This is a genomic window from Clostridium subterminale, from assembly GCF_039521425.1.
In the GTDB taxonomy this organism is placed as follows: Bacteria; Bacillota; Clostridia; order Clostridiales; family Clostridiaceae; genus Clostridium_J; species Clostridium_J subterminale.
This window is the reverse complement of record NZ_BAAACI010000001.1, coordinates 576,715-634,385: the sequence shown is the minus strand read 5'-3', so window position 1 is coordinate 634,385 and position 57,671 is coordinate 576,715. Positions and strand designations below refer to the sequence as shown.

The following is a 57,671-nucleotide window of genomic DNA, read 5'->3' as shown; positions in this document are numbered from 1 at the left end:
AGCTCTTTAATGATATGGTAAAGAGTGATATAGATTATTGTGTTATGGAAGTCTCATCCCACTCTTTAGATTTGGACAGAGTTTATGGAATAGAGTTTTCACAGGGTATATTTACTAATTTAACTCAAGATCATTTAGATTTTCATAAAACTTTTGAGAATTATTTTAATGCAAAAAGCAAGTTGTTTAAAATGAGCAGACATTCTGTGGTAAACGTAGATGATGGGTATGGAATTAAGCTTCTTGAAAAAATAAATTCAAAAATAACTACTTATTCTATTGAAAAAGAAAGTGATTTAAAGGGAACTGATATAAATCTAGAATCTACAGGAATTATATTTAATTTAAAAGTAAATGAAAAAGTATATAAAGTTCAGTTGCCTATACCAGGTAGATATAATGTTTATAATGCACTAGGCTGCATTGGAGCGGCATTAGATGAAGGCATGGATATGAATACAATTATAGAAGGACTTTCTAAGGTAACTGTGCCTGGAAGATGTGAAAACTTAACTTTAGGGATGAACTTGGGTTTCCAGGTAATTAGGGATTATTCTCATACTCCAGATAGTTTAAAAAACATCTTAGAAAATCTTAGGGAATTGACTAGAGGTAAATTAATTTGCATCTTTGGATGTGGAGGAGATAGAGATAGAACCAAAAGACCTATTATGGGTGAAATAGGTACAGCATTAAGTGATATGGCCATAATAACCTCTGATAATCCAAGAAGTGAAGATCCGTATATGATATTAGAAGATATTAAGGCTGGGGTTAAGAAATCTAACTATAAACTTATTGAAAACAGAAGAGAAGCCATAAAAACAGCCTTACTCCTAGGTGAAAAAGATGATATTATAGTAATTGCAGGAAAAGGACATGAAACTTATCAAATCCTTAAAAATGAAACTATTCATTTTGATGAAAAGGAAGTTGTATTAGAATTGATAGAGGAGTTGGAGCTTTAGATGGAAACTATAAGGTTAAAGGAAATAGCTGAGGCTATATCAGGGGAAATATTAGTTAGTGGAACTATTGAGGAGTTTTCTAGTGTAACCATAGATAGTAGAAATATTTCTACGGGAGATATTTTTATAGCAATAAAGGGAGAAAATTTTGATGGACATAAATTTGTAAAGGGAGCTATAGATTGTGGGGCTAAGCTTTGTATAGTACATGAAAGAGAAAAATATGAAGACTTAATTGAAAAAGATGTATCTATAATTTTAGTTAAGGATACTAAGAGAGCGCTTCTTGATTTAGCATCCTACTATATTAGTACCTTAGATATAAAGGTAGTAGGAATTACTGGTTCTACAGGGAAGACTTCAACTAAAGATTTAATGGCAGCAGCCCTTAGTAAAAAATATAATGTGTTTAAAACCCAAGGGAATTTTAATAATGATATTGGACTTCCTTTAATGATATTTAAATTAGATAAAACTTACCAAGTTGCAATTTTGGAAATGGGTATGAGTGACTTAGGAGAAATTGATACCTTAGCAAAAGTAGCAAAACCATCTATAGGTGTCATAACTAATATAGGCACATCTCACTTAGAAAACTTAAAGACTAGAGAAAATATTTTAAAAGCTAAATTAGAAATAGCAAATAGTTTTACTGAAGAAAACGTGTTAATTATAAATGGAGATAATGATATGCTTCATGATTATAGTACAAATGAATATAAAATTGTAAAAATTGGTATAGATAGTGATTATAATTTTAAAGGTTGTAGAATAATTATAAATAAGGACAGTATAGAGTTTGGTGTAAAGGAAAATGGTAAGGATGTAAATGCTACTATAAAAGTACCGGTACCAGGAAAACATAATGTACTTAATTCATTATTGGCAATAGCTGTGGCAAGAGAGTTAAAGGTTACCTATGAAGAAATACAAGAAGGAATACAAAATTTAGAGTCTACATCCATGAGATTAGATGTTTTGAATTTAGATGACTACACCGTAATAAATGATGCTTATAATGCAAGTCCAGATTCTATGGAGGCTGCCCTAGAGGTTTTAAAACAATATAGTGGAAGAAAAATCGCTGTTCTTGGAACCATGAAGGAACTAGGTGAGGACTCAGCTAGAGCTCATGAACAGGTAGGAGCTTGTGCAAAAGCAAGTGGTGTAGACTTCTTATTTACCCTAGGAGAGTTCGATGAGAATTATAAAAAGGGATATGGAAGTGAAAATTTTATGACTTTTAATTCTATGGAGGAACTAATAGTAGAACTAAAGAAAAATATAAAAATGAATGATACTTTATTAATAAAGGCATCTAGATCTATGAAATTTGAAAATATAATTAAAGAATTACAAAAGAAAAACATATAGGGAGGGATGGAATATGAATAAGTTAATATATTCTATTTTAGTAGCATTTATAATATCTTTTGCAATAGCACCACTTATAATACCGGGATTACACAAGTTAAAATTTGGTCAGAACATTAGAGAAGATGGACCACAAAGCCATTTGAAAAAGCAGGGAACTCCAACCATGGGTGGAATAATATTTATTATTTCTACCTGCATTACTATGATATTAATGGTTAGAAATCCTCATGATGAAGCAATGCTTGCCCTTTATGCCCTTATTGCCTTTGGAGCTATTGGGTTTTTAGATGATGCTCTAAAGATAATTAAAAAGAAAAATGAAGGATTAAAAAGCTATCAAAAAATGTTACTTTTAGTAATAGTATCTATAGCCTTTGGATATTATGCAAAGGATAAAATAGGAACGGATATTATGATACCTTTCCTAGGTACAGTAACTTGGGATTTAAAAGTGCTATTTATACCTTTTATAGTAGTATACTTTGCAGCAGTAACTAATGCGGTTAACCTTACAGATGGATTAGATGGTCTTTGTAGTTCTATCACACTTTTAATTATGACTTTCTTTGCGCTTGTAAGTTTTGGTATGGCATATTATACCTTAGCGATTTTCTGTGGAATTCTAGCTGGAGCTATTCTTGGATTCTTGAAGTATAACTCTTATCCTGCACAAGTTTTCATGGGAGATGGTGGTTCACTAGCTCTTGGGGGAGCTGTTGCAGCTATTGCCATGATATTAAAACTAGAGCTTATAGTAATAATAGTAGGTGGGGTTTATCTAGTAGAAACTCTTTCAGTAATTATACAGGTTACTTCCTTTAAACTTACAGGGAAAAGAGTATTTAAGATGGCACCTCTACATCATCACTTTGAATTGAAGGGATGGCATGAAAGTAAGATAGTAACCGTGTTTTCAATCATAACAGTTATACTATGTTTAATAGGATTCCGTGCACTAACTTACTAAGATGGCATAGGAGGAATTTGATATGAAAAAACCCAAAATGAAATTGGGAGAAGTAGACTTTTTACTTTTTGCTGTAATTATTACGTTAGTTACAGTAGGAGTTGTCATGGTATATAGTGCTAGTTCATATTTTGCGGCCTTTAAGTATGATGATGCTGAATTCTTTCTATGGAAGCAGCTTCAATGGGCTGGACTTGGGCTTGTTGGAATGATTATTACACTAAATATCGATTATCATAAGTATAAAAAGTATACAGAGATTTTAATAATATTTACATTTATAGCCCTTTGCTTAGTTTTTTTATTTGCACCAGTAAAGGGAGCACAGCGTTGGATTAGGCTTGGACCATTATCATTCCAACCATCAGAAATTGCAAAGTACGTGGTGGTACTTTTTGTAGCAAAAAATATATCAAATAACACGCAAAATATAAAAAAGTTTTGGAAGGGAGTAGTTCCTAACCTTTTATTTGCAGGTTTCATAGCAGGGATGATTCTTCTTGAAAAGAATCTTAGTATTGCTACAGTTACCATGGTAGTTTGCTTGATAATGCTATTTGTGGCTGGTACTAGAGTTATTCATATGGGTGGACTAATAGGTACTGTAGGAGCTTTAGGAGCTACCTTTATTTTAACAGAGGATTATAGACTAAGGAGACTTTTAAGCTTTACTAATCCTTGGAGTGACTCTCAAGGAGATGGATATCAATTAGTACAATCTCTCTTAGCATTAGGTTCTGGCGGACTCACTGGAGTTGGAATAGGTCAATCAAGACAAAAATGTTTTTATATTCCAGAGCCTCATAATGATTTCATATTAGCAGTTATAGGTGAAGAATTAGGCTTTATTGGCTGTGCCTTTATAATTATATTGTTTATACTATTTTTATGGAGAGGTGTTATTGCAGCTTCTAAGGCAAAGGATATGTACGGTTCATTACTGGCTACTGGAATAACCTCTGTAGTAATTATTCAAAGTTTAATCAATATTGCTGTTGTTACAGGTTCTATGCCGGTAACAGGAGTTCCTTTACCTTTCATAAGTTATGGTGGTTCCTCATTAGTAATTAATATGGTGTTTATGGGAATACTTCTTAATATAACTCGGCAAAACAGTAAGAAAACTTCATAGAAATAATACGACTGAAGATACTTTCTATTCTTCAGTCGTATTATTTTTGTATGGTATTTTATTAAAGTAATGAATATTTAATATTTTTGTAATGAATTTATAATGCAATGATGATATGATATAAGGTGTATTAATTTACTTTCATGTTCATATATTGTAATTTGGTGGTGAAGATGTGGCAAAAAAAACTAAACAGAGTTATGGTAATTATATTATAGATAATAAAGCAGACATACTAAAACGTAAGAAAAAAATAATTCAGTTAAAAAAGACTATGTTATTACTTGTAGTAATGATTTCTATATTAATAACATTGGCGTTAACTTTACCTACTTTTAATTTATCAGAGATTTTAGTTAGTGGGTTGGTAAATTTATCAGAAGATAATGTTAAAACAACTACAAAGTTGGAGAAGGGTACTAATATATTCAAGATAAAAACAAAAAAGTTAGAAAAAGAGTTAGAAAAAAATCCTTACATATTAGATGCAACTATAAATAGAAAATATCCTAATAAACTCTCTATTGCTATCAATGAGAGAAAGATTGCTTTCTACACAGAAATATCAGGAGGTTTCTATATCATTGATGATAAGGGAGTAGTTTTAGAAAAAAAAGACTCTATTGAAGGCGTAGAGGCTTTGAGGATTGAAGGAATTGATGAAACAAATTTGAAAATAGGTGAACAAATTAAAAATATAGATGAAGATAAGATAAATGGAATTTGCAATATTTATAAATTTTTAAAAGAAAATAGTTTGTTTGAAAAATATACCATATTAAAATTAGAAGTTAATGATTTTATAGACTTAAAATTATACGTAAATAATTTATACATAAAACTTGGAACTATTGATGAAGTTAATAGTAAAGTTTCTAAGGGATTTAGCATAATAGAAAGTGCAACTCTTGGAGATATGAAAGGATATGTTGATGTAAGTTTTGAAGGAAATCCAGTTATTTATAAGGAAAAATAAAGATATATTAAAAGTTTAAATAATAAAAGCACATAGGTTAAGAAAAATTTTATTGGGAGGTAGGGTAAGTGAAAAGTATTATTTCCAAGCTAAGTACCGGACTTATATTTTTAATGTTTGGATTCGTTATAATAACTCAGCTTAATACTATAGGGGATCAAAGTACAAATAAAGTTGAGAATTCTCCAAGTCCAGAAATATATTTAGAAAATGAACAATTAAAAAAACAAAAAGATGAATTACAAAAAACTGTGCAGGAACTTGAGGCGAAGGCTGCTGAATACGAAAAGGAAGCAGCAGAAGATACAAAGAATAAGAAAATGTTTGAAGACCTTAATAATACTAGACTTATGGCCGGATTAACTAACGTGGAGGGGCCAGGCATTACAATATATATTGATCCTAAAGCTAGTTTATTTACATCTCAAGTAGAAGATATTCCTATACAAGATTATGAGCTACTAACTATAGTCAATGAATTATATGCTGCAGGTGCTGAAGCTGTATCTATTAATGATATAAGACTTATAGGAAACAGTAGTATAAGGGTAGCTGGAAATAGTATTAGAATTAATAATGAAAGAATTTCACCACAGGAGCGTATAGTTATAAAAGCTATAGGAGATAAAAAAATATTGGAAGGAGCTATAGCATTTTCAGGGGCCATTCCTAATAGGGTAAAAAAGATCTGTGAGGTTACCTCTGAAACTAAGGATAACATTAAAATTAAAAAGGGAATTACAGCAGTAAAATTTGAATATGTGAAAGAAGTAAAAGAAGACTAAGAGTAGGAGTGATGAAATGATTGCATTAGTAGGACTTATAATAGGAATTATATTAGGAATAGCTTTCAACATAAACTTTCCACTTAAATTATCACCGTATATATCTGTTGCAATATTTGCTTGTATAGACTCAACTTTTGGTGCTATTAGAGCTACTTTAAATAAGGACTTTAGACCAGATATATTTATATCAGGATTCTTTGGAAATGCATTTCTAGCGGCAGGTATGGTTTATCTAGGAGATAAACTAGGTATACCAGTATATATTGCAGCAATTATAATATTTGGACAGAGGATATTTACAAACTTTGCTGTTATAAGAAGGCTATTGATGGATAGAATAAAAACACATCATTAAGGAGATATTTAAATGCGAGTTAATGAAGCTAATATATTTTTATTTATAGCTACCATTATCATTGGTATTTTAATAGCTATGAATGTAAATTTAGGAGGACAAACTAAATTTTTGGATGTAGAGCAATACCAAGAGGCATATGATAGTAGGACAAAGTTACAAAATGAAATAAGTAATTTAAAAGAGCAATATACTGAAATTAATAAAAAAATTAGTAGATATGAAAGAAGTAGCGAAACTGAGGATGAAGTTAGAAAAGAAATGAAAGAGGAGATAAATGAAAATAACCTTGCTTTAGGGCTTGTTCCTGTGGTAGGAGATGGTGTAAAGATTACTTTAAATGATGCACCAGCGGCTACCACTCTAGGAGAAAATGTGCAAGAGTTTATGCTTGTTCATGATTTAGATTTATTAATGGTTGTTAATGATTTAAAAGCTGCAGGTGCTGAGGCAATATCTATAAATGGATATAGAATAATAGGATCAACAGATGGACTTTGTGCTGGACCAACTATAGAGATAGATGGAATAAAAATAATAGCTCCTTTTTACATCACAGCCATTGGAAACCAAGATGTAATAAAAAGCTTTCTAGATAATGAACAAAATCAAATTAAGAATTTAAAACTTAGAGGATGTTATGTAGAGATTGAATCTGTTTACGACGAAAAATTGCCAGCCTATAATGGAGAGCTAAAAAGTGATCATCTAAAATTAAAATAAAAAATTAGAAAAATTTAATAATATTAAAGGTTTTTTAATTTATATCGAGAATAAAATATAGAGGATTATATTTTCCATTATAAGCTAGATTTTGTACATAAGACGGGAGGAATAAAATTGTCTATTGATGAAAATTTTATAAAACTGAAGAATGAGTTGCCAAAAGAAGTGACATTGATTTCAGTATCAAAAACTAGATCTATAGCTGAAATACAAACTGTATATAACCTAGGGGAAAGAAATTTTGGAGAAAATAAAGTTCAAGAATTAATGGAAAAGCAGGAAGCTTTACCTAAGGATATTAGGTGGCACTTAATAGGTCATCTTCAAAGAAATAAGGTTAAATATCTAGTTGGACGAGTTTATTTAATACATTCCTTAGATAGCGTTAGACTTTTACAGGAGATTGAAAAGCAATTTTCAAGTAAGGGGCTTATGGCAAATGTATTAATTCAAATTAATATAGGTAGAGAAGAGTCTAAAACTGGAATTATGGTGGAAGATATAGATGAACTTATAAATGCCTGTGAACAGTGCAACAATGTTAAGGTAAAAGGTATTATGGCTACTATTCCTAAAGGAGATGCTGAAAGTTGTAATTACTATTTTACTAAGACTAAAGAAGTATTTGATGCCCTGAAAACTAGAAGTTATAAAAATATTACCATGGAGATTTTATCTATGGGAATGAGTAGCGATTATAAAGAAGCTTTAAAAGTAGGATCAAATATGATTCGAATTGGTGAAGGGGTTTTTGGAAAAAGAGATTATAATAAATTAAAGTAGGAGGAAGGTTTTTTATGGAATTTTTCAAAGGAATAGGTAGAATGATGGGATTTGACGATGAAGAAGATGATGAAGAATTATTAGAACATAAGGAAGATAACTATGATGAAGGTGAGGGCGAGATTGAAATTGAACCCTTTGTAAGCAAGAAACAAAATAAAATAGTTAATATTCATACTGCATCATCCTCAAAGGTTGTAATTAGTAAACCTTCAAATTATGATGAGGGGAAAATTATTATAGACAATTTAAAGTCCAGAAGAATTGTTATTGTTAACTTAAATGGGGTTGAGCCTAAGGAAGGTCAAAGAATACTTGATTTCCTAATAGGCGCTATTTATGCATTAGAAGGTGGACTTCAACCTGTAGAAAAGGGAGTATTTATATTAACTCCATCTAATATTGAAGTTAGCAATGAATTAAAAAATGAACTTACAAACAAAGGAATTTTTAGCTCTTTTAAATAAATCTAATACTCAAACTTAGTAAAATATTATGTGGTTAATTTTTTGTATATTTGAGTGGTAGAATATAGCTTATAAAACATGGATAGTATAAATAGGAATTATAATTAATTTAATAATATATGATGAATTAGAGGAAAGCTATGGATAAGAAGACCTTTTTAGATATATTTAAAGACCACGATAAAAATTATATTTCAAGTATATATGAGGACATAGAGCTATGTAAGAACATAGAGATGCCTATATATACAAAGGAGTTTGTGACTCCGGATATCTATATGAATATAAAAAACAACCAAGGCAAACTGGGAGTTTTCGTTCATGGTACTGGTGTGTTTGAGGATAGCGAGAGAAAGATGATATGTTTTTCTATTAATGCATATGAAACACTGGACTATGATATTCATGTTATTAAGATAAAAAATAAATCAAAATTCAAAGAGCTTAAGCATAAGGATTATTTAGGATCTATAATGGCTTTAGGAGTTAAGAGAAGTTTATTTGGAGACTTAGTAGTTAAAGGAGATGCTTGCTTTGTTCCAATGGCAAGCTCAGTTTCTCAATATGTTCAAGATAATTTAACTGCTATTGGAAGTTGTCCATGTAGTATTGATAGAGTAAATATAAATAGTGAAGATATCCCAAAGATTGAATTTGAAGAAAAGATTATAATTGTTACATCACTTAGACTAGATAATGTGATACCTAGTATTTGTAATATGTCTAGAGCTAAGGGCACAGATCTTATAAGTAATGGTTCAGTATTATTAAATTATCTTATATGTAATAGAAAGGATAAATTAATAGAAATGAAGGATACTATTACCATAAGGGGATTTGGAAAGTATAAAGTAAATTCAATTGAAGGAGAAACAAGTAAGGGTCGAATAAAATTATTAATAGGTAAATATGTTTAATGCGGGGTGAAGAATATGAAGATGACAGCTATGGACATCATGAACAAGGATTTTAAAAAAGCCATGAGGGGATATAACATGGATGAGGTGGATGAATTTTTAGAGCAAATCTCTGAAGATTATGAAACTGTGTATAAGGAAAATGCTATTTTAAAAGAAAAATTAGACGTTTTTCAAGATAAATTAGAACATTATGCAAAGATGGAAACTACTATTCAAAGTACTTTGTTATTAGCACAAAATGCTGCAGAGCAGGCAAAGCAAAGTTCTCAATCTGAAGCTGAACTTATAATTAAAAATGCTAATGAAAGTGCTAAAAGAATTTTAGATAAAGCTCACACTGATGTTTTAAATATCAATGATGAGTTTGATAGAACAAAACAGGAATTTGCTAAGTTTAGGAGCAAATTTAGAAACTTTATAGTTACACAAATGGAAATGTTTGAAGCTTTAGAAAAGGACTTTGATAAAAATTATAATATTTCAACTGTAATTGAAGAAAAGGTACAGGAGCCAGTACTTGAAGTTACTTCTGAAAAAGAGGTAGAAGGATTTGAATATAATACAGCTGAATTAGAGGATATAAAAAGTTTTTTTGTAGATAAGTAATATCTAAACCTTATTTAAAAATATTGTGTAATTTTCGGTGAATGTGATTAGCGTATAAACAGAGTTCTTATCTTCTTTGAAGGTTAGAAATCGTTATCCAGGGACGTAGCAGCTCTTTACTCCCACTTTGAAGAAGAGAGGAGTATTAGAGCTGGTAGTCATCGGACAAAAAATCTCACTTTAGGGTGAGATTTTTTTATCGACTGAAAGCTATTGACATATCCCGGAACATGTATATTATAATAGGTGTAGTTATACCCAATTATTGTGAAAGTTTGGTGCGTGTTAATAGATAGAAGCATTAACATAATTGGTAATTTAAATTAGTATTATACAAAATTCCCTAGAATTATTGTACCTAGGAAGAAAAGAGGAGATTTGAATATGAGAATAGGAATTATAGGAGCTATGGAAGAGGAAGTAAGTTCTTTAATAGCTGATATGGAGATAAAGAAAAAAGTTACAAGAGCAATGATGACCTTTAATCATGGAACTATTTTTGATAAGGATGTTGTAATAGTTAGAAGTGGTATAGGTAAGGTGAATGCAGCAGTTTGCACACAAATTTTAGTAGATGACTTCAATGTGGATGCAGTTATAAACGTTGGTATAGCTGGTGGTATTGGAGAAGATATATATCCAGGAGATGTGGTTATTGCTACAGATTTAGTGGAGCATGATATGGATACAACTAAATTTGGAGATAGACCAGGTCAAGTTCCTAATATGGAGGTTTTTGACTTTAAATGTGATAAGGGATTAGTTGAAAAAGCTAAAAAAGCCTGTGATGGTATAGAAGACATAAATATTTTCACAGGTAGAATAGTATCTGGAGATCAATTTATAGCTGATATAGATAAGATAAGATGGCTAAAGAGTGAGTTTAATGCACTATCTTGTGAAATGGAAGGAGCGAGTATAGCCCATGCTGCTTATCTAAATAACAAACCTTTTGTTATTATAAGGTCAATTTCTGACAATGCTAATAATGGAGCTCATATGGATTATGAAAAATTTAAAGAAATATCAGTTAAAAATTCAAATACCATATTACGTTCTATGTTAAAAACTTTATAAGGTGATATTATATGAAAAAAATACTTGCAGAAAAAAATAGTGGAGAAAAAATTATAGTACAGGTTAAGGATGTAGTCATTGGTGGAGATGAATTAGTGTTTATATCTGGACCTTGTGCAGTAGAAGACTATGATAAAATGACAAATATAGGAAGAGCTTTGAAGGCCCAGGGAGCAAATATGATGAGAGCAGGTGCCTTTAAGCCTAGAACATCTCCCTATGATTTTCAGGGTCTCGGTATAGAGGGACTAAAAATACTTAAAGAAGTGGGAAATGAATTTGGCTTACCTGTAGTATCTGAGATAATGGATGCTAGAGATATAGAAATTTCTCTTCCTTATGTGGATATGATACAGGTAGGTTCTAGAAATATGTATAACTATACACTTTTGAAGGAATTAGGAAAGCTTAAAGTACCTATACTTCTAAAGAGAGGAATAAGTGCTACTGTAGCTGAATGGATTTATGCAGCTGAATATATTTTAAAGGAAGGTAATAATCAAGTAGTTCTTTGCGAAAGAGGTGTCAGAACCTTTGAGACTACCACTAGAAATACCTTGGATTTAAACTCTGTGGCAGTGATTAAAGAAAATTATAGACTTCCTGTTATTGTGGATCCTAGTCATGGAACTGGAAGACGGGAGCTAGTTGAAGCTATGAGCTTATCAGCTATAGCAGCTGGTGCAGACGGGTTAATTATAGAAAGTCACGTAAATCCCGATAATTCTGTGTCAGATGCGAGACAAACTATTAATGTAGAAAACTTAAAAAGTATTATAAACAAGTCTAATACCATAAAGAATATTTTATCCGATGACTACCCGCTCTAATACTCTCATGTTTTCAAAACGAGAGTAAAGAGCGGTTACGTCCCTGGATAACTATTTCTAAGCTTCAGAGGGATAAATCTCTCTAAAGCAAAGAACTCTGTTTATTAAATTAAGATAAGGGGGAGTGGTTTTGACTTTAGGAATAATAATAGTAGTATTAGGTCTATTAATAGATAGAGGAACAAAATGGTGGGCTATAGGTACCTTAAAGGGTTCAGAAGGAATAACAGTAATTAAAAATTTCTTTACCCTTGATTATTTGGAAAACCGTGGAGCTGCCTTTGGAATGCTTCAAAATAAGCAATGGTTATTTATTGTTATTACTATAATTGTAATTATAGGAATGATATTCTACCTATTGAAGTATAAGCCTAAATACAAATTAGTATATGTATCTGTAGCTATGATAATTGCAGGAGCAATAGGAAATCTTATAGATAGAATAAGTTATAATTATGTAGTGGATTTTATTATGCTTCATTACAGGGATGTATATTATTTTCCAACCTTTAATGTGGCTGATATGTTAGTTTGTATAGGAACATTTTTTCTATTAATATGTATACTGAAGGATGAGATTTAATGGATGTTAAAAATTACACTATAGATGAAGAAAATGAAGGAAAGAGACTTGACTTATTTGTAAGTGAAAAGGAATTGGAGATGTCTAGATCCTTTGTCCAGGGAATTATTGAAAAACAGCAGGTGAAGGTAAATTGCCAGATTAAGAAAAGTAACTACAAATTAAAAATAGGGGATCAGGTTCATGTAGAGCTAGCTGAGCCAGTGGAGCTTCAAGTAGAGGCTGAAGATATTCCTTTAGATATAATTTATGAGGACAGTGATGTTATAGTAATAAATAAGCCACAGGATATGGTAGTTCATCCTGCACCAGGAAACTATACAGGAACCCTTGTTAATGGGCTACTTTATCACTGTAAGGACTTATCAGGAATAAATGGTGTCATAAGACCTGGTATAGTTCACAGAATTGATAAGGATACTTCAGGTGTGTTAATAGTTGCTAAAAATGATAAGTCACATAACTCCTTAGCTATGCAGCTAAAAGATCACTCTATGAAGAGAACTTACTATGCCATAGTAGAGGGTATAGTAAAGGAGGATGAAGGCACTGTTAGAACTAACATAGGAAGACATCCTGTAGAGAGAATAAAAATGGCTGTAGTTAAGGATGGAAAAGAGGCCATTACTAATTATAAAGTGCTAGAGCGATTTAAAAGTAATACTTTGGTTGAATGTAGGTTAGAAACAGGTAGGACTCATCAAATTAGAGTTCATATGGCTCATTTACATCATCCACTAATTGGTGACCAAGTATATGGATATAAAAAACAGAGGTTTAAGTTGCAAGGTCAAGCACTTCATGCAAAAAATTTAGGATTTATACATCCCACTACAGGAGAGTATATGGAATTTGATTCACAACTTCCAGAATATTTTCAGGATATATTAGATAAATTAAGAAAAGAAGTTTAAGGAGGTATTGTTATGGAACTAAAGTCAGTACTTATGGACGATAAAGCAATTAAGAGAACTCTAACGAGAATTTCTCATGAAATTATAGAAAAAAACAAGGGTACAGAAAACTTAGTTTTATTAGGAATTAAAAGTAGAGGAGTACCATTAGCTAATAGGATTGCTGAACTAATCAACATGTTTGAAGGTGAAGAGGTAGAAGTAGGTAGTGTAGATATAACTAAATATAGAGACGACCTTAAAAAACCTGAAAACTTAAAGGAACATAATAGTATAGAATTAGGGGTAGACATAACTGGTAAGAGAATAATTCTAGTAGATGATGTTTTATTTACAGGAAGAAGTGTAAGAGCAGCAATAGATGCAATTATAGATAGAGGAAGACCAGAAATGATTCAGCTAGCGGTACTTGTAGATAGAGGTCATAGAGAGCTACCAATAAGAGCTGATTATGTGGGAAAAAACATACCAACTTCAAGAAAAGAAGATATATCTGTTCAACTAGTAGAAAAAGATGGAGTGGACTGTGTAAGTCTATACGAAAATAATTAGGAGAAAAAATTTATGTATAAAATAATTGTAACTACTACCTTTGGTATAGAGGCTATTACAGGCAAGGAGCTAAAGAATTTAGGATATGAAGATTTACAAATAGAAAATGGAAAGATAACCTTTGAAGGAGATGAAATGGACGTTGCCATATGTAATATCCATTTAAGAACTGCAGAAAGGGTCTTTCTAGAGATGGCAGAATTTGAAGCTACCTCCTTTGAAGAATTATTTCAAGGTACTAAAAAAGTAGACTGGGCTAGCTTAATACCTATAGATGGTAAGATGCATATTATAGGAAAATCTGTTAAATCTACCTTACATAGTGTACCAGACTGCCAAGGTATAGTAAAAAAAGCCGTGGTAGAAAAAATGAAAGAGAAATATAATACGGATTGGTTTAGCGAAGATGGACCAGTATACAAGATAGAAGTTGGAATTCTAAAGGATAAGGTGACACTTGCAGTAGATACCTCTGGAGTAGGACTTCATAAAAGAGGATATAGAGAAAATGCAGGAATGGCTCCCTTAAAGGAAACCTTAGCAGCAGCTTTAGTTTTGATAGCAAAGTTCAATGGAGATGAGCTTTTAATAGACCCATTTTGCGGTTCAGGAACTATACCCATAGAAGCTGCTCTAATAGGTAAAAACATAGCACCTGGAGTTAATAGACACTTTGTTAGTGAAACTTGGCCTACATTTGACAAAGAAATTTGGGATCAAGTTCGTGAAGGGGCAAAAAGAAGTGTTAATAAAAAGGAATTCGTTATTCAAGGCTCGGATATAGATGGAAGAGTCCTTAGAACTGCCATGGATAATGCTAAGAAAGCAGGAGTAGAGCAGTATGTGAACTTCCAAAGACTTGATATGAAGGATGTAAGAAATAGAAAAAAAGGTGGCATGATAATTACTAATCCACCCTATGGAGAGAGACTTTTAGATGAAGATGAAGTTAAATCTCTTTACAAAACTTTTTCTAATGTATACGCAGGACTGGAGGATTGGTCTTGCTATGTACTAACATCCTATGATGACTTTCAAAAAGTATTTGGAAAAAAAGCTGATAAAAACAGAAAACTTTATAATGGAAGACTTCAATGCTATTACTATCAGTATAACCCAAAGAAATAAATTAAAGAACTACCTCAAAAAAGTTTTGAGGTAGTTCTTTGTTTTTAAACTTGTTTTAAATCAAGTTTTATAGGATCTACATAGATTGTTTTGTTTGTGGAGTAGGTTACCATACCAGGCTTTCCTTTAGCCATCTTTTTAACATTTCTAATTTCTGTATAGTCTATAGGCACCTTTGTGGAGTTTTTACCCTTACTATAGAAGGCAGCTAATGTAGCAGCTTCAAGCAGAGTAGAATCAGGAACTTCTCCCATGTTTTTAATAATTACATGGGAACCAGGAATATTCTTTATGTGAAGCCAAATATCATTATTATGAGCAAATTTTAATGTTAGATAATCATTTTCTAGATTATTTTTACCTACGTATATATCAATACCATCACTAGATATAAAGTGCAGTGGTTTTGAAGGCTTAGTCTTTTTGCTTTTCATGGATTTTTTGAATGCAATGTAGCCAGTTTCCACTAATTCATTTTTTATATCTTCTAAATCCTTATAGTTGTCAGCATTTTCAATATTACTAAGTACTGATTGAAGATATTCATCCTCTTCTTTAGCTAATTCTATTTGAATATAAGCATTTTCTTCTGCAGCCTTTAGCTTATTATATTTTTTAAAATACTTTTGAGCATTTTCAGCAGGGGTTTTATTAACATCTAAAGGAATCTTAATATATTCCTCTTCCTCACTATAGTAATTCAAAACTTCTACCTCTTTATCACCCTTTTTTATATTATAAATATTTGCAGTTATAAGCTCTCCATATAGGTTATACTTTGGCTTTTCTTCACATTCAACTAAGGTTTGCTTTAAAATATGAAGTTTTTTCTGAATTCTATCTATATTATTTGTAACTAGCTTTTGCATATCATGACTTTTACTTTGAAGTCTATTTACTTTATCCTTAGCATGATAGAAGCTTTCAAGAAGTCTACTAGGAGAAGAATATTCTTCACATTGCCCACCTACATCTAAAATATGTTCTAGCTTTACACAGTGAAAATCCTTTAATTCATCATTTATGGAATAGCTATAAAGATCATAATCATTATTCTTGCATTTATCAAAAAACTCTACTAAGAATTCATAGATTTCCTCTAGGTTATTTTTACTTAGAGGAATATTTCTTTTATTTAGGTTAAAAGAAATTTCTTTAGCTATAGGATTACTTAATCCATCTAATACTCTAGTAAAGAATTTTTCATTTAGTTCTTCATCCTCATAAACATTTAAAGTTTTTTCTTGGAAAGCTTCGAAGGTAGTGTTGAATATATCAAGTCTATTACTTTCTGGAGGATATACATATTCAATACCAGGATAAAGTACTCTATAGCTATTTATATCTGGAGTAATGTGTTTTATGGAATCCATGATGAGTCCATCTCTTTTTCTTATTAAAGTAATGTTACTGTGTCTGCCCATGATTTCAATTATTAGGGTATAAATACTGTTAAAACCTAGTTCATCACTACTTTCAAAATCTAATAGAAGGATTCTATCATTATTTAATTGGGTGACTTCTTTTAAGACTGCAGTATTTAGATATTTTCTTAGAACCATACAAAATACAGGAGCCTTAAGTGGACTTTCTTTAGAGTAATCTATAAAGTTTATTCTAGGATAAGAAGCGTTAGCATTTAGTAGTAGTCTAACAGGTTTCCTATTTATTTTAAAGCTCAGTATTATTTCATCCTTTTCAGGTTGGGTTATTTTATCTATTCTGCTGCTTATTAGAGTATTTTTTATTTCATTGGCTAGAGCGCGCAAATATAATCCATCTAATGCCATATAAATCATCCTTTCATTTAAGCATATATTTTACAGTATATCACTATTATTTTAGAAATAAAATACAAAATAAGTGAGTACAAGGATAATTTATCTAGCTTAAGATGATATAATAAAAATAAATTAACATGATAGTGTGAAAATATAGGTAGAAATTATAAAGGTGGGGTGGATATAATATGGAGTTAAGAGGAAATATCATTAACTTAAGAAGGGAATTTCATAGGTGTGCAGAAGCTGGATGGTTAGAATTTGAAACCACTATAAAAATAATGGAAAAATTAGAAAAAATTGGATATAATTTAGAATATGGTACGCAAATACATGGTAATCCCATGGGGATGCCTAAGATGGAAGAGCTTACAAAGCATAGGCTAGAGTGTAGTGAGATAATTAAAGATAATTCCTTTAATGTGGAGGAAATTTTAGAAGGATATACAGGTGTGGTAGCAACTATGGATACTGGGATTCAAGGTCCTACCATGGCTTTTAGATTTGATATAGATGGTCTTAAGGTTCCGGAAGGTAAGGAAAATCATAGGCCTTATGAAGAAGGATTCTCTTCTGAAAATCAAGGCATATGTCATTGTTGTGGTCATGATGCTCATATAGCTATAGGGCTTCAACTTGCAAATACTATTGTAGAGATGAAAGAAAATTTAATAGGAAAAATTAAGCTTATATTTCAACCAGCGGAGGAAGAGGTTAGAGGAGCTAAGTCCATGGTAGAAGCTGGAGTTTTAAAAGATGTAGATTATTTATTTTCTGGTCACATTGGATTCATAGATAAAAATAATGCCATAGCTGTTAAAGTTAAAAATTTACTTGCCACTAATAAGGTGGAAGTGGAATTTTTAGGTGAATCTGCCCATGCAGGTCTTTGCCCAGAAGAGGGAAGAAATGCTCTTTTGGCAGGGGCTAGTTGTATTTTAAATCTTCATAGTCAAGTGCAGTTTGGCAAAGGAGTAGGAAGACTCAATGTGGGAACTCTTCATGGAGGAACTGGGAAAAATGTTATAGCAGATAAAGCAGTATTACAGTTGGAAACTAGAGGAGATACTAACGAAATTAATGATAGAATCATGGATATGGTTCGTCGTGTAGTTGAGGGTACGGCAATTTCCTACAATGTAGAATATAATATAAGAGTAGTTGGTTCTGCAAGGGCATATAATAGCCAAGATAATGAATTCTCTAAGGCCGTAATAAAAAAGCTTAGAAGTTTACCTATAGAAATTATTGAAGAGTTTTCCTTTGGAGCTTCTGAAGATATAACTTATATGTTAGAAGAGGTAGAAAAACAAGGCGGAAAGGGAATGTATTTTATATTTCCATCCTCTCTTGCAGCACCACATCATAATCCCTATTTTGATTTTAATGAAGAATCACTTATAATAGGTCATGATGCTTATGTATGTATGATAAAAAACTTTTTACAAAAAGATATAATTTAAACTTGAGATAAATTAAACAAGCTAAGGGATGTGTAGTTTTGAAAGAAACAATGAAAGAAATTTTAGAAAAATATTATGGATATAAAAGATTTAGACCAGGTCAAGAGCAGGTTATAGAATCTATTTTAAAGGGAGAGGATGCATTAACTATAATGTCTACAGGGAGTGGTAAATCTATATGTTATCAAGTGCCTGCTTTAATCCTTCAGGGATTAACTATAGTAATTTCACCTTTAATTTCCCTTATGAAGGATCAAGTGGATGCACTTAAGGACATGGGCATACCTTGTAGTTATATAAATAGCTCTTTAAGTAGTGAAGAGTTTAGGATGGTTTTAGATGGAATAAAGGAAGAAAAATATAAAATACTTTATATAGCACCTGAGAGATTAGATAATATAGAATTTTATAATGTAATATCTAGGTTGCCTATTAGTCAGATTGCTATAGATGAGGCCCATTGCGTCTCTCAATGGGGCCATGATTTTAGAGCTAGTTATAAAAGAATTGCAGGGTTTATAGAAAGACTTATGGTGAGACCTATAATTACAGCCTTTACTGCTACAGCATCTAAAGAAGTAAGACAGGATATAGTAAAGCTTCTAAAGCTTCAAAGTCCTAAAATATTTATCACTGGTTTTGATAGAGAAAACTTGTCTATAAATATAGTTAAATCTGAGAATAAGAAGAAATATCTTCTTAAATTTATGGAAGATAATAAAGAAAATTCAGGTATTATATATGGAGCTACTAGAAAGGAAGTAGATAATATTTATAGAGAGCTTTCTAGTAAAGGCTATAATATAGCTAGATATCATGCAGGTTTAACTGACGAGGAAAGAAAAGAGAATCAAGAGGATTTTATTTATGATAGAGTTAAGATTATGGTGGCAACCAATGCCTTCGGTATGGGAATAGATAAGTCTAATATTAGATATGTAGTTCATTATAATATGCCTAAAAATATAGAAGGTTATTATCAAGAGATTGGAAGAGCTGGTAGAGATGGAGAGAAGAGTCAATGTATATTATTATTCTCTCCAGGTGATATTCATGTTCAAAAGTATTTAATAGAGATGAGTATAGAAAATCCAGAGAGAAAAAACAATCAGTATAAAGCTCTTCAACAGATGGTTGATTTTGTTTATAGTAATGATTGCTATAGAAAATATATTCTAAAGTACTTTGGAGAAAGTTATGAAGAGGACTGTAACAATTGCAGTAATTGTTTAAATCAAGGAGAGATAGTTGATAAAACTGTAGATGCTCAAAAGGTATTATCTTGTATATATAGGATGAAGCGAAACTATGGTACAACTATGCTTATAGATGTACTTAGAGGTTCAAAAAATAAAAAGGTTACACAGTTTAATTTTCAGGAGCTATCAACCTATGGAATAATGAAGGATTATTCAGGTGACAATCTAAAGACTTTTATAAACACTTTAATTTCTCATGGATATGTAAGTCAAGTGGAGGGAACTTACCCTGTTCTTGCATTAAACAATAAATCTATGGAAGTACTGAGAGGTCAGGAAGTGGTTCACTTTAAAGAATTTAAAGTGAAGGTTAATGCAGAGGTAAGAAATGAACTCTTTGATATATTAAGAGAACTTAGATATAACATGGCGAAGGCTGCTGGAATTCCTCCATATATAATTTTTAGTGATGGAACCCTTAGGGAAATGAGTATTAAATACCCTACAAATAAGGAAGAATTTTTAGAGATATCTGGAGTGGGAGAAACTAAGTATAGTAAATATGGTAAGGAATTTGAAGGTGCTATTATAGAGTATATTAAAGTTAATAATCTAAATGATAAATATAAGGATAACTCTAATAAGAGCTTTGAAGAGGTTAGTGTAACTAAATCAGAAGAAGTAAATAGTATTAATGAAGAATCAGAGGATTTTTATGTAAAAACTGATAAAAAGCTATTTGAAAAGTTAGCTTTAGTGAGAAAGGAATTAAGCAGGATAGAAGGTGCTATGGAACAAAATATCATTGCAAAGAATACCCTGAAAGAGATAAGTGGAAGATATCCTAAAAATTTAGAAGAGCTAAAGGATATAGGAGGTATGGGTCCCAAAAAGATTGAAAAATATGGAGTAGCTTTAATTGAAGCAGTAAATACATATATAGGAGAAGAAGGAATAAGTCCTATATGGGAAGAAAAAAAGAAAAAAAGATTAGTTATAGATGGAGATGAAAGAAAAAATAAGGAAATAGCTTTAGATATGTTAAATGAAGACTTTGCAATTGAGGATATAGCTGAAGAAATAGAGGTGTCAATTTCAACTATACTTGGATATGTTACAGAGTATATAGAAGAGTATGGAAGACCTAAGTTTTCTATCCCCTTAAATAAGTTTTTTAACCAAGATGAAGAGAAAATTATCATGGATGTTTGTGAAAGAGTTGGCTATGATAAGGTTAGTAAGGTTAAGGCGGAGTTACCTAAGACAATTAATTATGAATCTATTAGAGCTGTTATACTTAAGAATTACTTTTAAAAGGAGAATGTTATGGAAGTTTTGAAATTTATAAAGATGCAGGGAGCAGGAAATAATTTTGTAGTATTTGAAGATATGGAAGAAAAATATAGTGATTTAGGTACTCTAGCTAAAAAGTTATGTGATAGAAATTTCGGCATAGGAGGAGATGGGATATTAGTAGTAAGAAGGAGTAAAATTGCTGATATTCAAATGATAATAATAAATGGTGATGGTTCCTATGCTGGTATGTGTGGAAACGGAATAAGATGCTTTGGGAAATATGTATATGAAAACAACATAGTAAGTAAAAGTGAGTTTACCGTAGAAACAGGAGATGGAATAAAGGTTTGTCATCTGATCATAGAAGATAACAAGGTAAAAGCTGTTAAGATAAATATGGGAAAAGAGAGTTTTAAACCAAAGTCCATTCCTGCCTTAGGAGAGAAAGAAATTATTAAAAAAGATATCTGTGCCAATGGAAAAAACTATAATATAACTTCACTGTTACTGGGAGTGCCTCATACTGTTTTATTAACTAAAGATGGAGAGTTTAAGGTTGAAGAAGGTGCATCAATAGAAACCCATGAATTGTTTCCACAAGGAACTAATGTTAACTTTTGTAGAGTTGTGAATAGAGGGGAAATAAAGGTTAATACCTGGGAAAGAGGAGCAGGACCAACCCTTGCTTGTGGAACAGGATGTTGTTCATCAGTGGTGGTTTGCAATAAATTAAACTTAGTAGATGAATCTGTGAAGGTTATTGCTCCAGGAGGTATTTTAATTGTAGAAATAACTGAGGATGGAATAATGATGACCGGTCCAGCGGAGAATGTATTTAAGGGTGAAATAGAAATATAATAAATTAATAAGGAGTTATCTTAAAACTATTAGTGAAATTGTTTTAAGATAACTCTTTTTTGCTTATTCATAGAATTATATTTCAAATAAATGGTAATAATAGTAGTTGTGATAAAAGAAGTCTATATTTCAAATATATTTAAGGAGATAAACTGGTGATTAGCAAAATAGATTTAGATTTTACTGCAATAAATACTAAGGCTATGTCTATGCTTTCCAAGGAAGTATGTGAAGAGTATAGCATTTTACCTTATGACATAAGAAACAATGAGATTTACTTAGCCACCTTTAAGAAGCATACCAATGAAGAAATTAATAGATTAAGATTTATTTTAAAGAAAAAAGTTATATTTAACTTATGTACTATAGACCAATTCAAAATCTATCTAGATAAATATTATGAAGAAATTTATAGAAAGCAAATAGTTAAGGGACTTAAAGGTGAAGAATATCCTAGAAAGGAGCTTGATAAGGAAGTAAAAGGACCTATTATTTCTTTGGTTGATTCAATTTTTAGAGAAGGTATAGAAAAAGGTGCAAGTGATATCCATATAGAACCATGGAAGGATACTATTACTGTGAGATACAGAATTGATGGAGTTTTAAATATTTTTAGTACTTTACCTAAAAATCTCTATGAAGTCATAGCTACAAGAATAAAGGTTATGGCAAATATGGATATTACTAATAAATATACTCCAGAAGATGGAGAAATAAATCTTAAAGTTAAGGAGCATCCTTATGATCTTCGGATATCTACAATGCCTACTGTTCATGGTGAGAAGTTTGTAATAAGGATATTGCAAAGAAATGCACCTCTTTTGAATATAAATAGGTTAGGCTTTACATCTAAAGACTATATATTATTAAAAAACATATTAAAGTTTAAACAAGGGTTGATTATAATTACGGGTCCTACAGGAAGTGGTAAGACTACAACATTATACTCCATGATAAATGAATTAAATGAAAAATCTAGGAATGTAGTAACTGTAGAAAAACCAGTGGAGTGCGAGGTGGAGGGCATAAATCAAGTTTCTATAGGAGAAGGCAGTGCTACTTATGGAAACATATTAAAGGCAGTATTAAGACAAGATCCTGATGTAATAATGGTGGGGGAAATTATAGATAAAGAAACTGCTGAAGTTGCTATAAGAGCATCTTTAACGGGGCATTTAGTATTAACTACATTGCATACTAATGATGCTAGTAGTGCCATAAATAGACTAACTAACATGGGAATAGATGGAGATATAATTAAAAGTTCTCTTGTGCTTGTAATTGCTCAGAGGTTAACAAGACTTATATGTGAAAAGTGTAAGGTTAAATATAAATTATCTAAAGAAGAAAAGAAACTTCTGTCCATGGATAATGTTGAAGAAGCATATAGAGGGAATGGATGTAGTGAATGTAATAGCACTGGGTATAAAGGAAGAACCGTAGCCTATGAAATTATGATTATGGGCAAGAGATTAAAGGAATATATGGATAGTGGAGATAGTGATGTCCTAAGAAATATAGCCATTGAAGAAGGGATGATTACCATGAATGAATATTTTAAAAAGTTAGTTGTAGATGGAAATACTTCAGTGGAAGAGTATTATGGAAACATGCAGGTTTATAATATTGAAAAAGCATTGGGAGTAGATTATGGAATATAAGTATAAGGGAATAAATGAAAAGGGGAAAATTATATCAGGAAAAATTATAGTGGAAAATCATTGGGATTTAATGGAAAAATTAAAAGAAGAAGAAATTTATTGTATTAAATATAAATTGATGGATAAAGAGAGTACATATTTGTTTAAAAGGAGAATTTCAGAAAAAAATTTATCTACCTTTTGTAGAAATTTAAAGAATAACTTAAAGGCAGGAATTCCTTTAGTTAATGCTTTGAAATTATTAAAAGAGCATTTAGGAGATAAAAGGCTATGTGGAGTTCTAAATAAAGTTATAAATAATATAAAAAGCGGGTTATCTTTTACTGAAAGCTTAGAGGAATTTAAAAGTGTGTTTCCTGAATTTTTTATAACGCTGATTCACTTCGGAGAAGAAAGCGGTAGATTACAGCAGATTTTAGATTTCATGGAAAAATATTATATGAAGGAGTTTAAAAGGAGAAAGAAAATTATTAGTGTAAGTATTTATCCCATAGGATTATTTATATTTGTATTAATTATGGGAATAATTGCAATTTATAAGTTAGTACCTGCATTTTTGAATTCTATGGATATAGAAAATATGGAACTTCCTTATATAACTAGATTTTATTTAGTGTTATCTAAGGTAATAAATAGTCTAGGTATTCTTATAGTACCCATAGGTATAGGAATTTTTATAGGCATAAGCTTTATACATATGTATCTAAAGGGTAAAGGTATAACCTATAACTTTAAATATAGAAATCCCTTAATGAAAAATTTAGAGATAAATAGATTTTGTTGTAAATTTACTATGGCTCTTTCTATGATGATGGGAAGTGGTATTGATATAAAATCTTCTTTGATTTTACTACGAAATTGTGAAAATGCCATTTACATTAAGGAGCGCTTAAATAGATGTATAGAAGGTTTAGAAAGAGGAGATAGCCTTTATGAGGGCCTTAGACGGTGCGATATTTTTTCGAAATATTTTCTATCAACAATATATATAGGTGAAATTAATGGAAGTATTGAAGATGTACTGCAATCTTGTAATGAAGTTTTTGAAGAAGAACTTGAAGGAAAACTAGATAGGATGACATCTTTAATAGAGCCACTACTCATAGTCTTTGTAGGTATTTTTATAGGATCTATTATCTTAGCAATTATGATTCCGGTGTTTAATATGTATAATACAAAGTTTTAAAAGGTTTTGAGGATGAAAGCTATGAAGAAAAATGGATTTACACTAATAGAATTAATTGTGGTATTAGGAATATTATCTATATGTTCATTTATAATATATCCCCATATAAACTCTTATGAGGAAAAGAAGTTAGCCATGGAAATGGACCATGGAGTTAATGGAACAATTGAATTTATAAATAACTGTAAGATGTATGCAAGAAATAATTACAATAATCGGAAAATGTTTAGATTAGTTATCCAAAGTAGAGAATTAAAACTATATCATGGAACTATAAAAGTACACAACTATGTATTGCCAGATTCCCTAAGAATACATATAGATAATGATGCTAGTATAACTATACCATTAGATATTGACGGGAATACATCTTTGGGAAGGTCTATTAATCTATATAATTCAGAGGGGCAGAGAGAAGTTATAACTATAAAGGTAGGAACAGATTATGTTAGTAAGCAAAAATAAAGGAATTACACTATTAGAAACTATAGTGAGCATGTTAATTATATCTACTATTCTCATAGGAGCACTTACCTTTTACGGTGTAATGAAAAGAGCAGAAGAAGAAGAACGAAAGGAAATGAAGGCTACTTATCAGATAGATGCAGTTAAAAAGCTTATTTTGTGTAATATGGACTATGACGATATTAAGGAAGGTATAGTTGGAAAAACTAGATTCATAAATAATAATGATTTAGGAAAAGAAAATATAGGTAGAGTAAATATAAAACATATTATAAAGGATGAAGTAAAACAATATCCACTTATAATGTTAATGGGAACTGAAGAAATTAGTAGAGAAATTATTAAAATAGAGATTATATATAGGTTTCAAGATGGAAAGGAAATAAACTATGTGTTTTACAAGGGTAATTACAAGAAAAGTTAAGGGGGTTACTATATTAGAATTAATAGCAGCCCTAAGCATTTCTTCTTTAATAATTACAATTATTATTAGTAGTTATAGTATTTGGATGAAAAGCTATAAGGAAAGAATCTATTATTCTAGTGAAATTACAGGAATTTATGAAGCGCTTATGTATATAGAGAATTATGTGAATTATAGAGGAGAAGGTTGTTTTCTAAAAGATGGGGATGTAATTATACCTACATCAGCAGGAGAAAGTTATATTTCTTTAGATGGAAATGAACTTAGGTTTTTTTTCAAGAATAAACAGGGTGTGGGTCACACAAATCAGCCCCTGTTATATGATGTTAAAGAATTTGAAGTTACGCAAAATGAGAAGGTTCTATTTATAAAAATAGTTACAGATAAAGGAATTAGTGGAGAAAGAGCAATTGGGAAAATATAAAATATGGTTAAACAAATTTAAAAAAACAAGTAAGGGATGGATATTAACTTATGTAGTAATTGTGGGAATGATTATTTCACTTACTATATGTTATTCTATGAAATCTTTTGTCAATAGAAATTCTTATATAAAGAATTATGTGGAATATAATTTAAAGGAAAATCATGATCATAGTTATAAGGAGCGTTTGATGGCTAGTTTTAATAGATATGTACTAGAAAATATTGAAACTATAAATGCAAAGACTTTAGATAAATACTTTGAAACAAAAGCAGGAGAAAAGTTGATTACTTATGATAACAGTTATATAACCTATGATTTAAGAGAGAAGCTTTTTCAGATTAATGGGTTAAATAAAATTTATAAATTTACTATAAATATTAATGAAGATAATGTTATCTATATTTTTAAGGGAAATTTAGTACGGTAGAAGGGGTAGTTATGAAGAAGGGTTGTACAATTGAAATCAGTGATGAAGAAATAAAATTTGTAAAAGAAAAGATTAAAGATTTGAAAAAGGATAAAAATTTTTACTGTACTTATTACAGTAAGAAAAATTATAAAGATAATGGTGTTGAAATTGAGGAAAGTTTAAGGAAGGCTAATTTAGACATAATTTTAGAAGGAGAAGAGATATTTGTACATAACATTTTTGTTCCTAAAGTAAATAAAAACAAACTGGATTTAATTGTTAAAAATCAAGTAATAAAAATTTTCTATGATATAGAAAATATAATCTTCAACTATGAAATTATTGATGTAAAAAGAGAAAAACTAGAAGTAGCTATATACTGTATAAATATGAAGGATTCACTTTTGATGAATAAGGAGCTATTTTTAGGATCAAATATTAACTCTGTAATGCCTATACAACAACTATATACAAATAAGTATAAGAAAAAAATAAAAAGTGGAAAATTTACTTTAATAATATATAGAAATAAGTATGCTTATATCATTGAGGTGGAAAATGGAACTATAGGAAAAAGTAGAGTTATAAATGGCGGTAAGGAAAATGTTAATATAGAAATCTTAGAGTTTTTGAGAGAAAGTAATGGAGAAGAAGAAAATAATAAGGGGATTTATATTATTACGGATGAGAAAAAGGAAAAGTTTAAAATTGCTAATTCATATGAGATGAAAAGAAGTTTTTATGAAAAATTTTAATTAATGAAAGTGGAGGAAGAGAATGAAAGAGGGATATTATCCTCAATGGTATATAGAGAATTTAAGATGCACCAACAAGAAAAATATAATAAGGATTTTGATATACTTCTTTATATTTTTTATTATCATTTCTATGGGAATAGTAGGAAACTACTATAAGGGATTAAATATTACAGATAAAGTGCAATATAATAAAAATATAGATTTAAATAGGAATAAGAAGAACATTACAGCCTTTATGTATAACTATATTTATGAAATAATTTCAAAGGAAGATCTTGAAATAATTACTATGAATATAGATGGAAACAATATAACACTTAATATAAAGATTAAGGATAAGGAAGACTATTCAATGTGTATCAAAATTTTAGAAGAAAAGTTTTCAATAGTTGAAGTTTCATCTATTCTTCAAGAGAAGGAAGAACTATATTTTAGAGCTAAGGTGAAGATTAATGGATACTAGAAAATATAAATTAATTAATAGTGCAGTAGTTATAGCAACTATAATACTTTTAATTGTTTATGGTATAACACAAATAAATTTAGATAATGCTAAAGAGCATAGAGATTTAGTAAAGAGTAACCATGAACAAACAAAGAATAAGGAAGAGTTTAAACTAGGAGAATTTTTGAATAGATTAAGAAGCTATAATGATATTTCTTTAAATAACATCGTTATTTATGACTCTTGGGGTGAAGTAACTATCCAGTGTGAGGGTGATTTTACAACTTTTAAAAATTTACTTGGTGATTTAGGTGAGATGGATGAAATAAAAGAAATTAACTCCTTTGTGGTGGAAGAAGAGACGTGTACATTTACTCTTATATTTAATACTAGGATTTAATAAAATACTAAGGTCTCCAGTGAAGAAAATAAAATTATATTATATATGGAGAATTTGTCTATAAAAATAGTTACATAGTTATATATCTATATAGAAAACTAGTTAAATAGGAAACTATTTAACTAGTTGTTTCATCCATGCGACGTTCAAAGGATTTGCTATATAAATAGTAGTATTGAAGATAGGATAAAAAGTAAAAGATTAATATATTAATTAATAGTTATTTTAATCATTATAAAAAGTAAAGTTAATAATACAAATAAAAATAGTAAAAATAAAATAATTATATTAAAAAAAATCTAAAAATTTTGGTATTTTCATGTTGACTATTTAATTATTGTTATGTATAATTAGTGGCAAGGTAAAAGTAAATATTGTCTTATCACGAGCGGTGGAGGGACTGGCCCTTTGAAACCCAGCAACCTGTGTATATATACTGAATCATATATCTTTATATGTATGTCATGGTGCTAAATCCTGCAGCTTATTGAGCTGAAAGATAAGAGAATGAATTGGCATGCATGAATTTTTATGCACTAGAGATTTATTCTCTAGTGCTTTTATTTTTGCCTGAATAATTAAATCTAGATTTAAAACAGATAGGATAGCTACAGTAAAGGACGGTGCTAGAAAATGATAGAGGTATCACATATAAATAAAAGCTTTGATAATTTAAAGGTTCTAAAGGATGTATCATTTACCATAGAAGAGGGACAAGTATATGGAATTATAGGCCATAGTGGAGCTGGAAAATCAACTATGTTAAGATGTATAAATGGATTAGAAGGTTATGATGAAGGCAGTTTGAAAGTTATGGGAAAAGAAATTTCATCTATGACAGAAAGAGAAATTAGAGAGTTTAGAAAAAATGTAGGAATGATATTTCAAAACTTTAACTTGCTAAAAAGATCTAATGTATACAATAATGTAGCATTACCATTACAGCTATGGGGATATGACAAAAATCATATAGAAAAAAAGGTAGAAGAATTGTTGAAAATTGTTGGACTAGCTCACAAGATAAAGTCTATGCCTAAGGAGTTAAGTGGTGGAGAAAAGCAAAGAGTAGCAATTGCAAGGGCTTTAGCTTTAGAACCAAAAATTTTACTTTGTGATGAAGCAACCTCAGCACTCGATCCCAAAACTACAAAGGACATATTAGAATTATTATCTACAATTAATAAAGAAATGGGTATTACCATCGTAATGGTTACGCATCAAATGGAAGTAGTAAAGTCAATATGTGAGCGCATAGTACTTGTAGAAGGTGGAGAAGTTAAAGCAGAAGGAAATGTAGATGAACTATTCTTAAGACCAGGATATTCTCTAAGAAAGTTTTTAGGAGAAGAAGAGGAAGTTTTATTTCAAAATGGAGTTAATATTAAGATATATTTTCCGGCAAATAAAAGTGAAAATTCATTTATAACTAACATGGCTAGAGATTTGAATGTGAATTTTTCTATTGTGTGGGGAAAGCTAGAAAGATTTAGAGAAAATGTATTGGGATCATTAGTTATAAGAGTTGATGAACAGTTGAAGGAAATTGTTACTAGTTACTTAGAAAAGAATAAATTCCAATGGGAGGTGCTATAGTAATGACAGTTGAATCAATTATACAGATCCTGAGTAATGCACTAATAGAAACTTTAATAATGGTAGTGGTATCTACACTTTTCGCAGTAGTTATTGGTATGGTTTTAGCCATAGCTTTAATATTAACAGCCAAAGAAGGCCCAATGGAAAATAAATATATATATAAAATATTAGATGTGGTTATAAATATTTTAAGAAGTTTACCTTTTGTAATCTTGATGGTGGTAGTCGTTCCTGTTACTAGAGCTATTGTAGGAAAATCCATAGGAACCTCAGCAGCCATAGTACCTTTGACTATAGCAGCAGCACCTTTTGTAGCAAGAATTATTGAAACTTCTTTAAAAGAAGTAGATAAAGGAGTTATAGAAGCAGCTCAATCTTTAGGAGCTACTAAGACTCAAATAATATTTAAAGTAATGATAAAGGAAGCCTTACCATCTATTGCTTCAGGGCTTACTTTAACTATTATAAGCATTATAGGCTATTCTGCCATGGCTGGATCTATTGGCGGTGGTGGCCTTGGAGCAGCAGCTATAACCTATGGATATAATAGATTTAATACACCTATTATGATATTTACAGTGGTGGTTCTAATTTTATTTGTTCAACTAATTCAAAGCTTAGGAAACTATTTATATAAGAAGCTAAGCTAGTATTTAAAATTTTAGTTTTAAGAAATTTATTTGAGGAGGAATATATACATGAAAAAATCAGTAAAGAAATTATTAAGTTTAACGTTAATATTGGCTTTAGGAGTAACTTTAGTAGGATGTGGTTCTAAGGGAAAGGAAAGCTCAGGAGCTAATGGTGAAGATAAGGTTATTGCTATAGGGGTGTCTCCAGAGCCTCATAAAGCTATAGTAGAAAATGCTATAAAACCTTTGCTTGAGAAAGAAGGATATAAAGTAGAGATAGTGGAGTTTTCAGATTATGTGCTGCCTAACACTGCCCTTGCTGAAGGTGAGATAGATGCAAATTATTTCCAGCATATACCTTTCTTAGAAGCGACAGTAAAGGAAAAATCTTATGATCTTTCTTATACAACAAAGGTACATCTTGAACCAATGGGATTATATTCAGAAAAAATAGATGATATATCAGCTATTAAAGAAGGTGCAGAAATAGCAATTCCTAATGATCCATCTAATGGAGCAAGAGCTTTAAAACTTTTAGCTAAAAATGGAGTAATTGAAATTCCAGAGGGAGATTTAGTAACTTCAAAAGATATTACATCGAATCCTAAAAATGTTAAGATAACAGAGTTAGATGCTGAACAGTTACCAAGAGTTTTACAAGATGTAGAGTTAGCAGTAATAAATACTAACTATGCATTGGAGGGAGGACTTAATCCTTTAAAGGATGCATTAGTAATAGAAGGTGGAGATAGCCCATATGCTAATATCATTGCTGTTAGGACTGAAGATAAGGAAAATGATAAAATAAAAGCTTTAACAAAGGCAGCAACCTCTGAAGAAGTAAAAAAATACATCGAGGATAATTATAAAGGAGCTATTGTACCTGCATTTTAAATCTAAAAAATATGCTAAATAAAAGTATTAAATACATCCTTAATATTATATTTAGGATGTATTTTTAAAAGAAAAAGTGTATATATTACATATGAATATATGGATATAATATGTATTTTTAATAATATATTTAAATTTTTATTGCAACTTTCTAAATATGAAGGTATAATTTGTTTGCAAAGAATACATAGTTTTGATAAAATATCATTGTTAATGTAAATGCGAGTAATTATATTTATTAAATTTAGTAATTAATCTTTATTACTACAATTTAGTATGCTTATTAATAACTACATAAGGTATTAAAGTGCTTTAAATAGGTTATAATAATTTTATTAACAAAGGCTATTATATATTGGGAGGTTACATTATGATATCAGCTGGAGATTTAAGAAAAGGAACAACTTTTGAAGATGGTGGACAAGTTTACACTGTTGTAGAATTTTTACATGTTAAACCAGGTAAAGGTGCTGCCTTCGTTAGAACTAAATTAAAAAATGCTATAACTGGAGCGGTTACAGAAACAACTTTCAACCCAACTGCTAAATTCCAAGAAGCAGTTATAGAAAGAAAAGAAATGCAATATCTTTATTCTGATGGAGAGTTATACTACTTCATGGATCAAGAAACTTTCGAGCAAATTCCTTTAAACTATGATAAAGTAGAAGAAGCTATAAAGTTCTTAAAAGAAAATATGTTTGCAATAATTAAATTCTATAAAGGTGAAGCTTTCTCAGTAGAAGCTCCAAACTTCGTTGAATTATTAATAACAAACACTGAGCCAGCAGTTAAAGGTAATACTGCAACCAACGTGTTAAAACCAGCTACAGTAGAAACAGGAGCAGTAGTTCCAGTTCCTCTATTTGTAAATGAAGGAGACACAATTAGAGTTGATACTAGATCTGGAGAATATATGGAAAGAGTTTAGTCCATATTGAGCTAGCTTTCATAATTGAAGGCTAGTTTTTGTTTTGTCTATGAATACTTTTTAGTAATTTATAGAGGTTATATCAAAATATAACATTTTGAATAAGTGCTTCATGTAATGAAATATAATATTTCATTACATGAAGCACTTATTTTTTTGAAAAACAAAAAAATAAAAATATTATAGTAATAATTACCCATGAAAGGTAATAACAATTAAGTAAGAAAGGGTGAGTTGCATGATTACTAAAGATGTTTTAGATATACTATCTCCTTCTATTAGAACTGAAGTTATGAACTATGACCATGGTGGGAAGCTGCAAGAAATTAGATTAAAAGCTAACAAACCTCTCATATTCATAAGTAATAATAAGGAGATAAGAACAAGTTATAATACAAAACTAGAGGACATAAAGATAATAATTCAAAAGATAAGTAGCTACTCTATATACGCCTTTGAGGAAGAAATCAAACAAGGGTATATAACTATTCAAGGTGGTCACAGAGTTGGTATTTGTGGCACATGTGTTTTGGAAGGAAACTCTCTCAAGACTATAAAACACATATCTTCAATTAATATACGTATTGCACGAGAAGTAAGGGGATGTAGTGAGGGAATTCTACCTTTTATAATTAAGGATAATACCATATTAAACACTATAATAATATCTCCACCTAAATGTGGGAAAACAACTATATTAAGAGATTTATCAAGGGAGATATCTAATGGATTATCAAGATATGGGTTAAGTGGTAAAAATGTAGCTATCATTGATGAAAGAAGTGAAATTGGAGCTTGTTATAGAGGGGTTCCTCAAATGGATGTAGGCATTAGGACTGATATATTGGATAATTGCCCGAAAAGTCAAGGTATAATTATGGCTATTAGAAGTATGGCTCCTCATATTATAATATGTGACGAAATAGGGACCTATAAGGATATGGAGAGTATTGTGGCAGCATTAAATTCAGGAGTAAATGTAATAACTACTATCCACGGATTCAATGAAAAAGACCTTTATAATAGACCAGTATTTAAAGAAATCTTAGAAAATAAAGTTTTTCAAAGAGCTGTAATTTTAAGTAATAAGTGTGGCATTGCAACCATAGAATATATATATGATTTTACAAAAGGTGAGAAAGTAAGGGGGTGGTAATAGATGATAAAAGTGATAGGTTTTATTCTCATAGTAGCTTCATCTACTATCTTAGGATTTTCCTATGGTGAGAAATTTAAAAAGCGAGTTAGGGAGTTAAAGGAATTCCAGCGAGGAGTGTATGTATTAAAGAATGAAATTAATTTTACCCATGCATTACTTCCAGAAGCTCTTAATAAGGTTTATGAAAAATGTGAAGAACCCATAGCTGGAATTTTTAAGGAAGCGTCGGAATTACTTATTAGTAACGAAGAATGTGATGTAAATAGTTGTTTCATTCAAAGTCTAGATAAAAGAGTGGATAAATTGTCCTTAACTAAAGATGACCTAGGTATATTTTTAGATTTTACTAAAAGCTTAGGGGAGATGGATATAGAAGGACATAATGATATGTTTGCACTGACTCTAGAAAATCTGGGAAAAGCAATTAAGAATGCCGAATATAACATTGATAAAAATGTAAAGATGTATAGGTATCTAGGATTTTCCTTTGGTGCCATGATAGGAATTATTTTAATGTAAGGAGGCGTATGAATTTTGTTAGATATAAGTATAATAGTGAAAATAGGTATAGTTGGAATAGTAATGATAGTTTTAGATAAGGTTTTGGATAGTGGAGGTAAAAAGGAGTATGCAGTCATTAGTAATTTAGCAGGAATAGTAATAATACTTATATTAGTGATTAGCTTAGTTTCAAAGTTATTCAATGCAATACAAACTTTATTTTACTTTTAGGAGGAAGCTATGGATATTATCAAAATAGTATCCTTTGCACTAATAACTCTTCTTATTGTGATAATGGTAAAAAAGGAAAGACCAGATATTGCTCTTTTAATTAGCCTAATAGCAGGCATAATAGTATTTATGTTTTTAGTTAGTAAGCTAACCATAATAGTAAATTTCCTTCAAACCTTATCCAATAAAGCTAATATAGACATAGTGTACTTGGATACAGTATTTAAAATTTTAGGTATCGCATATTTATCATCCTTTTGTAGTGAAATATGTAGAGATGCTGGTGAGAGTAGTATTGCATCAAAGGTAGAATTTGCCGGAAAAATATTAATTCTTACTCTTTCAATACCAATACTAATGGCTGTGATGCAAACAATATTAAAGATAATGTAGGTGTAAATATGAAAAAAAGTATATTTATTTTAATAGTTATGATCATATTTTTAATTCCTATAAAAGCTTATGGCAATGATGAAGTAAATATAGATGATGAGCAAATGAGCAAAATAAATGGACTATATGATTATATAAGTAATCTAGATACGGGAAGTGAATTACTAAAAGATATGTCTCCTAAGGAATTTGTACAAAGTTATATGAAAGGTGGACAAGATTCCTTAGAAAGAAAAGAAATATTAAAGATGGCCTTAGGATATGTGTTTAAAGAAATAGTAGTATCTTTTAAAATAATAGGACAACTTATCATAATTGCTATAGTTTGTGCACTGCTAAACAACCTACAAAATGCCTTTAGCAATGAAAAATTGTGTAATGTGGCATATTTTGCTTGCTTCTCAGTAATGATTATATTGATTGCTCGAGGCTTTTATATAGGAGTGGAATTAACACAACAGGTTATAAATAGTATAAGTGATTTTATGGTAGCATTAATGCCAGTGCTAATAATGTTACTGGCAAGTGTAGGAAGTGTGAGTCAAGCGGTAGTAATGGATCCTATTATTATGGGTGTATGTACCTTAGGAACTAAGCTTTATTCATCTATAATCATACCTATAATTTGTATGAGCTTTGTCTTAGACTTTGTAAATAACATATCTAGTGAATATAATATTAAGAATTTGACTAGTTTACTTAAAAAGTTTGCTCTATGGGTTCAAGGAATTTTTCTTACAATTTTTGTAGGTATAATTACAATAAGAGGAATTGTAGGAAATAGTTTTGATGTGGTAGCCACAAAAACAGCTAAATTTGCCATGGATAGTTTTATACCCGTAGTAGGTAAAACTTTATCTGATGCCTTTGCTACCGTGGCTAGCTACACTTTACTTTTAAAAAATTCAATTAGTTTATTAGGTGTAGTAGTACTTATATCTATAATTTTACTTCCTATAATAAAGATTTTTGTTATGGGATTCATGTATAAGCTTACTTCTGCATTATTACAACCAGTAAGTGATAGTAAGGTAACAAATATTATAGATGCAGCAGGGGGATCTCTCATGTTACTTGGTTCTTGTATTATATGTGTTAGTGTAATGTTTTTTATAATGATAACTATAATAGCTGCCACAGGTAAAGGATTTATTCTAATGTAGGATACTAGATTAATTTATGTTAAAAGTAGGTGATGGAATGATAGAAGCCTTAGGGGAATGGATAATAACCATATGTGTGGCCATATTTTTTTCTACTGCAGTACAAATGATATTGCCAGATAATTCATTAAAAAAGTATTGTAATTTTGTTCTTGGATTAATTGTCTTTGTAGTTATATTAAGTCCTATTTTAAAAATATTTAATGGAGATTTACAAATGAACAAAATAATTGAAGAATCGGCAGAACTAGTATTCAATGATCAAAGTGACAAAAACTATGAAGAATATAGACAGGCTAATATAAATAGTACCTTAGAAAGATTTAAAGGAAATTTAGAAAAGCAATGTATAGCTGATTTAGAGAAAAATTTTAAAGGAGATCAATATAGTGCCAAGGTAGAAGCAGTTTATGATAATGAAAATAGCATTTTTCTAATTGAAAGAATAGAGATAGGAATTAATGATGGTTCAGTGGAAAGGGTTAAAAAGGTGAAAATTGGGGATGAATCAGTTCAAGTAGACAATCAAGATTCTTCAACAGATAAAAAATCAATAGAGGTTAGGAATTTTATTAGCTCTAACTACGATATAGATGAAGAAAATATATATGTATACAAGCTTAAGAATAATTAAACATAAATTTTGAATAGAAGTTTGGGGGGATAAAAGTGTCAAATAATCTTAAAAAAGTATTTGAGGATATTTTTAAGGGAAAAGGAGGTGAGAACAAACAGCAAGAGAAGGAGTCTAAACCTACTATAGGCGAAAGTGGAAAAAAGTCTAAAATAATTAATTCTAATCTATTAACAAATTTAGCTATAGTATTTTTAGTTGGAGTTTTACTATTAATAGTAGGAAGTATGTTTACAAAGGATAATAGTCCAAAGGGGAGTGATAGTGGTACTGCTAATGTAGTGGCAATGAGTGGTGATGAAATACAAAAGAATACAGACACTAAATCTTCTGCTGTAGATAAGGCTTATAAGGAGAAGATGCAGGAAGAATTAATTAGTTTATTAGAGAAAATAGAAGGCGTGGGTAAAGTTCACTCTATGATTTACTTCGGAAGTGGACAAGAGCAGGTGCCAGTATTTAATGAAGAAACTTCTACTAGTGTTACAAATGAAAAGGACAACGGTGGTGGACAAAGAGAGATAACACAAGAAAATGGTGGAAGTACTGTAGTTATGGAGAATAAGGAAAATGAACAACAACCATTTATAACAAAAACTTATAATCCAACTATTACAGGAATTTGTGTAGTAGCTGAAGGAGCTGGTGATTCAGTGACAGAATTAAGGATACGTCAAGCTGTAATTAAACTATTTGGTCTTTCAGATGATAAAGTACAGGTATATCCTATGAAAAAGTAGCATATAAATGTGATATAAATAAAAAATTCGGGGGGAACTATAATGAATAAAAAACAAACTATAATTATCTCTTCACTAGTAGTATTAATTTTATTTGCAGGTTATTTAGCAACTCAAGTAAATGGACCACTTTATGTAAGTAATGAAAAGAGTGGTGATGGAACTACAGTTAGTGCATCAACTAATTCAAATTATTTTACAGAAGCAAGATTGCAACGTGATAACAATGCAACTAAAACTCTTCAAACTTTAAAGGCTTTATTAGATGATGAAAGTACTCCACAAGATCAAAAGGCAGAGGCTGCTGATGAATATAAGAATTTAGCACTTCAATCTGATAAAGAAGTTAAAATTGAATTAGCTCTTAAAGCTCAAGGATTTGAAGAAGCTCTTTGTACTCTAGACAAAGAAAAGGCTACAGTGATAATTAAACATGAAGGCGAACTTTCAGACCAACAAGTTAGACAAATCAAAGATGTAGTTATGAGTAAAGCTGATATAAAAGATATAGAAATAAAAGTAGCTGAATAGCAAAAATTATTTTGTTTTTAAAAACAGTAGAGTTAAAATCTGCTGTTTTTAATATATTTATAGGGTAATATTTATAAAAGTGGGTAATATAAAAATAATGAGTATTTCTATTATAAAATTTGTAAAAGAAATTGTTATCTGATATAATATGAATATTATTAATCACACTGGTAAGGGGGTAGTGAATTATGGAAGAAAATATATTAAATGAAGTTCCTACAGAGGAAGAAGTTGGTATAGTAAGAATATCTGACGAAGTTATTGGTGTAATAGCTAGTCTTGCAGCATCAGAAATAGAAGGTGTTGCAGGTATGAGTGCTGGATTAGTAGAAGATATAAGTAAGAAGCTCACTGGTAAAAAGAATGTATCAAAGGGCGTTAAAGTAACTATGGATAATGATTCTGCAGTAATAGATTTACATATGTCCGTGGAGTACGGTATAAAGATACCGGATATGTGTTTAAAGGTGCAGAAAAACGTTAAAAGTACTGTTGAAACTATGACTGGTTTAAATGTATCATTAGTTAATATTAACGTTCAGAATATTATATTTCCTAAGATGAACAAAGAAGAGGAAATAGAGTAATTTTAAACACCCTCTAGTGAAGAGGGTGTTTCCATGTGTAAAATTAATTTATAGAATGTTATGATGTGGAGTTTGATTTAATTTTAAGAACATAATATTAAGCAAATACAAGGAACTTATACATAGAAGACTCCCATTTCATTGGTTTTATATAGATAATTCATTTATTAAAAGCTACAATAAACTTATGAGAAAAATAATAAACAAGATATATTTTATGGAGGTATATATATGAATAGAAGAAAAAGTAGAGAGATAGCAACCAGGTTAGTATTTGAAATGTCAATTAACAAAGAGAGTTATGTGGACATTATTGAAAGTTTTCGTGAAAATACAGAGGAAAAAATAGAGGATATAGACTTTGAATATGTAATAAGAGTATTAAAGGGAATATCTGAAAATGAAGCTCAAATAAATGAAACTATTTCTAAGTATTTAGTTAAATGGAAATTAGAAAGATTACCAAAGATGAACTTAGCTATTCTTAAAATGGCATCCTATGAAATCTTATTTGAAGAAGATATTCCAAACAAAGTTACTATTAATGAAGCTATAGAACTTGCAAAGAAGTATGGAGATGATAATGCGCCATCATTTATTAATGGGGTATTAAATAATTTAATTAAAAAGTAGGTGTATTTATGGGAACAAAATTAAGTGGAAAAGACTTGGCAGTTCAGCATAAAAGCGAAATTAAAGAATTAATTGCAAGCAGAGTAAAAGAAGGGAAAAGACCTCCAAGACTAGTATCAATAATAGTTGGTGAAGATGGAGGTTCTGTTTCCTATACTAGAGGACAAAAGAAGGTAAGTGAGGAGCTTGGAATATTATACGAAATAAAAATGTTTTCAGAAAATATTTCAGAGGATAAGCTTATTGATGAAGTTAAAAAGTTAAATGAAGATAATTCTGTTGATGGGATAATAATTCAGTTACCTCTTCCAAAAGCATTAAATGAGGAAAGAATTTTAGATGCTGTAGATGTAGAGAAGGATGTAGATGGGCTTACAGATTTTAATTTAGGAAAGATGTATAAAGATAAAAAATCTTTCATGCCATGTACGGCTAGAAGTGTTATTGAACTTATTAAATCCCAAGTAGATATAAAGGGAAAGGAAGCAGTAGTAATTGGACGAAGCAACATAGTTGGAAAGCCAGCAGCTTTTTTACTTCTTAAAGAAAATGCTACTGTAACAATATGTCATTCAAAAACTATAGATATAGAAAGTGTTTGTAAAAAAGCAGATATTTTGGTTTCAGCTATAGGAAAACCAGGCTTTGTAACTAGGGATTTTGTTAAAGAGGGTGCTATAGTTATAGATGTAGGAACTACTATGATTGAAGGTAAGGTTAAGGGTGATGTAAACTTTGATGAAGTAATAGAAGCGGCTAGCTTAGTAACTCCGGTACCAGGTGGAGTAGGTGCTATGACAACAACAATGCTTATGAAGAATACCTGTGAGGCATGGTTAAAAAATGTACAGTAAAATTTTAACAGTAACAGCGGTAAATAGTTATATAAAAAAAGTAATAGATAATGATTTTATCCTTAAAAATTCTAATATAAAAGGAGAATTATCTAATGTGAAAATCCATAGCAGTGGGCATATTTACTTTTCTTTGAAGGATAATTTTACCAAACTCAAATGTGTAATGTTTAAGACAAAAGCCATGAATTTAACCTTTATGCCCAAGGATGGAATGAACGTAGTAGTGTCTGGAAATATATCCATATATGAGAAGGAAGGAACCTATCAACTTTATTGTAACACTATGGAAGTAGATGGTGAAGGAGAACTGTTCACAGCTTTTAATTTACTGAAAGAAAAGTTAGAGAGAGAAGGACTTTTTGATATTAATAGAAAAAAGGAAATCCCGGTAATACCAAGAAGAATAGGGGTAATTACTTCACCAACGGGAGCAGCGGTAAGAGATATAATTAAAGTAGCTACTAGAAGAAACGAAAACATTGATATTTTAATATATCCATCCTTAGTTCAAGGTATTAATGCTAGTAAAGATATTTCCAGAGGTATAGGAATTCTTAACAATATAGAGGATATAGATGTGATAATCCTAGCTAGAGGTGGTGGCTCTATTGAAGAGCTATGGGCCTTTAATGAAGAAGAGGTAGCAAGAGCTATTGCTACCTCTAAAACACCTATTATAACAGGTATAGGACACGAAACAGATTTTACCATAGCAGATTTTACAGCGGATTTAAGAGCAGCTACTCCTTCCCATGCTGCTGAAATTGCAGTATATAGCCTAGAAGGTCTTAAAGATAAGTTAAATGGATTAAGAGATGAATTTATATATGCTATAGATAAAAATATTAATGAAAGATTTAATAGCCTTGATAGTATGTTTAATAGATTAAGGTTATACAGTCCTGAGAATTACGTGGTAAATCAATATGATAAGTTAGATAATTTAAAAAGTAAGTTAGCGTTTACCATGGAGTTAAAGCTCCAAGAGGAGAGAAATAGATTAAAGGTTATAAGTCATAGATTAATTGCAAATAACCCATTAAATATATTAGATAAGGGATATAGCATTATAAAAAGTCCCCAAAATGAACCTATAGAATATTTAGAGAAGTTGAAAAAACATGAAGTTATAGATATTACCATGAAAGATGGGCATGGACTATTTAAAATAGAACAGGTGGAGGAGTAAGATGGCTAAGAAAAAAGAGACTTATGAAAGCAAAGTGCTTAAGCTAGAAGAAATATTGCTTGAAATGGAAAGTAGAGAAGTTACATTGGATGACGCCATATCAAAATATGAAGAGGGCATGAGACTTTACAGTGATTTATATAAGACTCTTCAAGAAGCAGAAGGAAGAATAAAAATATTGACAGATAAAGGTGAAGAGGATTTTCATCAAGAAAACTAAAATATATTTAGCGAGGGATTAAATATGAATTTAAATATATATAAAGAAAAGATAGAGAAGTGGATGGAAAGCTATTTTGAGACTAAAGATGTTGGGGATAGCTCCATACTAGAGCCTATAATATATAGTTTAAAAATAGGTGGCAAAAGAATAAGGCCTATTCTTATGATTTGTAGCTATAACATGTATAGTAGGAATATAGAGAAAATCCTTCCTTTTGCTGCAGCTATGGAAATGATACATACTTATTCCTTAATACACGATGATCTTCCATGTATGGATAATGATGATTTAAGAAGGGGAAAACCTACAAATCATAAGGTATATGGAGAAGCCATGGCTACCTTAGCAGGAGATAGTTTACTTAATGAAGCTATGAATGTAATGTTTTCACAGTGCTTAGATGGAGAAATAAAAAAAATTAGGGCAGCAGCAATAATTTCAAAGTCTTCAGGTATAGATGGGATGATAAAGGGTCAAATTATAGATATAAGAAGTGAAGGTCAAAGTATAGATGAAGCAGCTCTTTTAGATATGCACAAAAATAAAACAGGTCAACTTATAACAGCTTCAATTATAGCAGGGGCTATTGTAGGGGAAGCTTTAGAAAAAGACATAGAAATCCTTAAGTCCTTTGGAGAAAAATTAGGTCTTGCCTTCCAAATTAAAGATGATATTTTAGATGTTGAAGGAGATTTTAAATTACTGGGAAAAACTCAAAGTGATGGAGAAAATAAAAAAGCAAACTTTATTACTATGTATGGAATTCATAAGTGTAAAGAATTTTGTAATAATTTAACACAAGAATGCTATGATCTATTGAAAAGCATGGAAAGAGATACTAAAGAACTAGAAGATATAACTAAGTTTTTACTGGAGAGAGAATACTAATCTACTAAAACAAATGGATTCTAAGGACAATGAACTTTATAAAAAAATAATGTTAATTGATTATAGTTATGCTATAATTAAATTAATGAGGTGGTGCAGTATTCTAGTCAGGTAAGTACTTTTGAGGACGGGGCTAAAAATCCGTTGAAGGGCACATCGATGAAGTTCCTTGTGCTGGCCTGTAACGCCCAGTTGTGGGCTTGTGCTGGGAGTAAGGTTGTGGGGCGACCGCAAAGGCATGCGACATCGACCCTACAATCGTGGAGACCAATGTTTGTGCTTTGGGAGAGATACCCACGGTACGGCACTGGATTAAACCTGCATTGTGGTAAACGAGCTATGTGCAGAGTAGCCTGCCTTGAGTGAGGTGGGTAGAGGTGAGAACAAATCTTATTACCCCGGCCAGGGTAATGGGGCTATTGCTTGCTAAAACCCATGTTGCAAAAGAGGATAAGAGGGTACCTAACTGTCGAGGAAATCTCCTAGACTGTTCCATGTGAAGCATATTAAGGATTGCAGTGTGGACTAAGTGGTAATCTAGCCCTGTAGTTGGAAACACTATAGATAGAGCATTAAAGGGAAACCGTCAAGATGGCGACATTTTGATTGCTCTATGGGAAATCCTGCTAGACCTAAGCCGCAAATTTTACTTAGTATGCTGCCACCTTTATCTATTTTTGGAGGGTAAAATTGGAAAGCGATAGTAGTAGGCGTAGTAAAAAAGTTAAAAACAAAGAATGTAAGAAAAAAAATACAAAAGAAGCATTATGGATAGCTAAAATTACAATTTATACTATAATTATTAGTGGAACTGCTTCACTTTTATCAGAATCTACACTTCCAAGGGTTAATGCTTCTTTAGCGTTTACCATATTAGTGTTGATTATTTTTTTAGGCGTAATTTTTGATGTAATAGGTACAGCAGTTACGGCAGCTAATGAAATTCCATTTCATGCTATGGCTGCAAAGAAGATAAAGGAAGCAAAAATAGCAGTAAAGATGATAAGAAATGCAAGTAAGGTTTCTAACTTTTGTAACGACGTGGTAGGAGATGTATGTGGTATTATAAGTGGAGCCGTAGGAGTAGTAATAGTAGCAAAAGTATTACTTCTTTATCCTAATAGTTCTGAAATATTAATAGCATCTGGTATTAGTGCAATGATTGCAGGAGCCACTGTTGGTGGAAAAGCATTAGGAAAAAAATTCGCAATTACAAATAGTAATAATATATTATATGCAGTTGCAAAATTAATATATTTTATAAAACGAGGTTAAGGAAAATGTCAAAGTATTTAGATAGATATAACGATTTTAATGAAATAAGAAATATGAAAATAGATGAATTGGAAGAATTTGCAGAAGAAATACGTCAATTTCTTATAACTCAAGTCTCCAAGACGGGAGGCCACTTATCATCTAATTTAGGTGTAGTTGAATTGACAATGAGTTTATTTAACGTATTTGATTTTAATAAGGATAAGATAATTTGGGATGTAGGACATCAATCTTACGTTCATAAAATTTTAACAGGACGTAAAGAGAGATTTGATACTCTTAGACAATATAAAGGGCTTAGTGGATTTCCCAAAACAGAAGAAAGTAAGTATGATATGTTCAATACAGGACATAGTAGTACATCTATCTCTGCAGCTGCAGGGATGGCAAGGGCTAGAGACATAAAAAATGAAAAACATGACGTGGTGGCAGTAATTGGAGATGGAGCACTTACTGGCGGAATGGCTATGGAAGCTTTAAATGATATAGGATACAATAAAACTAAGATGATAGTAGTATTAAATGATAATCAAATGTCTATTTCACCAAATGTTGGAGGAATATCCACATATTTAAATGATTTAAGGATGGGTAATGCTTATAATAGAGTTAAAAGTGATGTAAATGCTACTTTGGAGAAGATACCAAAGGTAGGAAAAAGTATGATTAATTCTATAAATAAGATGAAGGATTCTGTAAAGCAACTTATGGTTCCGGGGATGCTTTTTGAAAATATGGGATTGAAGTATTATGGACCAATAGATGGCCATGATATTAAAGAAATGAGTAAGGTTCTTAAGAAAGCTCAGCAGGTGGAAGGGCCAGTGATTATTCATGTAATAACTAAAAAAGGTAAAGGCTATGAGTATGCAGAGGAATTCCCAGGTAAATTTCATGGAGTAGGACCTTTTAATTGTAAAAATGGACAGCAGCCTTCAAAGGTTAGCAAATCTTATTCGGAAATTTTTGGAGAAACTATGCTAAAATTAGCAGAAAAAAATAAAAAATTAGTAGCCATAACTGCAGCTATGCCAGAGGGAACAGGCCTTGAGAGATTTTCTAAGGAATTTCCTAAAAGATTTTTTGATGTAGGTATAGCAGAGCAACATGCAGTAACCATGGCAGCAGGTATGGCATCACAAGGATTAAGGCCTGTATTTGCAGTATATTCTACATTTCTTCAAAGAGCCTATGATCAAGTTATTCATGATGTAGCATTGCAGAAATTACCAGTAGTGATTGCTATAGATAGAGCTGGTATTGTAGGGCAAGATGGAGAAACTCACCAAGGTGTATTTGATCTATCTTACTTAACTCACATACCAGATATGACAATAATGAGTCCTAAATGTACTGAAGAGTTAAGATATATGCTACAGTTTGCAGTTACACAAAACTATCCTATAGCTATAAGATATCCAAGGGGTGGAGATTTATCTAATATTAAACTTTCGCCTATGACTTTCTTTAGAAAAGGTAAATGGGAAGTTTTAGGTAACAAGTCTGGAAAAGTGGCAATAATAGCAGTAGGTAATATGGTTCAAAATGTAATTCTTGCTAAAGAATTATTAAAGGAAAAAAATATAGATTGTACTATAGTAAATAGTTGTTTTGTAAAGCCTATAGATACGGAGTTAATAAAACAACTAGTAGAGTCGGGATATGATTTAGTTACTGTAGAAGATAATATGATATCTGGTGGTCTTGGAAACGAGGTATTAGAGTATTTAAATAGGGAAGGGTTACTTAAGAATAATATTTTGACATTAGGCTTTAAGGATAAATTTATACCGCATGGAGATGTTAATATATTATACAACCTTAACAAACTAGACCCGGAAGGAATTTGTAGTAGTATAGAGGATTTTTTAACTAAGGAGTAAGCATGTTACAGGAAAGAGTTAGATTAGATTTATTAGTAGTAAGAAAGCAATTAGCAATTTCTCGTGAAAAGGCTAGAGAATATATTTTATCTGGGAAAATATATGTCAATGGAAAAGAAGAAAGAAAATGTGGGCTAAAAGTTGAAGAAACTGCTGAAATTGAAATGCATGGTGAAGTAATTCACTATGTAAGTAGAGGTGGACTTAAATTAGAAAAGGCCCTTAAAGATTTTAATATAAATCTTAAAGGGCTTAAATGTTTAGATATAGGAGCATCTACTGGTGGTTTTACAGAATGTATGCTTACAAGTGGAGCTATTAAGGTATATGCAATCGATGTAGGAAAAGATCAATTAGCAGAAAAACTTAAAGGGGATAAAAGAGTTGTTTCTATGGAAGGTACAAATGTAAGGAATCTTACCATGGAACAAATTGGTGAACCCTGTGATTTTGCATCTATAGATGTATCATTCATTTCATTAGAGAAAGTAATACCACATGTGATTCCACTTTTAAAGGAAGTCGGAGAAGTGGTAGCGCTTATAAAACCTCAGTTTGAAGCTGGTAGAGGAAAAGTATCTAAAAAAGGTGTAGTGAAGGATAGTAAAATCCATGAGGAAGTTATTTTAAATGTGGTAACCTTTTTAAAGGAGAATCACATTAATATATTGAATTTAACTTACTCAGGTATTAAGGGTCCTAATGGAAATATAGAATATCTGATTAATTTTACTAAAGATTTTAATAAAATAGGAAATTTTAACAGCAATAGCATAGGAAACATTGTAAAAAATGCTCATGAAAAACTTACTGTGGAGGATATATGAAGAGTATAGGTATTAACATTAATTCATCTAAAGATAAGAAGAGTTCAATACTAAACTATGTTCATGATATAATAAAGGAAGAATTTCCTGAAAGTGAATTACATATATTTAAAGATGCTGAGGGATTGGAGCTAGAAGAAAATAAAAAATTAGATATACTTGTTACCTTGGGCGGAGATGGAACTATATTAAGAGCAGCAAGAAAGATATATAAATATGGAGTGCCAATCCTCGGAGTTAATATAGGGCATTTAGGGTTCTTATCTAGTGTAGAATTAACAGAGTTTAGTGAAGCTATTAAAAAGCTTAAAAATAAGGAATTTAAAATCATGGAAAGAATGATGATAAAGGTCACAATCCCCAAAAAGGATGATGAGAATGTTCATGTAGCTTTAAATGATATAGTTATAACCAAGGGGATTTTAAGCAGAATGTTGACTTATAATATATTTGTAGATGAAAGCTTTTATAGTAGCTATAAAGCTGATGGATTAATAGTATCTACACCTACAGGCTCTACAGCATATTCTTTATCAGCAGGGGGACCCATAATTTATCCAACTATGGATTTAATAAGTTTAACTCCCATTTGTCCTATATCAAATGGAGTGAAAACTATTATTTTAGATCCTCATAATAAGATAAAGATAGTATTAAATACCAACGAAGATAACGTATTCTTAACCTGTGATGGGCATTTAGAATTAGAATCAGATAAATACAATGAGATGATAATTGAAACAATTGAAGATAAATGTAAGATTGTTCAATTTAAGGATTATGATTATTTTAAAATATTAAGAACAAAAATAATTTCGAGATCTATGGATTGTGAGGAGAAAATTGATGAAAGAAAATCGCCATAGTGTAATATTAGAGATAATAAAAAATGAAGATATTGAAACTCAAGATGATTTAGCTGATAGATTAAGAGCTAGAAATATAAAGGTTACCCAGGCAACAGTATCGAGGGATATAAAAGAGCTAAATTTAATAAAAACTTTATCTCATACAGGAAGATACAAGTATGCACAGGTAAATACAAATAATAATTCAACTATTAGTGCATTGTCATACATATTTTCTAATACAGCTATATCTGTTGAAAAGGTAGACAAAATTTTAGTAGTAAAGACAATTACAGCATCAGCTCAAGTTGCCGCTGAAGCAATTGACTCTTTTAAGTTAGAGGGAATAGCTGGAACAATAGCTGGAGATAATACTATATTTATCTTGGTAAGGACAGATGAAAAAGCCGATGAACTTAAATTAGAAATAGAAAAATTAATAAAGTAAATGAGGAATGGTATAAATGCTTTTACAACTTAATATTATGAACTTTGCTCTTATAGAAAAACTATCCATAGATTTTTCTAGTGGATTTAATGTTTTATCAGGAGAAACAGGAGCAGGTAAATCTATATTAATTGATGCAATTAGTTTTGTTCTTGGCGGCAAATTTAATAAGAACTTAATAAGGGTAGGAGAAGATAAAACTGTGGTGGAAGCAGTTTTTTCTATTGAAAATCAAAGAACTAGGGATATTTTAAAAGAATTAGATATAAGTGATGAGGGAATAGTAATACTTAGTAGGGAAAGTTTTCATTCAGGTAAAACTATAGCAAAGGTAAACAATAAATCTTTACTTCTCTCTAAGATAAAACAGGTTAGTGAAACTTTAATTGATATTCATGGTCAACATGAAAACCAAAATCTATTAGATAGTTCAAATCACATAAATTATATAGACTCATTTGGACAAGATTTATTGGTTAATAAGCTTAAAGAATACGATAAACTTTATTTGAAATATGGTGAGGTTGAAGAAAAAGTAAATAGACTTCAAGGTAACGATGGAGAAAGAGAGAAGAAAATTGATTTTCTAAAGTTTCAGATAGATGAAATTAATAGTATAAAACCTAAAATCGGTGAAGATGAGGAATTATCAAAGAAATTTAATATGCTCTCTAATGGAGAAAAAATCAAAAAAGCTTTAGAAAAAAGTTATATTTTGCTTAAAGAAAATGATGAAAGTAGGATTTCTATTATAGATTCATTAATGTATGTAATTAGAGAACTTAAATCTATTGAAGCTCATCATGAAGACGTTAAGCCAATAGTAGACTCATTGGAAGAATCATATTACTTGTTAGAGGATAATACTAGAACTGTTAGTGACTTAAAGGATAATACAGATTACGACATAGGCGAGTTAGAATTTATAAATTCTAGAATGTATCAATTATCTGCTTGTAAAAAGAAATATGGACCTACTTTAGAAGATGTGCTAGTTTATAAAAATCATATCGAAGAACAATATTATGAGTTGATAAACAGTGGAGATATTATAGAAGAACTACTAAAAGAAAAGAAAAAGTTATATGAAAAATTAACAGAAATAGCTGAAGAGTTACATAACATAAGATTAAGAATAAGTGAATCGCTAGAGAAAGAGATAAAAAAAGAATTAGATTATGTAGGGCTTGAAAAAAGTAGATTTAAAATAGATGTAGCATATACAGAAAACCTTAATTCTAAAGGAAGAGATAAAATACATTTCAACATTTCAACTAATCCTGGACAGCCATTACAGCCTTTAGAAGAAGTGGTTTCAGGTGGAGAATTATCAAGAATTATGTTAGCTCTTAAAACTGTATTTGTAGATAAAGACCAGATTCCATCTGTAATATTTGATGAGGTAGATACTGGCATAAGTGGCAGGATAGCTCAAAGAGTAGGAGAAAAGATGGTGCTTATTTCTGAAGCTCACCAAGTATTTTGTATAACCCATTTACCTCAAATTGCAGCATTAGCAGATGCAAATTATTTAATTGAAAAAAATAGCAATGAGGTAAATACCTTTACAAAGGTAAAGAAACTAAAGGATGATGAAGTAGAGCAAGAAGTAGCTAGAATAATTGGTGGTAGTGAAGTTACAGCTATAACTATTGAAAATGCACGAGAGATGATTTCAAAAGCAAAAGAAATAAAAAGTGAATTAAGATGTTAAGAAAATACCTTATATTTTAATATAAAATTTAAAAAATAAAAATTAAATTGTGAATATATACGATAAAAATGTTTAACACTATAAACTAAGTATAACTTTAGTTTATAGTGTTTTATTTTCGTGTTCTAAAAAATTCAATTAGGAAATCTTTTTGGGTTTAAAAGAAAAAGAACTCTAACATAAAAATTTCTCATAGGGGAAAATTAAAGTTAAACATTCTTTACAGGAGGTAAAGCATTATGAAAAAATTTAGTAATATTTTATCCTTGATATTTACTACAATCTTCATATTAATATCTATAAATTGCTATACTGATATAGTAAATAGATATTTTGATGAAGCAGTACCTTCAATAAATAATTATTCAAGTGCTATGGACTATAAATTAAATTTTTCAGAAGCTACTAGTCTAAAAAGGGTTAATTATGCTAAAACCTCCGATATTATGGTTTATCCAGGAGGAAAACCCTTAGGAATTAAAATTAATACAAAGGGCGCTCTTGTCATTGCTTTGTCAGATATTGAAGTAGATGGTAATAAGGTTCAAAGTCCTGCTGCTATTGCAGGAATAGCTATAGGAGATAGTATTATAAAGATTAATAATGAAACAATAAAGAGTGCTGAGGATATAGCTACTTATGTAAATAGAAACAAAGGAGATAAGATTAGAGTTACAGTAAGTAGAAAAGGAGAAGAAATGAATTTTATAGTTAATCCAGTGATCAGTAAAAAGGATGAAAACTATAAAATAGGATTATGGGTTAGAGATTCTGTGGCAGGAGTAGGAACTTTAACTTTTTATCACAAAGAAAGTGGGAAGTTTGGAGCATTAGGACATCCTATAACAGATATGGATACCAATACAATTATGACCGTTGGAAAAGGTGAAATTGTAGATTCCAATATTGTATCCGTAAGGAAAGGAGCAAAAGGTAGTCCAGGTGAGCTTAGGGGAATTTTTACAGATAATAATAAAGCATTAGGAAAAATTATTTTAAATACTCCAGTAGGAGTTTTTGGAGAAGGTAATGATAATTTAATATGCAATAATTTTAATAAGCCTATGAAAGTTGGATTTAAAGATGAGGTAAAAGTAGGAAAAGCGCAAATTCTTACAACTATAGATGGAGAAGAACCTGAATTATTTGACATAATGATAGAAAAATTATTAAATCAAGATGAGCCAAATGGTAAGAGTATGGTAATAAAAGTTACGGACCCATTGTGTTTAGAGAAAACTGGTGGTATCATTCAAGGAATGAGTGGAAGTCCTATAATTCAAAATAATAAAATAGTAGGTGCTGTAACTCATGTTCTTGTAAACAAACCAGATACTGGATATGGAATATATATGGATTGGATGATAAATGAAGTAGATATTAGGAAATAAATAAAATATATCAAATATACTTGAAAAATAGTGTAAAACACCATAAAATAATAAAAATAGTAATTAAGTATTAAATAAAAACAATCTATTTATACAAAATTATAATAGGTTGTTTTTATTTGACTCAAAATAATGTTATAATATAAGAAAAGGTTGAATTTTAAAAAAATTTATTTTTTTTTAGGTAGTAGAAGGAGTTTTATTACTTTTGTCGAAATTATATATTTATGATATGGTAAAAATTACAAAAAGGGGAGTTGTAGAATGGAGCAAAGAAGCATTAATGTGCTAATTGCAGATGATAATAAGGAGTTTTGCAATATTTTAAGTGATTACTTTTTAAGTCAAAAGGACATCAACGTAGTAGGTGTAGCGAAAGATGGAGTAGAGGTTTTAGAACTTATTGAACAAACCAACCCTGATTTAGTAGTTCTGGACATTATAATGCCTCACCTAGATGGATTAGGAGTTCTTGAAAGATTAAATACAATGAACTTAAATCCTATGCCAAGAATAATTATATTATCAGCAGTAGGTCAAGACAAAATAACTCAAAGAGCTATATCTTTAGGAGCTGATTATTATGTAGTTAAGCCTTTTGATATGGACGTATTATCTAATAGAATTAGAGATATGTTTAATAATTCTATATCAAGTGATTCAGTTAGAAAAGCATCAGTTTCTAGTACTACAAGTTCATCATCATTAATGATGGATGTTAAACCAAAATCAAACAACGGATCTATGGATTTAGAATCAGAAATTACCAATATCATTCATGAAATTGGGGTACCAGCTCATATTAAAGGGTATATGTATTTAAGAGAAGCTATAACTTTAGTTGTAAATGATATAGAATTATTGTCAGCAGTAACTAAAGAGCTATATCCAGCTATAGCTAAGAAATATAATACTACTGCAAGTAGAGTAGAAAGAGCTATAAGACATGCTATTGAAGTAGCTTGGAGTAGAGGACAAGTTGATACTATTAATAAGTTATTTGGATATACTATTCACAATGAAAAAGGTAAACCAACTAATAGTGAGTTCATTGCAATGGTAGCAGACAAGCTAAGACTTAAAAATAAAGTAGGCTAAAATAATATTATTTAATTTTATAGGCATCTTTCAATTTAAAAGGAACTATGTTTATAAAAAAACAAGTTAGCTAACTTTTCAAATCAAGGCAACAAACAGTTTTTTACACCAACAAATATAAAATTATGAATTATAGGCATCTTTCAATTTGGAAAAATTTGGGGGTGCCTATTTTTTATGCCAAGAATAACAAAAAAATTTATAGTTTTGATGATGCAATTGAAGACTTTATGATTCATTGCACAAATAAGGATTTAAGTAAAAAGACAATGAAGTCATACGAAAGTACTTTAAAATTATTTTCTAAGTATTTAGAGGATGAAGAAAACATATTTACACCTATAACGGTAACAACAAAGCATGTTAAAACATATTTAGAATTTACAAAGAATAAGGGAAAGTATTCTTATGTGGTAGAGATAAATACTTTAGATTATAACAATCCTCAAAACAGAGGCGATTTTGGTAAAGAAATATCTATGTGGACAGTAAATAACTATTTAAAAAATATAAAAGTATTTTTTACATGGTTAACAGAAAATAAGGTTATAAAAGAAAATCCATCTGCACCAATTAAATACTATAAACATAGTCGTAAACCTAAAGCAGAAATTAAAGATATTGATTTTAATAAAATCATAAAATCTTTAGATTTAACACTATTTGCAGAATATAGAGATTATGTTATTTTACAACTTCTAATGGACACAGGGATGAGGATAGGAGAAACTTTAAGCCTTAAAAATTGAGGACTTAATTATAGATAAGAAAGCGATATTTATTAGAGCAGAGATATGTAAGGGAAGAAAAGATAGGTATGTTTTCTTTAGTACAACTATGCAAAATGTTTTAAAGAGATGGATTAACAATTATTTATGGTGATGTTAGTAGTTATTAAAAAGTAAGAAGATAGGGGGAATGTAAAAATGTATTCAAAAATGTAATTAAAAATGTAGAGGACATAAAGTTAAGTATAAATTGTTTTTTGGTTCAGGTATTAGAAAATGAAGATAATCTTGTATTAGATAACCAAGAAGATTTTGACGATGTAATAGTATTCAATAACGATATAAATTGGACATGGAGCAATAACAACGGATTAGAACTACATATTTGGGATAACGAAAATAAAATAACATTACCAGTAAATGAACTTGAAGAAGATGAAGATTCTTTTGATAGGATTTATGTAGGTAATTTACTTTTAACAGTAATGTAGAATCATGGTTAAGAAATATGTTCTTTGAAAATTGAATAGTACGCTATTAGAAGTATTAGTTACTAAATTTATGAAATATATAGATAAGTATCCAATATAGTATGGTATAATTTTCTTAAATTGATTCTATATTATAATATATACAACTGGATGAAACTTGTAATTCATAAATTTCCATTGGGGAAAGGGTGAAAGTAAATGAAAAAATTAAATACTTTGGGAGAAACAATAAATAGTGGTTTTAGAGAAAGGAATAGAGCTGCAGGTATAGTGTTAAATGATAAAAAAGAAATGATTCTAATGAATTTAACAAACATGTATTTTCATATGTTACCAGGTGGTGGAGTAGATTTAAAAGAAAATATAGAAGAAGCTTTGTATCGAGAATTAAAAGAAGAAACAGGTGCAAATGTTCAAATCATTAGTGACTTAGGTATAGTCGTTGAAAACTTACAAGAAAGAAAAATGAAGCAAATTACATATTTTTATCTCACAAAAGTAGTTGGAGAAATTGGACAGCCTAATTTTATGCCAGATGAATTAGAACAAGGGTATCAAGTAGAATGGTACTCAATAGATGAGGCTATAAAAATTCTTGAGGAAGAAAACGAGTATGAAGAATATATAAAGCAAAGAGAATTAATAGCAATAAAAAAAGCAAAAAAATACTTAGATGAAAATAACTTATAATCTCAATTTGATGCAACAAAGTCTTTCGGTTCCTTGCCATATTAGAATTTGTACAACATTCTTGTAATTAATAACACAGTATAAAATTAAATAATTTCTCAAATACCGTAATATTCAGAAATGGATATGTGGTGTTGGATAACATGTTATAATATGGTAAATTGATTAATTTTATACAAGAAAACTAGTTCATGGCTTAGGTAGAAAGGAATAGTATGAATAGAATTTGGAGCAATATAATAGGCTGGAGTTTAATTTTGCTATTATTAGGTATGATGTATATGGCAGAAAGAAATTTTACCTTATCAAAAAAAATGTTAAAAATACAGCATAAAATTTTTATTCCTATACTGATAGTTTTAACTATAATAAAGTGGATAAAAACTGGGCAGTTTTTGGGGGAGAAAAATAGCTACTCTTTATTTCTTATAATTAGTTTAGTATCTCTTTGTTCAGAATTATTAAATAAGTTTATACCAAAATATTTTCGTTGCTATTCGATGAATGATATATATTTTGATGATAGGAATTATAGATATGTTATATCTTTAGGCATATTTAATTTTTGTATGACTTTCATGGGGATTGCAACAATTATGCTCTTTATTGATGATTTTATAATAAAACTTGGTATAAGATAGAATGTGTATTTAAATAATGTAATAAATTCAAGCAAAATATTTTTCTAAACTACCATATTATTCGACGTGAATATGCGGTATTTTTATACTAAATAAAATCTAAAAATTTAAGGGAAGTGTTGATATGGATAAAAAGTATTATTGGGTAAGTTATGTTTATAAAAATAATATAAATAATGATGTTGGTTTTGAAAATACAGTAACTACAACTCATCCATTTAAAGATGAATTGTTTAAAAAATCAGATGGATATGGTTACTACAAAATTTTAAATTTTAAAGAAATACTAGAAGAGGAATATGAAATGTTCAAAGAATAATATTGATGATATTATATATTGGTGATTCATATGCAAAAAAATTTATGGAATTAAAAATGGAAGAGATAGAGCAAGTTTGAATAATTCCAACTCCATAACCCAAAAGGACTTGGTAGAGCAATTTAAATAATAAGAGAAATAATATACATATGTTATATGAAGGAAAAATTTCTAACTTTAACTGAATTAGTAGAAATAACAGACATAAATATAGAAGTTTTAAAAATGAGATATATTAGAGGAGATAGAGGAGAAAGATTGATTAGACCAGTTAGAAAAAGAAGTGCATAGTAAAATATAGTTCTTGATTTCACGTGATAACTAGAATATAATTTATAGTGTAAATAATGCAACAAACTAATTAAAATGAGTTCAACAAATTGAATTATGTTTATAGATAAGATGATATAGTTTGTTGGTGTGTAAATGCTGTAAAGCGTTGATATGACTAGGTCCGGGCTTTGTGAAATAGTGAGTTCATTGCAATCGTAGCAGACAAGCTAAGACTTAAAAATAAAGTAGGCTAAAATAATATTATTTAATTTTATAGGCATCTTTCAATTTAAAAGAATTGGAGATGTCTATTTTATATGAGACAGACTATTATATATTATGAGGAGAGATGATTATGAAACTTTTTGAGAAAACTATTAGTGAAGAATATAAGTATAAAGGAACAGTAATAAATTTAAAGGTTCAGCAAGTGGAACTTCCTAATGGCAAAGTAGGAAGAAGAGAACTTGTTGAACATCCTGGAGCAGTTGGTATAGTGGCTTATTTGGATTCAGATACTATACTTATGGTAGAGCAGTTTAGAAAAGCTATAGATAGAACAATTTTAGAAATACCAGCTGGAAAAATAGAAAAGGGAGAAGAGATTAAGCTTTGTGGTATTAGAGAGTTAGAAGAAGAAACAGGATATAGGGCTAAAAATTTTGAGTACCTAGGTAAAATAGCTACTGCACCTGGCTTTACAGATGAATACATATATTTATATAAGGCTACTGAGTTAGTTAAAGGTGAAGCCAATAGAGATGATGATGAGTTTATAAATGTAAAATCATATAGTATAAATAAAATTAAAGAAATGGTTAAAAGTGGAGAAGTTATAGACGGAAAGACTATTGCAGCTTTAGCATACTTATAAAATTTAAATACAGTGGAATATTACCCTTAGTTAAGGCATAGATATAAATTAATTCTTAAATAAACTAAGGGGGAATATGTATGACATTTAGAAGCTTAATAGATAGTTTTAATAAACATTTTTATGAAAATATTTGGATGTATTTATTAACAATATTATTTATGGCCACTGGAATGATTCTAGGGCTATACTGTGTTAAATATATGGGGGATGTGGACAAGAGTAACCTAATTAACTATATAACTGCTTTTGGTTCATCTTCAACTTTAGATGGATTATCTAATAAAGAAATATTAATGGGTACTTTAAAAAATAATTTACCTATTATAATTGGATTTTGGTTCTTAGGATTAACAGTGGTAGGACTTCCGATAATCATTTTGATTAATATTTACAAAGGGTTTTCTTTAGGATTTACTTTTAGTTTTTTCATGTATGGATTAAAAGAAAAAGGATTATTGCTATCACTTTTAGGGGTTTTACCACAAAACCTTATATATATACCATGTTTAATATTTTTATCTGTACTATCTATTGAGTTTTCTATAGGTATAGTAAAAGAAAAATTTACAAAGAAATATTCGCCTAATAGTGGTTCGGTAAGAAGTTATACTATGATGTTTTTAATTGTCACAGGAGTTATGTTTATTGGATTTTTATTTGAGTCTTTTATAACACCTTTACTTATTAATTTTGTGCTAAAGGGGTTAGGGGCATAAAATATGAGAAATGACATTAAAAAGTTCTTAATTATATATGCAGAGTGCTTTATAGTTATATTTGTTATGGGTGGAGTTTTGCCTAATATGTTAGACCATGTACTGAATTATTTTTATAATCAACCTGGAACTTATGAAAATAGTATTTTAGTAGGTGGTCAACTAATAAAGCCTTTAGAAATTATATATAATTATATTTATATATTTAATTCTATATTGAGATAAAGGGAAAGTATAGACAAAAAATTCTACTAATAAATTGACATATTTCAATAATCATGTACTATTATATTATGTGCCATTGCTAAAATAGATGGAAATTTAGCAGTGACACATAATTTATTTTATTTAGTTATATATTTTGAAACATCTGTGGTAAAATATAATATATCAGTGACTAAGAAGAAAGGAAGTATATCATGGATAGAAAAGTAGTTTTAGTTGTGCTCGATAGTGTTGGTATTGGAGAACTTCCAGATGCAGAGCTTTATGGAGATAAAGGTAGTAATACTTTAGGCAATATAGCAAAACATGTTAAAGGTTTTTCTATTCCAAACTTAGAAGCTTTAGGAATTGGTTCTATAGAAGGTATGGAAAATCTTATTAAGTGTGAAAATCCAGAAGGTATATATGGAAGATGTAGTGAACTTTCAAAAGGAAAGGATACAATTACAGGACATTGGGAAATGGCAGGAGTAATTTTAGAAACACCTCTTCAAACTTATCCTAATGGCTTTCCAAAAGAAATAATGGATGAATTTGAAGCTAAAATAGGAAGAAAGACTTTGGGAAATGTAGTTGCTTCTGGTACAGCCATTATTGAAGAATTAGGAGAAGAACATATAAGAACAGGATATCCTATAATCTACACTTCGGCAGATAGCGTATTTCAAATTGCAGCTAATGAAGATGTAATACCTTTAGAGGAATTATATAAGATGTGCCAAATTGCAAGAGAAATGCTAGTTGGAGATAAGATGGTAGGTAGAGTAATTGCTCGACCTTTTAAAGGTATGAAAAAAGGTGAGTTTGTAAGAACAGCTAATAGACATGATTATGCACTAGAACCTTTTAACAAGACTGCTCTTGAGTATGTCAGTGAAGCTGGCTTACCTATGGCAGCTGTAGGTAAAATTAAAGATATATTTACAGGAAAAGGTGTTACGGAATCAGTATCTATAAAGGATAATATGGATGGCGTTGATAAAACTATACAAATGATGAAGTCTCATTCTAACGGATTCATATTTACAAACTTAGTAGATTTCGATATGAAATTTGGACATAGAAATGATGTGGAAGGATATGCTAAGGCTTTAGAAGAATTTGATGATAGATTACCAGAAATTAAAGAAGCTTTGGGAAATAATGATGTATTAATCATTACTGCAGATCATGGATGTGATCCAACTACAGAGGGTACAGACCATTCAAGAGAATATGTACCTGTAATTGTATATGGAAGAAATCTTAAAGAAGATATAGATCTTGGAACTAGAAATGGATTCTGCGATATAGGTAAAACCGTATTAGACCTGCTTGGCATTGAAAATGATTTAGTAGGAAAGAGCTTTAAGGATTTAATTGTATAGTTAATAATCTAAATTAAAAAAAAGTTTTAGATAAACTAAAAATGTAAAGATAAAAGGGATAATAAAAATTTTAATACACAAATTACAATATATAAATTACTAAAGGGTAATAATATATTGTAATTTGTTGTTAATCTAATTTGTTTAACTAACTAGTCAA

General features: G+C 30.1%; 67 protein-coding genes and 1 riboswitch (1 of these 68 running past the window's edge). Of the genes, 66 read left to right on the top strand and 1 reads right to left on the bottom strand.

Annotated elements, in window-relative coordinates:
- The 18 genes from ABDZ93_RS03315 to ABDZ93_RS03230 all read left to right on the top strand — a co-directional run.
- On the top strand, window positions 1-968 hold the 3' portion of the coding sequence (locus tag ABDZ93_RS03315; RefSeq protein WP_343823613.1) for a UDP-N-acetylmuramoyl-L-alanyl-D-glutamate--2,6-diaminopimelate ligase. Its footprint begins 481 nt before the window's first position; 968 of the gene's 1,449 nt are visible here — the last part of the coding sequence; the start codon falls outside the window, past its left edge; the stop codon is at window positions 966-968.
- The gene (locus ABDZ93_RS03310; RefSeq protein ID WP_343823611.1) at window positions 969-2,342 is read left to right on the top strand and encodes a UDP-N-acetylmuramoyl-tripeptide--D-alanyl-D-alanine ligase; all 1,374 of its coding nucleotides are present in this window, start codon (window positions 969-971) and stop codon (window positions 2,340-2,342) included. It begins immediately after the preceding gene.
- A gap of 13 nt (window positions 2,343-2,355) precedes the next feature.
- Window positions 2,356-3,312, top strand: a complete 957-nt coding sequence (gene mraY / locus ABDZ93_RS03305) for a phospho-N-acetylmuramoyl-pentapeptide-transferase (RefSeq protein ID WP_343823609.1) — start codon at window positions 2,356-2,358, stop codon at window positions 3,310-3,312.
- 22 nt (window positions 3,313-3,334) lie between these two features.
- Window positions 3,335-4,444, top strand: coding sequence for a stage V sporulation protein E (gene spoVE / locus ABDZ93_RS03300; protein ID WP_343823606.1), 1,110 nt, complete (start codon window positions 3,335-3,337; stop codon window positions 4,442-4,444).
- 175 nt (window positions 4,445-4,619) lie between these two features.
- A complete protein-coding gene (locus ABDZ93_RS03295; RefSeq protein WP_343823604.1) occupies window positions 4,620-5,420 on the top strand; it encodes a cell division protein FtsQ/DivIB in 801 nt (266 codons plus the stop codon).
- A 68-nt stretch (window positions 5,421-5,488) separates the two neighbouring features.
- The gene (locus ABDZ93_RS03290) at window positions 5,489-6,205 is read left to right on the top strand and encodes a DUF881 domain-containing protein (RefSeq protein WP_343823601.1); all 717 of its coding nucleotides are present in this window, start codon (window positions 5,489-5,491) and stop codon (window positions 6,203-6,205) included.
- A 16-nt stretch (window positions 6,206-6,221) separates the two neighbouring features.
- On the top strand, window positions 6,222-6,563 hold the full coding sequence (locus ABDZ93_RS03285; protein ID WP_343823599.1) for a small basic family protein: 342 nt from the start codon (window positions 6,222-6,224) through the stop codon (window positions 6,561-6,563).
- Between the two features lie 12 nt (window positions 6,564-6,575).
- The gene (locus ABDZ93_RS03280) at window positions 6,576-7,286 is read left to right on the top strand and encodes a DUF881 domain-containing protein (protein WP_343823597.1); all 711 of its coding nucleotides are present in this window, start codon (window positions 6,576-6,578) and stop codon (window positions 7,284-7,286) included.
- A 117-nt stretch (window positions 7,287-7,403) separates the two neighbouring features.
- A complete protein-coding gene (locus ABDZ93_RS03275; protein ID WP_343823595.1) occupies window positions 7,404-8,072 on the top strand; it encodes a YggS family pyridoxal phosphate-dependent enzyme in 669 nt (222 codons plus the stop codon).
- A 14-nt stretch (window positions 8,073-8,086) separates the two neighbouring features.
- Window positions 8,087-8,539 carry a cell division protein SepF gene (locus ABDZ93_RS03270; protein WP_343823593.1) on the top strand — a complete coding sequence of 151 codons (453 nt, stop codon included), beginning with the start codon at window positions 8,087-8,089 and terminating at the stop codon, window positions 8,537-8,539.
- A gap of 140 nt (window positions 8,540-8,679) precedes the next feature.
- Window positions 8,680-9,456 (top strand): YlmH family RNA-binding protein, encoded by a 777-nt coding sequence (locus ABDZ93_RS03265; protein WP_343823591.1) that lies wholly within the window; start codon window positions 8,680-8,682, stop codon window positions 9,454-9,456.
- Between the two features lie 15 nt (window positions 9,457-9,471).
- Complete coding sequence (locus ABDZ93_RS03260; protein WP_343823589.1) at window positions 9,472-10,065, top strand: DivIVA domain-containing protein; 594 nt, start codon at window positions 9,472-9,474, stop codon at window positions 10,063-10,065.
- Between the two features lie 384 nt (window positions 10,066-10,449).
- Complete coding sequence (locus ABDZ93_RS03255; protein ID WP_343823587.1) at window positions 10,450-11,142, top strand: 5'-methylthioadenosine/adenosylhomocysteine nucleosidase; 693 nt, start codon at window positions 10,450-10,452, stop codon at window positions 11,140-11,142.
- Between the two features lie 11 nt (window positions 11,143-11,153).
- The gene (aroF, locus tag ABDZ93_RS03250) at window positions 11,154-11,972 is read left to right on the top strand and encodes a 3-deoxy-7-phosphoheptulonate synthase (protein ID WP_343823585.1); all 819 of its coding nucleotides are present in this window, start codon (window positions 11,154-11,156) and stop codon (window positions 11,970-11,972) included.
- A 130-nt stretch (window positions 11,973-12,102) separates the two neighbouring features.
- Window positions 12,103-12,555, top strand: coding sequence for a signal peptidase II (lspA, locus tag ABDZ93_RS03245; RefSeq protein WP_343823583.1), 453 nt, complete (start codon window positions 12,103-12,105; stop codon window positions 12,553-12,555).
- Window positions 12,555-13,469: an RluA family pseudouridine synthase gene (locus tag ABDZ93_RS03240; RefSeq protein WP_343823580.1), complete on the top strand. Its 915-nt coding sequence runs from the start codon at window positions 12,555-12,557 to the stop codon at window positions 13,467-13,469. The genes lspA and ABDZ93_RS03240 overlap by 1 nt, the downstream gene beginning before the upstream one ends.
- Window positions 13,470-13,481: 12 nt before the next feature.
- Window positions 13,482-14,021, top strand: a complete 540-nt coding sequence (gene pyrR / locus ABDZ93_RS03235; protein WP_343823578.1) for a bifunctional pyr operon transcriptional regulator/uracil phosphoribosyltransferase PyrR — start codon at window positions 13,482-13,484, stop codon at window positions 14,019-14,021.
- A gap of 12 nt (window positions 14,022-14,033) precedes the next feature.
- Window positions 14,034-15,149 (top strand): THUMP domain-containing class I SAM-dependent RNA methyltransferase, encoded by a 1,116-nt coding sequence (locus ABDZ93_RS03230; protein ID WP_343823576.1) that lies wholly within the window; start codon window positions 14,034-14,036, stop codon window positions 15,147-15,149.
- A gap of 44 nt (window positions 15,150-15,193) precedes the next feature.
- On the opposite strand, the gene ABDZ93_RS03225 is transcribed toward ABDZ93_RS03230, so the two are convergent.
- Window positions 15,194-16,939 (bottom strand): Rqc2 family fibronectin-binding protein, encoded by a 1,746-nt coding sequence (locus ABDZ93_RS03225; RefSeq protein ID WP_343823574.1) that lies wholly within the window; start codon window positions 16,937-16,939, stop codon window positions 15,194-15,196.
- Between the two features lie 179 nt (window positions 16,940-17,118).
- On the opposite strand from ABDZ93_RS03225, the gene ABDZ93_RS03220 reads away from it, so the two are divergent.
- The 48 genes from ABDZ93_RS03220 to ABDZ93_RS02985 all read left to right on the top strand — a co-directional run bounded on the left by ABDZ93_RS03220 (window position 17,119) and on the right by ABDZ93_RS02985 (window position 57,511).
- Entirely contained in the window at window positions 17,119-18,393 is a 1,275-nt protein-coding gene (locus ABDZ93_RS03220) for an amidohydrolase (RefSeq protein ID WP_343823572.1), read from the top strand.
- Window positions 18,394-18,431: 38 nt separating this feature from the next.
- Window positions 18,432-20,906 (top strand): DNA helicase RecQ, encoded by a 2,475-nt coding sequence (gene recQ / locus ABDZ93_RS03215; RefSeq protein WP_425544749.1) that lies wholly within the window; start codon window positions 18,432-18,434, stop codon window positions 20,904-20,906.
- Between the two features lie 21 nt (window positions 20,907-20,927).
- Window positions 20,928-21,746: a diaminopimelate epimerase gene (gene dapF, locus ABDZ93_RS03210; protein ID WP_343824515.1), complete on the top strand. Its 819-nt coding sequence runs from the start codon at window positions 20,928-20,930 to the stop codon at window positions 21,744-21,746.
- Window positions 21,747-21,901: 155 nt separating this feature from the next.
- Window positions 21,902-23,407 carry a GspE/PulE family protein gene (locus tag ABDZ93_RS03205; RefSeq protein WP_343823569.1) on the top strand — a complete coding sequence of 502 codons (1,506 nt, stop codon included), beginning with the start codon at window positions 21,902-21,904 and terminating at the stop codon, window positions 23,405-23,407.
- Entirely contained in the window at window positions 23,397-24,593 is a 1,197-nt protein-coding gene (locus tag ABDZ93_RS03200) for a type II secretion system F family protein (RefSeq protein WP_343823567.1), read from the top strand. Before ABDZ93_RS03205 ends, ABDZ93_RS03200 begins: the two co-directional genes overlap by 11 nt.
- Window positions 24,594-24,614: 21 nt before the next feature.
- Complete coding sequence (locus tag ABDZ93_RS03195) at window positions 24,615-25,058, top strand: type II secretion system protein (protein ID WP_343823565.1); 444 nt, start codon at window positions 24,615-24,617, stop codon at window positions 25,056-25,058.
- The gene (locus ABDZ93_RS03190; protein WP_343823563.1) at window positions 25,039-25,482 is read left to right on the top strand and encodes a type IV pilus modification PilV family protein; all 444 of its coding nucleotides are present in this window, start codon (window positions 25,039-25,041) and stop codon (window positions 25,480-25,482) included. Before ABDZ93_RS03195 ends, ABDZ93_RS03190 begins: the two co-directional genes overlap by 20 nt.
- Window positions 25,448-25,906, top strand: coding sequence for a hypothetical protein (locus tag ABDZ93_RS03185; RefSeq protein WP_343823561.1), 459 nt, complete (start codon window positions 25,448-25,450; stop codon window positions 25,904-25,906). Before ABDZ93_RS03190 ends, ABDZ93_RS03185 begins: the two co-directional genes overlap by 35 nt.
- Window positions 25,893-26,336, top strand: a complete 444-nt coding sequence (locus ABDZ93_RS03180; protein WP_343823559.1) for a hypothetical protein — start codon at window positions 25,893-25,895, stop codon at window positions 26,334-26,336. The genes ABDZ93_RS03185 and ABDZ93_RS03180 overlap by 14 nt, the downstream gene beginning before the upstream one ends.
- Window positions 26,337-26,347: 11 nt before the next feature.
- Complete coding sequence (locus ABDZ93_RS03175) at window positions 26,348-27,073, top strand: hypothetical protein (protein WP_343823557.1); 726 nt, start codon at window positions 26,348-26,350, stop codon at window positions 27,071-27,073.
- A gap of 22 nt (window positions 27,074-27,095) precedes the next feature.
- Window positions 27,096-27,539 carry a hypothetical protein gene (locus ABDZ93_RS03170; RefSeq protein WP_343823555.1) on the top strand — a complete coding sequence of 148 codons (444 nt, stop codon included), beginning with the start codon at window positions 27,096-27,098 and terminating at the stop codon, window positions 27,537-27,539.
- Complete coding sequence (locus ABDZ93_RS03165; protein WP_343823553.1) at window positions 27,529-27,921, top strand: hypothetical protein; 393 nt, start codon at window positions 27,529-27,531, stop codon at window positions 27,919-27,921. The genes ABDZ93_RS03170 and ABDZ93_RS03165 overlap by 11 nt, the downstream gene beginning before the upstream one ends.
- A 376-nt stretch (window positions 27,922-28,297) precedes the next feature.
- Window positions 28,298-28,427: riboswitch (SAM riboswitch) on the top strand.
- Window positions 28,428-28,554: 127 nt separating this feature from the next.
- The gene (locus ABDZ93_RS03160) at window positions 28,555-29,514 is read left to right on the top strand and encodes a methionine ABC transporter ATP-binding protein (RefSeq protein ID WP_343823551.1); all 960 of its coding nucleotides are present in this window, start codon (window positions 28,555-28,557) and stop codon (window positions 29,512-29,514) included.
- Window positions 29,515-29,516: 2 nt separating this feature from the next.
- Window positions 29,517-30,167 carry a methionine ABC transporter permease gene (locus ABDZ93_RS03155; RefSeq protein ID WP_425544748.1) on the top strand — a complete coding sequence of 217 codons (651 nt, stop codon included), beginning with the start codon at window positions 29,517-29,519 and terminating at the stop codon, window positions 30,165-30,167.
- A 48-nt stretch (window positions 30,168-30,215) separates the two neighbouring features.
- Window positions 30,216-31,043 carry a MetQ/NlpA family ABC transporter substrate-binding protein gene (locus tag ABDZ93_RS03150; RefSeq protein WP_343823549.1) on the top strand — a complete coding sequence of 276 codons (828 nt, stop codon included), beginning with the start codon at window positions 30,216-30,218 and terminating at the stop codon, window positions 31,041-31,043.
- Window positions 31,044-31,413: 370 nt separating this feature from the next.
- The gene (gene efp / locus ABDZ93_RS03145; RefSeq protein ID WP_343823547.1) at window positions 31,414-31,971 is read left to right on the top strand and encodes an elongation factor P; all 558 of its coding nucleotides are present in this window, start codon (window positions 31,414-31,416) and stop codon (window positions 31,969-31,971) included.
- Window positions 31,972-32,209: 238 nt separating this feature from the next.
- On the top strand, window positions 32,210-33,127 hold the full coding sequence (gene spoIIIAA, locus ABDZ93_RS03140; protein ID WP_343823546.1) for a stage III sporulation protein AA: 918 nt from the start codon (window positions 32,210-32,212) through the stop codon (window positions 33,125-33,127).
- A gap of 3 nt (window positions 33,128-33,130) precedes the next feature.
- Window positions 33,131-33,649 carry a stage III sporulation protein SpoIIIAB gene (spoIIIAB, locus tag ABDZ93_RS03135; protein WP_343823544.1) on the top strand — a complete coding sequence of 173 codons (519 nt, stop codon included), beginning with the start codon at window positions 33,131-33,133 and terminating at the stop codon, window positions 33,647-33,649.
- A 15-nt stretch (window positions 33,650-33,664) separates the two neighbouring features.
- On the top strand, window positions 33,665-33,862 hold the full coding sequence (gene spoIIIAC / locus ABDZ93_RS03130) for a stage III sporulation protein AC (RefSeq protein WP_035129354.1): 198 nt from the start codon (window positions 33,665-33,667) through the stop codon (window positions 33,860-33,862).
- 9 nt (window positions 33,863-33,871) lie between these two features.
- A complete protein-coding gene (gene spoIIIAD / locus ABDZ93_RS03125; RefSeq protein WP_343823541.1) occupies window positions 33,872-34,255 on the top strand; it encodes a stage III sporulation protein AD in 384 nt (127 codons plus the stop codon).
- Window positions 34,256-34,263: 8 nt separating this feature from the next.
- A complete protein-coding gene (gene spoIIIAE, locus ABDZ93_RS03120; RefSeq protein WP_343823539.1) occupies window positions 34,264-35,418 on the top strand; it encodes a stage III sporulation protein AE in 1,155 nt (384 codons plus the stop codon).
- A gap of 16 nt (window positions 35,419-35,434) precedes the next feature.
- Entirely contained in the window at window positions 35,435-36,052 is a 618-nt protein-coding gene (gene spoIIIAF / locus ABDZ93_RS03115) for a stage III sporulation protein AF (protein WP_343823537.1), read from the top strand.
- A 35-nt stretch (window positions 36,053-36,087) separates the two neighbouring features.
- Window positions 36,088-36,792 (top strand): stage III sporulation protein AG, encoded by a 705-nt coding sequence (gene spoIIIAG / locus ABDZ93_RS03110; RefSeq protein ID WP_343823535.1) that lies wholly within the window; start codon window positions 36,088-36,090, stop codon window positions 36,790-36,792.
- Window positions 36,793-36,834: 42 nt separating this feature from the next.
- Window positions 36,835-37,323: a SpoIIIAH-like family protein gene (locus ABDZ93_RS03105; RefSeq protein ID WP_343823533.1), complete on the top strand. Its 489-nt coding sequence runs from the start codon at window positions 36,835-36,837 to the stop codon at window positions 37,321-37,323.
- Window positions 37,324-37,511: 188 nt separating this feature from the next.
- Window positions 37,512-37,910, top strand: a complete 399-nt coding sequence (locus ABDZ93_RS03100) for an Asp23/Gls24 family envelope stress response protein (protein WP_343823532.1) — start codon at window positions 37,512-37,514, stop codon at window positions 37,908-37,910.
- A 231-nt stretch (window positions 37,911-38,141) separates the two neighbouring features.
- On the top strand, window positions 38,142-38,543 hold the full coding sequence (gene nusB, locus ABDZ93_RS03095) for a transcription antitermination factor NusB (protein ID WP_343823530.1): 402 nt from the start codon (window positions 38,142-38,144) through the stop codon (window positions 38,541-38,543).
- Between the two features lie 8 nt (window positions 38,544-38,551).
- Window positions 38,552-39,397, top strand: a complete 846-nt coding sequence (locus ABDZ93_RS03090) for a bifunctional 5,10-methylenetetrahydrofolate dehydrogenase/5,10-methenyltetrahydrofolate cyclohydrolase (RefSeq protein ID WP_343823528.1) — start codon at window positions 38,552-38,554, stop codon at window positions 39,395-39,397.
- Window positions 39,387-40,589, top strand: coding sequence for an exodeoxyribonuclease VII large subunit (gene xseA / locus ABDZ93_RS03085; protein ID WP_343823526.1), 1,203 nt, complete (start codon window positions 39,387-39,389; stop codon window positions 40,587-40,589). Before ABDZ93_RS03090 ends, xseA begins: the two co-directional genes overlap by 11 nt.
- A 1-nt stretch (window position 40,590) precedes the next feature.
- Window positions 40,591-40,809 (top strand): exodeoxyribonuclease VII small subunit, encoded by a 219-nt coding sequence (xseB, locus tag ABDZ93_RS03080; protein WP_343823524.1) that lies wholly within the window; start codon window positions 40,591-40,593, stop codon window positions 40,807-40,809.
- A 24-nt stretch (window positions 40,810-40,833) separates the two neighbouring features.
- Entirely contained in the window at window positions 40,834-41,700 is an 867-nt protein-coding gene (locus ABDZ93_RS03075) for a polyprenyl synthetase family protein (protein WP_343823522.1), read from the top strand.
- Between the two features lie 690 nt (window positions 41,701-42,390).
- Window positions 42,391-42,975, top strand: a complete 585-nt coding sequence (locus ABDZ93_RS03070) for a hypothetical protein (RefSeq protein WP_343823521.1) — start codon at window positions 42,391-42,393, stop codon at window positions 42,973-42,975.
- A 5-nt stretch (window positions 42,976-42,980) separates the two neighbouring features.
- The gene (gene dxs, locus ABDZ93_RS03065) at window positions 42,981-44,858 is read left to right on the top strand and encodes a 1-deoxy-D-xylulose-5-phosphate synthase (RefSeq protein ID WP_343823519.1); all 1,878 of its coding nucleotides are present in this window, start codon (window positions 42,981-42,983) and stop codon (window positions 44,856-44,858) included.
- Window positions 44,859-44,860: 2 nt separating this feature from the next.
- Entirely contained in the window at window positions 44,861-45,685 is an 825-nt protein-coding gene (locus ABDZ93_RS03060) for a TlyA family RNA methyltransferase (RefSeq protein ID WP_343823517.1), read from the top strand.
- Window positions 45,682-46,551 (top strand): NAD(+)/NADH kinase, encoded by an 870-nt coding sequence (locus ABDZ93_RS03055; RefSeq protein WP_343823515.1) that lies wholly within the window; start codon window positions 45,682-45,684, stop codon window positions 46,549-46,551. The genes ABDZ93_RS03060 and ABDZ93_RS03055 overlap by 4 nt, the downstream gene beginning before the upstream one ends.
- Window positions 46,532-46,981, top strand: coding sequence for an arginine repressor (locus ABDZ93_RS03050; protein WP_343823514.1), 450 nt, complete (start codon window positions 46,532-46,534; stop codon window positions 46,979-46,981). The genes ABDZ93_RS03055 and ABDZ93_RS03050 overlap by 20 nt, the downstream gene beginning before the upstream one ends.
- A 16-nt stretch (window positions 46,982-46,997) precedes the next feature.
- Window positions 46,998-48,695, top strand: a complete 1,698-nt coding sequence (gene recN, locus ABDZ93_RS03045; RefSeq protein WP_343823512.1) for a DNA repair protein RecN — start codon at window positions 46,998-47,000, stop codon at window positions 48,693-48,695.
- Between the two features lie 236 nt (window positions 48,696-48,931).
- The gene (spoIVB, locus tag ABDZ93_RS03040) at window positions 48,932-50,086 is read left to right on the top strand and encodes a SpoIVB peptidase (protein ID WP_343824512.1); all 1,155 of its coding nucleotides are present in this window, start codon (window positions 48,932-48,934) and stop codon (window positions 50,084-50,086) included.
- 264 nt (window positions 50,087-50,350) lie between these two features.
- Window positions 50,351-51,184, top strand: a complete 834-nt coding sequence (gene spo0A, locus ABDZ93_RS03035; protein ID WP_343823511.1) for a sporulation transcription factor Spo0A — start codon at window positions 50,351-50,353, stop codon at window positions 51,182-51,184.
- Between the two features lie 125 nt (window positions 51,185-51,309).
- Window positions 51,310-51,933: a tyrosine-type recombinase/integrase gene (locus ABDZ93_RS03030; protein WP_343823510.1), complete on the top strand. Its 624-nt coding sequence runs from the start codon at window positions 51,310-51,312 to the stop codon at window positions 51,931-51,933.
- A 236-nt stretch (window positions 51,934-52,169) separates the two neighbouring features.
- Window positions 52,170-52,403 carry a hypothetical protein gene (locus ABDZ93_RS03025; protein WP_343823508.1) on the top strand — a complete coding sequence of 78 codons (234 nt, stop codon included), beginning with the start codon at window positions 52,170-52,172 and terminating at the stop codon, window positions 52,401-52,403.
- Between the two features lie 198 nt (window positions 52,404-52,601).
- Window positions 52,602-53,093, top strand: a complete 492-nt coding sequence (locus ABDZ93_RS03020; RefSeq protein WP_343823506.1) for an NUDIX hydrolase — start codon at window positions 52,602-52,604, stop codon at window positions 53,091-53,093.
- Between the two features lie 215 nt (window positions 53,094-53,308).
- Window positions 53,309-53,734: a hypothetical protein gene (locus tag ABDZ93_RS03015; RefSeq protein WP_343823504.1), complete on the top strand. Its 426-nt coding sequence runs from the start codon at window positions 53,309-53,311 to the stop codon at window positions 53,732-53,734.
- A 124-nt stretch (window positions 53,735-53,858) separates the two neighbouring features.
- Window positions 53,859-54,053 carry a hypothetical protein gene (locus tag ABDZ93_RS03010; RefSeq protein ID WP_343823502.1) on the top strand — a complete coding sequence of 65 codons (195 nt, stop codon included), beginning with the start codon at window positions 53,859-53,861 and terminating at the stop codon, window positions 54,051-54,053.
- A 156-nt stretch (window positions 54,054-54,209) separates the two neighbouring features.
- Window positions 54,210-54,344 carry a hypothetical protein gene (locus ABDZ93_RS03005; RefSeq protein ID WP_343823500.1) on the top strand — a complete coding sequence of 45 codons (135 nt, stop codon included), beginning with the start codon at window positions 54,210-54,212 and terminating at the stop codon, window positions 54,342-54,344.
- A gap of 337 nt (window positions 54,345-54,681) precedes the next feature.
- Window positions 54,682-55,200 (top strand): NUDIX hydrolase, encoded by a 519-nt coding sequence (locus tag ABDZ93_RS03000; RefSeq protein WP_343823499.1) that lies wholly within the window; start codon window positions 54,682-54,684, stop codon window positions 55,198-55,200.
- An 80-nt stretch (window positions 55,201-55,280) separates the two neighbouring features.
- On the top strand, window positions 55,281-55,919 hold the full coding sequence (gene spoIIM / locus ABDZ93_RS02995; RefSeq protein ID WP_343823497.1) for a stage II sporulation protein M: 639 nt from the start codon (window positions 55,281-55,283) through the stop codon (window positions 55,917-55,919).
- A 3-nt stretch (window positions 55,920-55,922) separates the two neighbouring features.
- Window positions 55,923-56,144, top strand: coding sequence for a hypothetical protein (locus tag ABDZ93_RS02990; protein WP_343823495.1), 222 nt, complete (start codon window positions 55,923-55,925; stop codon window positions 56,142-56,144).
- Window positions 56,145-56,338: 194 nt separating this feature from the next.
- Window positions 56,339-57,511 carry a phosphopentomutase gene (locus ABDZ93_RS02985; protein ID WP_343823494.1) on the top strand — a complete coding sequence of 391 codons (1,173 nt, stop codon included), beginning with the start codon at window positions 56,339-56,341 and terminating at the stop codon, window positions 57,509-57,511.
- The last annotated feature ends 160 nt before the right edge of the window (window positions 57,512-57,671 follow it).

Bases quoted from the DNA above. Each gene is read 5' to 3' on its own strand.
- ABDZ93_RS03010 (WP_343823502.1), top strand. From the start codon at position 53,859: ATGGATAAAAAGTATTATTGGGTAAGTTATGTTTATAAAAATAATATA.
- ABDZ93_RS03260 (WP_343823589.1), top strand. From the start codon at position 9,472: ATGAAGATGACAGCTATGGACATCATGAACAAGGATTTTAAAAAAGCC.
- ABDZ93_RS03055 (WP_343823515.1), top strand. From the start codon at position 45,682: ATGAAGAGTATAGGTATTAACATTAATTCATCTAAAGATAAGAAGAGT.
- ABDZ93_RS03195 (WP_343823565.1), top strand. From the start codon at position 24,615: ATGAAGAAAAATGGATTTACACTAATAGAATTAATTGTGGTATTAGGA.
- xseB (WP_343823524.1), top strand. From the start codon at position 40,591: ATGGCTAAGAAAAAAGAGACTTATGAAAGCAAAGTGCTTAAGCTAGAA.
- ABDZ93_RS03050 (WP_343823514.1), top strand. From the start codon at position 46,532: ATGAAAGAAAATCGCCATAGTGTAATATTAGAGATAATAAAAAATGAA.
- ABDZ93_RS03075 (WP_343823522.1), top strand. From the start codon at position 40,834: ATGAATTTAAATATATATAAAGAAAAGATAGAGAAGTGGATGGAAAGC.
- spoIIM (WP_343823497.1), top strand. From the start codon at position 55,281: ATGACATTTAGAAGCTTAATAGATAGTTTTAATAAACATTTTTATGAA.
- ABDZ93_RS03000 (WP_343823499.1), top strand. From the start codon at position 54,682: ATGAAACTTTTTGAGAAAACTATTAGTGAAGAATATAAGTATAAAGGA.
- pyrR (WP_343823578.1), top strand. From the start codon at position 13,482: ATGGAACTAAAGTCAGTACTTATGGACGATAAAGCAATTAAGAGAACT.
- spoIIIAE (WP_343823539.1), top strand. From the start codon at position 34,264: ATGAAAAAAAGTATATTTATTTTAATAGTTATGATCATATTTTTAATT.
- dxs (WP_343823519.1), top strand. From the start codon at position 42,981: ATGTCAAAGTATTTAGATAGATATAACGATTTTAATGAAATAAGAAAT.
- spoVE (WP_343823606.1), top strand. From the start codon at position 3,335: ATGAAAAAACCCAAAATGAAATTGGGAGAAGTAGACTTTTTACTTTTT.
- ABDZ93_RS03310 (WP_343823611.1), top strand. From the start codon at position 969: ATGGAAACTATAAGGTTAAAGGAAATAGCTGAGGCTATATCAGGGGAA.
- spoIIIAB (WP_343823544.1), top strand. From the start codon at position 33,131: ATGATAAAAGTGATAGGTTTTATTCTCATAGTAGCTTCATCTACTATC.
- xseA (WP_343823526.1), top strand. From the start codon at position 39,387: ATGTACAGTAAAATTTTAACAGTAACAGCGGTAAATAGTTATATAAAA.
- nusB (WP_343823530.1), top strand. From the start codon at position 38,142: ATGAATAGAAGAAAAAGTAGAGAGATAGCAACCAGGTTAGTATTTGAA.
- spo0A (WP_343823511.1), top strand. From the start codon at position 50,351: ATGGAGCAAAGAAGCATTAATGTGCTAATTGCAGATGATAATAAGGAG.
- efp (WP_343823547.1), top strand. From the start codon at position 31,414: ATGATATCAGCTGGAGATTTAAGAAAAGGAACAACTTTTGAAGATGGT.
- ABDZ93_RS03230 (WP_343823576.1), top strand. From the start codon at position 14,034: ATGTATAAAATAATTGTAACTACTACCTTTGGTATAGAGGCTATTACA.
- ABDZ93_RS03160 (WP_343823551.1), top strand. From the start codon at position 28,555: ATGATAGAGGTATCACATATAAATAAAAGCTTTGATAATTTAAAGGTT.
- recN (WP_343823512.1), top strand. From the start codon at position 46,998: ATGCTTTTACAACTTAATATTATGAACTTTGCTCTTATAGAAAAACTA.
- ABDZ93_RS03225 (WP_343823574.1), bottom strand. From the start codon at position 16,939: ATGGCATTAGATGGATTATATTTGCGCGCTCTAGCCAATGAAATAAAA.
- mraY (WP_343823609.1), top strand. From the start codon at position 2,356: ATGAATAAGTTAATATATTCTATTTTAGTAGCATTTATAATATCTTTT.
- ABDZ93_RS02985 (WP_343823494.1), top strand. From the start codon at position 56,339: ATGGATAGAAAAGTAGTTTTAGTTGTGCTCGATAGTGTTGGTATTGGA.
- spoIIIAD (WP_343823541.1), top strand. From the start codon at position 33,872: ATGGATATTATCAAAATAGTATCCTTTGCACTAATAACTCTTCTTATT.
- ABDZ93_RS03100 (WP_343823532.1), top strand. From the start codon at position 37,512: ATGGAAGAAAATATATTAAATGAAGTTCCTACAGAGGAAGAAGTTGGT.
- ABDZ93_RS03005 (WP_343823500.1), top strand. From the start codon at position 54,210: ATGAAGGAAAAATTTCTAACTTTAACTGAATTAGTAGAAATAACAGAC.
- ABDZ93_RS03200 (WP_343823567.1), top strand. From the start codon at position 23,397: ATGGAATATAAGTATAAGGGAATAAATGAAAAGGGGAAAATTATATCA.
- aroF (WP_343823585.1), top strand. From the start codon at position 11,154: ATGAAAAAAATACTTGCAGAAAAAAATAGTGGAGAAAAAATTATAGTA.
- ABDZ93_RS03155 (WP_425544748.1), top strand. From the start codon at position 29,517: ATGACAGTTGAATCAATTATACAGATCCTGAGTAATGCACTAATAGAA.
- spoIIIAA (WP_343823546.1), top strand. From the start codon at position 32,210: ATGATTACTAAAGATGTTTTAGATATACTATCTCCTTCTATTAGAACT.
- ABDZ93_RS03220 (WP_343823572.1), top strand. From the start codon at position 17,119: ATGGAGTTAAGAGGAAATATCATTAACTTAAGAAGGGAATTTCATAGG.
- ABDZ93_RS03255 (WP_343823587.1), top strand. From the start codon at position 10,450: ATGAGAATAGGAATTATAGGAGCTATGGAAGAGGAAGTAAGTTCTTTA.
- ABDZ93_RS03190 (WP_343823563.1), top strand. From the start codon at position 25,039: ATGTTAGTAAGCAAAAATAAAGGAATTACACTATTAGAAACTATAGTG.
- ABDZ93_RS03090 (WP_343823528.1), top strand. From the start codon at position 38,552: ATGGGAACAAAATTAAGTGGAAAAGACTTGGCAGTTCAGCATAAAAGC.
- ABDZ93_RS03270 (WP_343823593.1), top strand. From the start codon at position 8,087: ATGGAATTTTTCAAAGGAATAGGTAGAATGATGGGATTTGACGATGAA.
- ABDZ93_RS03060 (WP_343823517.1), top strand. From the start codon at position 44,861: ATGTTACAGGAAAGAGTTAGATTAGATTTATTAGTAGTAAGAAAGCAA.
- ABDZ93_RS02990 (WP_343823495.1), top strand. From the start codon at position 55,923: ATGAGAAATGACATTAAAAAGTTCTTAATTATATATGCAGAGTGCTTT.
- ABDZ93_RS03030 (WP_343823510.1), top strand. From the start codon at position 51,310: ATGAATTATAGGCATCTTTCAATTTGGAAAAATTTGGGGGTGCCTATT.
- ABDZ93_RS03175 (WP_343823557.1), top strand. From the start codon at position 26,348: ATGAAGAAGGGTTGTACAATTGAAATCAGTGATGAAGAAATAAAATTT.
- ABDZ93_RS03265 (WP_343823591.1), top strand. From the start codon at position 8,680: ATGGATAAGAAGACCTTTTTAGATATATTTAAAGACCACGATAAAAAT.
- ABDZ93_RS03285 (WP_343823599.1), top strand. From the start codon at position 6,222: ATGATTGCATTAGTAGGACTTATAATAGGAATTATATTAGGAATAGCT.
- ABDZ93_RS03015 (WP_343823504.1), top strand. From the start codon at position 53,309: ATGAATAGAATTTGGAGCAATATAATAGGCTGGAGTTTAATTTTGCTA.
- ABDZ93_RS03240 (WP_343823580.1), top strand. From the start codon at position 12,555: ATGGATGTTAAAAATTACACTATAGATGAAGAAAATGAAGGAAAGAGA.
- ABDZ93_RS03280 (WP_343823597.1), top strand. From the start codon at position 6,576: ATGCGAGTTAATGAAGCTAATATATTTTTATTTATAGCTACCATTATC.
- ABDZ93_RS03170 (WP_343823555.1), top strand. From the start codon at position 27,096: ATGAAAGAGGGATATTATCCTCAATGGTATATAGAGAATTTAAGATGC.
- ABDZ93_RS03020 (WP_343823506.1), top strand. From the start codon at position 52,602: ATGAAAAAATTAAATACTTTGGGAGAAACAATAAATAGTGGTTTTAGA.
- ABDZ93_RS03105 (WP_343823533.1), top strand. From the start codon at position 36,835: ATGAATAAAAAACAAACTATAATTATCTCTTCACTAGTAGTATTAATT.
- ABDZ93_RS03165 (WP_343823553.1), top strand. From the start codon at position 27,529: ATGGATACTAGAAAATATAAATTAATTAATAGTGCAGTAGTTATAGCA.
- spoIIIAF (WP_343823537.1), top strand. From the start codon at position 35,435: ATGTTAAAAGTAGGTGATGGAATGATAGAAGCCTTAGGGGAATGGATA.
- ABDZ93_RS03185 (WP_343823561.1), top strand. From the start codon at position 25,448: ATGTGTTTTACAAGGGTAATTACAAGAAAAGTTAAGGGGGTTACTATA.
- ABDZ93_RS03150 (WP_343823549.1), top strand. From the start codon at position 30,216: ATGAAAAAATCAGTAAAGAAATTATTAAGTTTAACGTTAATATTGGCT.